This window comes from Rhodococcus zopfii NBRC 100606 = JCM 9919 (assembly GCF_001895025.1).
Taxonomy (GTDB): Bacteria; Actinomycetota; Actinomycetes; order Mycobacteriales; family Mycobacteriaceae; genus Rhodococcus; species Rhodococcus zopfii.
The window spans coordinates 1-56,258 of record NZ_BCXI01000014.1 but is presented as its reverse complement, the minus strand read 5'-3'; the positions used below and the strand labels follow the sequence as shown (position 1 = coordinate 56,258).

At 69.0% G+C, this 56,258-nt stretch carries 59 protein-coding genes, 2 tRNA genes and 1 other RNA gene (1 of these 62 running past the window's edge); 42 read left to right on the top strand and 20 right to left on the bottom strand.

The genetic code is table 11. From position 1 onward, the window contains the following. On the bottom strand, positions 1 to 790 hold the 5' portion of the coding sequence (hisN, locus tag RZ1_RS10240) for a histidinol-phosphatase (protein ID WP_072811485.1). 5 nt of this gene lie to the left of the window's left edge; 790 of the gene's 795 nt are visible here — the first part of the coding sequence; it begins with the start codon at positions 788 to 790; the stop codon falls past the left edge of the window. Between the two features lie 32 nt (positions 791 to 822). Between hisN and prfB the strand changes: the two genes are divergently transcribed. From prfB to RZ1_RS10205, 7 genes are all read left to right on the top strand, one after another. Then, positions 823 to 1,947 carry a peptide chain release factor 2 gene (gene prfB, locus RZ1_RS10235; protein ID WP_072811482.1) on the top strand — a complete coding sequence of 375 codons (1,125 nt, stop codon included), beginning with the start codon at positions 823 to 825 and terminating at the stop codon, positions 1,945 to 1,947. Between the two features lie 35 nt (positions 1,948 to 1,982). After that, a complete protein-coding gene (locus RZ1_RS10230) occupies positions 1,983 to 2,867 on the top strand; it encodes a mechanosensitive ion channel family protein (RefSeq protein WP_083583632.1) in 885 nt (294 codons plus the stop codon). After that, positions 2,864 to 3,382 carry an Rv3103c transmembrane domain-containing protein gene (locus RZ1_RS10225; protein ID WP_238072169.1) on the top strand — a complete coding sequence of 173 codons (519 nt, stop codon included), beginning with the start codon at positions 2,864 to 2,866 and terminating at the stop codon, positions 3,380 to 3,382. The genes RZ1_RS10230 and RZ1_RS10225 overlap by 4 nt, the downstream gene beginning before the upstream one ends. 35 nt (positions 3,383 to 3,417) lie before the next feature. Continuing rightward, positions 3,418 to 4,107 (top strand): cell division ATP-binding protein FtsE, encoded by a 690-nt coding sequence (gene ftsE, locus RZ1_RS10220; protein ID WP_072811481.1) that lies wholly within the window; start codon positions 3,418 to 3,420, stop codon positions 4,105 to 4,107. 55 nt (positions 4,108 to 4,162) lie between these two features. Continuing rightward, positions 4,163 to 5,068: a permease-like cell division protein FtsX gene (ftsX, locus tag RZ1_RS10215; RefSeq protein ID WP_072811480.1), complete on the top strand. Its 906-nt coding sequence runs from the start codon at positions 4,163 to 4,165 to the stop codon at positions 5,066 to 5,068. Between the two features lie 68 nt (positions 5,069 to 5,136). Further along, on the top strand, positions 5,137 to 5,613 hold the full coding sequence (gene smpB / locus RZ1_RS10210; RefSeq protein WP_072811701.1) for an SsrA-binding protein SmpB: 477 nt from the start codon (positions 5,137 to 5,139) through the stop codon (positions 5,611 to 5,613). Continuing rightward, positions 5,610 to 6,464, top strand: coding sequence for an EamA family transporter (locus RZ1_RS10205; RefSeq protein ID WP_072811479.1), 855 nt, complete (start codon positions 5,610 to 5,612; stop codon positions 6,462 to 6,464). Before smpB ends, RZ1_RS10205 begins: the two co-directional genes overlap by 4 nt. 12 nt (positions 6,465 to 6,476) lie before the next feature. Here the strand turns inward: RZ1_RS10205 and RZ1_RS10200 are convergent, their stop codons facing one another. Continuing rightward, positions 6,477 to 7,061, bottom strand: coding sequence for a helix-turn-helix domain-containing protein (locus RZ1_RS10200; protein WP_072811478.1), 585 nt, complete (start codon positions 7,059 to 7,061; stop codon positions 6,477 to 6,479). Here RZ1_RS10200 and RZ1_RS10195 point away from each other — a divergent pair. Together RZ1_RS10195 and ssrA are read left to right on the top strand one after the other, a co-directional pair. After that, positions 7,060 to 8,088 (top strand): NAD(P)/FAD-dependent oxidoreductase, encoded by a 1,029-nt coding sequence (locus RZ1_RS10195; RefSeq protein WP_238072170.1) that lies wholly within the window; start codon positions 7,060 to 7,062, stop codon positions 8,086 to 8,088. The genes RZ1_RS10200 and RZ1_RS10195 overlap by 2 nt on opposite strands. Positions 8,089 to 8,180: 92 nt before the next feature. Further along, positions 8,181 to 8,552, top strand: a transfer-messenger RNA (tmRNA) gene (gene ssrA / locus RZ1_RS10190). A 223-nt stretch (positions 8,553 to 8,775) separates the two neighbouring features. Here ssrA and RZ1_RS31660 read toward each other — a convergent pair. Next, positions 8,776 to 8,904, bottom strand: coding sequence for a hypothetical protein (locus RZ1_RS31660; protein ID WP_280522819.1), 129 nt, complete (start codon positions 8,902 to 8,904; stop codon positions 8,776 to 8,778). Between the two features lie 126 nt (positions 8,905 to 9,030). Next, positions 9,031 to 9,159, bottom strand: a complete 129-nt coding sequence (locus RZ1_RS31655) for a hypothetical protein (protein WP_280522818.1) — start codon at positions 9,157 to 9,159, stop codon at positions 9,031 to 9,033. Between the two features lie 229 nt (positions 9,160 to 9,388). Here RZ1_RS31655 and RZ1_RS10185 point away from each other — a divergent pair, with 229 nt between their 5' ends. From RZ1_RS10185 to RZ1_RS10150, 8 genes are all read left to right on the top strand, one after another. Then, positions 9,389 to 9,751: a fluoride efflux transporter FluC gene (locus RZ1_RS10185; protein WP_072811476.1), complete on the top strand. Its 363-nt coding sequence runs from the start codon at positions 9,389 to 9,391 to the stop codon at positions 9,749 to 9,751. Then, positions 9,748 to 10,092 (top strand): fluoride efflux transporter CrcB, encoded by a 345-nt coding sequence (gene crcB, locus RZ1_RS10180; protein WP_072811699.1) that lies wholly within the window; start codon positions 9,748 to 9,750, stop codon positions 10,090 to 10,092. Before RZ1_RS10185 ends, crcB begins: the two co-directional genes overlap by 4 nt. A 77-nt stretch (positions 10,093 to 10,169) precedes the next feature. Further along, the gene (gene pgm, locus RZ1_RS10175) at positions 10,170 to 11,798 is read left to right on the top strand and encodes a phosphoglucomutase (alpha-D-glucose-1,6-bisphosphate-dependent) (RefSeq protein WP_072811474.1); all 1,629 of its coding nucleotides are present in this window, start codon (positions 10,170 to 10,172) and stop codon (positions 11,796 to 11,798) included. 44 nt (positions 11,799 to 11,842) lie between these two features. Next, positions 11,843 to 13,066 carry an MFS transporter gene (locus RZ1_RS10170; protein ID WP_072811473.1) on the top strand — a complete coding sequence of 408 codons (1,224 nt, stop codon included), beginning with the start codon at positions 11,843 to 11,845 and terminating at the stop codon, positions 13,064 to 13,066. Positions 13,067 to 13,091: 25 nt separating this feature from the next. Then, a complete protein-coding gene (locus RZ1_RS10165) occupies positions 13,092 to 13,580 on the top strand; it encodes a MauE/DoxX family redox-associated membrane protein (protein ID WP_072811471.1) in 489 nt (162 codons plus the stop codon). A gap of 39 nt (positions 13,581 to 13,619) precedes the next feature. After that, positions 13,620 to 14,366 carry a DsbA family protein gene (locus RZ1_RS10160; protein ID WP_072811469.1) on the top strand — a complete coding sequence of 249 codons (747 nt, stop codon included), beginning with the start codon at positions 13,620 to 13,622 and terminating at the stop codon, positions 14,364 to 14,366. Between the two features lie 134 nt (positions 14,367 to 14,500). Beyond that, a tRNA-Ala gene (locus RZ1_RS10155) sits at positions 14,501 to 14,573 on the top strand. Between the two features lie 109 nt (positions 14,574 to 14,682). Then, positions 14,683 to 14,755 (top strand) — tRNA-Ala (locus RZ1_RS10150). Positions 14,756 to 14,778: 23 nt separating this feature from the next. Here RZ1_RS10150 and RZ1_RS10145 read toward each other — a convergent pair. Continuing rightward, positions 14,779 to 16,290, bottom strand: coding sequence for an AMP-dependent synthetase/ligase (locus RZ1_RS10145; RefSeq protein ID WP_072811697.1), 1,512 nt, complete (start codon positions 16,288 to 16,290; stop codon positions 14,779 to 14,781). A gap of 104 nt (positions 16,291 to 16,394) precedes the next feature. Between RZ1_RS10145 and RZ1_RS10140 the strand changes: the two genes are divergently transcribed. Next, the gene (locus RZ1_RS10140) at positions 16,395 to 17,672 is read left to right on the top strand and encodes a helix-turn-helix transcriptional regulator (protein WP_072811467.1); all 1,278 of its coding nucleotides are present in this window, start codon (positions 16,395 to 16,397) and stop codon (positions 17,670 to 17,672) included. Between the two features lie 14 nt (positions 17,673 to 17,686). Here the strand turns inward: RZ1_RS10140 and RZ1_RS10135 are convergent, their stop codons facing one another. Beyond that, positions 17,687 to 18,001: a WhiB family transcriptional regulator gene (locus RZ1_RS10135; RefSeq protein WP_072811465.1), complete on the bottom strand. Its 315-nt coding sequence runs from the start codon at positions 17,999 to 18,001 to the stop codon at positions 17,687 to 17,689. A 219-nt stretch (positions 18,002 to 18,220) separates the two neighbouring features. On the opposite strand from RZ1_RS10135, the gene RZ1_RS10130 reads away from it, so the two are divergent. The 4 genes from RZ1_RS10130 to RZ1_RS10115 all read left to right on the top strand — a co-directional run bounded on the left by RZ1_RS10130 (position 18,221) and on the right by RZ1_RS10115 (position 21,457). Then, positions 18,221 to 19,306: an S-(hydroxymethyl)mycothiol dehydrogenase gene (locus tag RZ1_RS10130; protein ID WP_072811695.1), complete on the top strand. Its 1,086-nt coding sequence runs from the start codon at positions 18,221 to 18,223 to the stop codon at positions 19,304 to 19,306. Then, complete coding sequence (locus RZ1_RS10125) at positions 19,303 to 19,938, top strand: MBL fold metallo-hydrolase (RefSeq protein WP_072811463.1); 636 nt, start codon at positions 19,303 to 19,305, stop codon at positions 19,936 to 19,938. Before RZ1_RS10130 ends, RZ1_RS10125 begins: the two co-directional genes overlap by 4 nt. 65 nt (positions 19,939 to 20,003) lie before the next feature. Continuing rightward, complete coding sequence (locus tag RZ1_RS10120) at positions 20,004 to 20,357, top strand: zinc ribbon domain-containing protein YjdM (protein ID WP_072811693.1); 354 nt, start codon at positions 20,004 to 20,006, stop codon at positions 20,355 to 20,357. Between the two features lie 77 nt (positions 20,358 to 20,434). Further along, the gene (locus RZ1_RS10115) at positions 20,435 to 21,457 is read left to right on the top strand and encodes a CobW family GTP-binding protein (RefSeq protein ID WP_072811461.1); all 1,023 of its coding nucleotides are present in this window, start codon (positions 20,435 to 20,437) and stop codon (positions 21,455 to 21,457) included. A gap of 19 nt (positions 21,458 to 21,476) precedes the next feature. On the opposite strand, the gene RZ1_RS10110 is transcribed toward RZ1_RS10115, so the two are convergent. The 4 genes from RZ1_RS10110 to RZ1_RS10095 form a co-directional block, all read right to left on the bottom strand. Beyond that, positions 21,477 to 22,916: a DEAD/DEAH box helicase gene (locus tag RZ1_RS10110; protein ID WP_072811459.1), complete on the bottom strand. Its 1,440-nt coding sequence runs from the start codon at positions 22,914 to 22,916 to the stop codon at positions 21,477 to 21,479. A 203-nt stretch (positions 22,917 to 23,119) separates the two neighbouring features. Further along, entirely contained in the window at positions 23,120 to 23,533 is a 414-nt protein-coding gene (locus RZ1_RS10105; protein ID WP_072811457.1) for a molybdenum cofactor biosynthesis protein MoaE, read from the bottom strand. Next, positions 23,526 to 24,524: a bifunctional molybdenum cofactor biosynthesis protein MoaC/MoaB gene (gene moaCB / locus RZ1_RS10100; RefSeq protein ID WP_072811455.1), complete on the bottom strand. Its 999-nt coding sequence runs from the start codon at positions 24,522 to 24,524 to the stop codon at positions 23,526 to 23,528. The genes RZ1_RS10105 and moaCB overlap by 8 nt, the downstream gene beginning before the upstream one ends. Then, positions 24,521 to 25,720, bottom strand: a complete 1,200-nt coding sequence (locus tag RZ1_RS10095; protein ID WP_072811453.1) for a molybdopterin molybdotransferase MoeA — start codon at positions 25,718 to 25,720, stop codon at positions 24,521 to 24,523. Before RZ1_RS10095 ends, moaCB begins: the two co-directional genes overlap by 4 nt. Positions 25,721 to 25,876: 156 nt before the next feature. On the opposite strand from RZ1_RS10095, the gene moaA reads away from it, so the two are divergent. Both moaA and RZ1_RS10085 read left to right on the top strand, forming a co-directional pair. Next, positions 25,877 to 26,935 carry a GTP 3',8-cyclase MoaA gene (gene moaA, locus RZ1_RS10090; protein WP_072811451.1) on the top strand — a complete coding sequence of 353 codons (1,059 nt, stop codon included), beginning with the start codon at positions 25,877 to 25,879 and terminating at the stop codon, positions 26,933 to 26,935. Continuing rightward, the gene (locus RZ1_RS10085; RefSeq protein ID WP_072811449.1) at positions 26,928 to 27,200 is read left to right on the top strand and encodes a MoaD/ThiS family protein; all 273 of its coding nucleotides are present in this window, start codon (positions 26,928 to 26,930) and stop codon (positions 27,198 to 27,200) included. Before moaA ends, RZ1_RS10085 begins: the two co-directional genes overlap by 8 nt. An 11-nt stretch (positions 27,201 to 27,211) precedes the next feature. Here the strand turns inward: RZ1_RS10085 and RZ1_RS10080 are convergent, their stop codons facing one another. Next, a complete protein-coding gene (locus RZ1_RS10080) occupies positions 27,212 to 28,009 on the bottom strand; it encodes an SDR family oxidoreductase (RefSeq protein WP_072811447.1) in 798 nt (265 codons plus the stop codon). Between the two features lie 48 nt (positions 28,010 to 28,057). Beyond that, a complete protein-coding gene (gene nadE, locus RZ1_RS10075; RefSeq protein WP_072811445.1) occupies positions 28,058 to 28,897 on the bottom strand; it encodes an NAD(+) synthase in 840 nt (279 codons plus the stop codon). Positions 28,898 to 28,967: 70 nt separating this feature from the next. Here nadE and RZ1_RS10070 point away from each other — a divergent pair, with 70 nt between their 5' ends. Together RZ1_RS10070 and RZ1_RS10065 are read left to right on the top strand one after the other, a co-directional pair. Further along, complete coding sequence (locus RZ1_RS10070; RefSeq protein WP_072811444.1) at positions 28,968 to 29,744, top strand: fructosamine kinase family protein; 777 nt, start codon at positions 28,968 to 28,970, stop codon at positions 29,742 to 29,744. Further along, positions 29,741 to 30,289 carry a nucleosidase gene (locus RZ1_RS10065; RefSeq protein ID WP_072811442.1) on the top strand — a complete coding sequence of 183 codons (549 nt, stop codon included), beginning with the start codon at positions 29,741 to 29,743 and terminating at the stop codon, positions 30,287 to 30,289. Before RZ1_RS10070 ends, RZ1_RS10065 begins: the two co-directional genes overlap by 4 nt. Positions 30,290 to 30,293: 4 nt before the next feature. Here RZ1_RS10065 and RZ1_RS10060 read toward each other — a convergent pair whose 3' ends face one another. Continuing rightward, positions 30,294 to 31,094: an META domain-containing protein gene (locus RZ1_RS10060; RefSeq protein WP_072811441.1), complete on the bottom strand. Its 801-nt coding sequence runs from the start codon at positions 31,092 to 31,094 to the stop codon at positions 30,294 to 30,296. A gap of 4 nt (positions 31,095 to 31,098) precedes the next feature. After that, positions 31,099 to 31,728, bottom strand: a complete 630-nt coding sequence (locus RZ1_RS10055; protein WP_072811439.1) for a TetR/AcrR family transcriptional regulator — start codon at positions 31,726 to 31,728, stop codon at positions 31,099 to 31,101. Between the two features lie 94 nt (positions 31,729 to 31,822). On the opposite strand from RZ1_RS10055, the gene RZ1_RS10050 reads away from it, so the two are divergent. From RZ1_RS10050 to nrdF, 8 genes are all read left to right on the top strand, one after another. Next, the gene (locus RZ1_RS10050; protein WP_072811437.1) at positions 31,823 to 32,386 is read left to right on the top strand and encodes an NADPH-dependent FMN reductase; all 564 of its coding nucleotides are present in this window, start codon (positions 31,823 to 31,825) and stop codon (positions 32,384 to 32,386) included. A gap of 178 nt (positions 32,387 to 32,564) precedes the next feature. Then, a complete protein-coding gene (locus tag RZ1_RS30925; RefSeq protein ID WP_072811435.1) occupies positions 32,565 to 33,131 on the top strand; it encodes a (2Fe-2S)-binding protein in 567 nt (188 codons plus the stop codon). Further along, positions 33,128 to 34,129 (top strand): FAD binding domain-containing protein, encoded by a 1,002-nt coding sequence (locus RZ1_RS30920; protein ID WP_072811433.1) that lies wholly within the window; start codon positions 33,128 to 33,130, stop codon positions 34,127 to 34,129. The genes RZ1_RS30925 and RZ1_RS30920 overlap by 4 nt, the downstream gene beginning before the upstream one ends. After that, positions 34,126 to 36,213 carry a xanthine dehydrogenase family protein molybdopterin-binding subunit gene (locus RZ1_RS10035; protein WP_072811432.1) on the top strand — a complete coding sequence of 696 codons (2,088 nt, stop codon included), beginning with the start codon at positions 34,126 to 34,128 and terminating at the stop codon, positions 36,211 to 36,213. Before RZ1_RS30920 ends, RZ1_RS10035 begins: the two co-directional genes overlap by 4 nt. 349 nt (positions 36,214 to 36,562) lie before the next feature. Then, a complete protein-coding gene (locus RZ1_RS10030; protein ID WP_072811431.1) occupies positions 36,563 to 36,793 on the top strand; it encodes a redoxin NrdH in 231 nt (76 codons plus the stop codon). Between the two features lie 88 nt (positions 36,794 to 36,881). Continuing rightward, positions 36,882 to 37,331: a class Ib ribonucleoside-diphosphate reductase assembly flavoprotein NrdI gene (gene nrdI, locus RZ1_RS10025; protein WP_072811429.1), complete on the top strand. Its 450-nt coding sequence runs from the start codon at positions 36,882 to 36,884 to the stop codon at positions 37,329 to 37,331. 110 nt (positions 37,332 to 37,441) lie between these two features. Then, the gene (gene nrdE, locus RZ1_RS10020; protein WP_072811690.1) at positions 37,442 to 39,610 is read left to right on the top strand and encodes a class 1b ribonucleoside-diphosphate reductase subunit alpha; all 2,169 of its coding nucleotides are present in this window, start codon (positions 37,442 to 37,444) and stop codon (positions 39,608 to 39,610) included. 43 nt (positions 39,611 to 39,653) lie between these two features. Continuing rightward, positions 39,654 to 40,664, top strand: a complete 1,011-nt coding sequence (gene nrdF / locus RZ1_RS10015) for a class 1b ribonucleoside-diphosphate reductase subunit beta (protein WP_072811428.1) — start codon at positions 39,654 to 39,656, stop codon at positions 40,662 to 40,664. A 66-nt stretch (positions 40,665 to 40,730) separates the two neighbouring features. Here nrdF and RZ1_RS10010 read toward each other — a convergent pair whose 3' ends face one another. Genes RZ1_RS10010 through RZ1_RS10000 form a run of 3 tightly spaced genes read right to left on the bottom strand, consistent with a single transcriptional unit; the run spans position 40,731 to position 43,326 of the window. Then, on the bottom strand, positions 40,731 to 41,207 hold the full coding sequence (locus RZ1_RS10010; protein WP_072811426.1) for an NUDIX hydrolase: 477 nt from the start codon (positions 41,205 to 41,207) through the stop codon (positions 40,731 to 40,733). Between the two features lie 22 nt (positions 41,208 to 41,229). After that, positions 41,230 to 42,294, bottom strand: a complete 1,065-nt coding sequence (locus tag RZ1_RS10005; protein ID WP_072811688.1) for an ABC transporter substrate-binding protein — start codon at positions 42,292 to 42,294, stop codon at positions 41,230 to 41,232. Positions 42,295 to 42,327: 33 nt separating this feature from the next. Then, a complete protein-coding gene (locus tag RZ1_RS10000; protein ID WP_072811425.1) occupies positions 42,328 to 43,326 on the bottom strand; it encodes an ABC transporter substrate-binding protein in 999 nt (332 codons plus the stop codon). Positions 43,327 to 43,653: 327 nt separating this feature from the next. Between RZ1_RS10000 and ctaD the strand changes: the two genes are divergently transcribed. The 3 genes from ctaD (at position 43,654) to RZ1_RS09985 (ending at position 47,553) form a co-directional block, all read left to right on the top strand. After that, positions 43,654 to 45,402 carry an aa3-type cytochrome oxidase subunit I gene (gene ctaD, locus RZ1_RS09995; RefSeq protein WP_072811423.1) on the top strand — a complete coding sequence of 583 codons (1,749 nt, stop codon included), beginning with the start codon at positions 43,654 to 43,656 and terminating at the stop codon, positions 45,400 to 45,402. Between the two features lie 170 nt (positions 45,403 to 45,572). Continuing rightward, entirely contained in the window at positions 45,573 to 46,805 is a 1,233-nt protein-coding gene (gene serB, locus RZ1_RS09990; RefSeq protein ID WP_072811422.1) for a phosphoserine phosphatase SerB, read from the top strand. After that, on the top strand, positions 46,798 to 47,553 hold the full coding sequence (locus RZ1_RS09985; RefSeq protein ID WP_072811421.1) for a peptidyl-tRNA hydrolase: 756 nt from the start codon (positions 46,798 to 46,800) through the stop codon (positions 47,551 to 47,553). The genes serB and RZ1_RS09985 overlap by 8 nt, the downstream gene beginning before the upstream one ends. A 13-nt stretch (positions 47,554 to 47,566) precedes the next feature. Here the strand turns inward: RZ1_RS09985 and glgX are convergent, their stop codons facing one another. Further along, entirely contained in the window at positions 47,567 to 49,717 is a 2,151-nt protein-coding gene (gene glgX / locus RZ1_RS09980; protein ID WP_072811419.1) for a glycogen debranching protein GlgX, read from the bottom strand. Positions 49,718 to 49,760: 43 nt separating this feature from the next. On the opposite strand from glgX, the gene RZ1_RS09975 reads away from it, so the two are divergent. From RZ1_RS09975 to RZ1_RS09955, 5 genes are all read left to right on the top strand, one after another. After that, positions 49,761 to 50,597, top strand: coding sequence for an ABC transporter ATP-binding protein (locus RZ1_RS09975; protein ID WP_072811418.1), 837 nt, complete (start codon positions 49,761 to 49,763; stop codon positions 50,595 to 50,597). A 91-nt stretch (positions 50,598 to 50,688) separates the two neighbouring features. After that, positions 50,689 to 51,525 (top strand): NUDIX hydrolase, encoded by an 837-nt coding sequence (locus RZ1_RS09970; protein WP_072811417.1) that lies wholly within the window; start codon positions 50,689 to 50,691, stop codon positions 51,523 to 51,525. A 57-nt stretch (positions 51,526 to 51,582) separates the two neighbouring features. Continuing rightward, the gene (locus tag RZ1_RS09965) at positions 51,583 to 52,362 is read left to right on the top strand and encodes an enoyl-CoA hydratase-related protein (RefSeq protein WP_072811415.1); all 780 of its coding nucleotides are present in this window, start codon (positions 51,583 to 51,585) and stop codon (positions 52,360 to 52,362) included. A 53-nt stretch (positions 52,363 to 52,415) separates the two neighbouring features. Next, the gene (locus tag RZ1_RS09960) at positions 52,416 to 53,393 is read left to right on the top strand and encodes a class I SAM-dependent methyltransferase (RefSeq protein WP_072811414.1); all 978 of its coding nucleotides are present in this window, start codon (positions 52,416 to 52,418) and stop codon (positions 53,391 to 53,393) included. Next, positions 53,394 to 54,569 carry a THUMP-like domain-containing protein gene (locus RZ1_RS09955; RefSeq protein WP_072811413.1) on the top strand — a complete coding sequence of 392 codons (1,176 nt, stop codon included), beginning with the start codon at positions 53,394 to 53,396 and terminating at the stop codon, positions 54,567 to 54,569. A gap of 119 nt (positions 54,570 to 54,688) precedes the next feature. Here RZ1_RS09955 and RZ1_RS09950 read toward each other — a convergent pair whose 3' ends face one another. Next, positions 54,689 to 55,069, bottom strand: coding sequence for a PLDc N-terminal domain-containing protein (locus tag RZ1_RS09950; RefSeq protein WP_072811686.1), 381 nt, complete (start codon positions 55,067 to 55,069; stop codon positions 54,689 to 54,691). Positions 55,070 to 55,205: 136 nt separating this feature from the next. After that, positions 55,206 to 56,144, bottom strand: a complete 939-nt coding sequence (locus tag RZ1_RS09945; protein WP_072811684.1) for an AraC family transcriptional regulator — start codon at positions 56,142 to 56,144, stop codon at positions 55,206 to 55,208. Positions 56,145 to 56,258 lie beyond the last annotated feature (114 nt).

Genomic DNA, 56,258 nt, shown 5'->3' with positions numbered 1-56,258 from the left:
GCGTCGGGCGCAACCTCGAGAGCACGGCGTCGTGCAGCGCCGAATTGGTCGCGACGGCGCTGCCGCCGTGCGGCCCGCCCGCCCCCTCGACGTTGGTGAACCGGCCCCCGGCCTCGCGGACCAGCACGTCGAGCGCGGCGAGGTCCCAGAGGGAGACCTCCGGCTCGAGCGCGATGTCGAGAGCGCCCTCCGCCAGCAGGCAGTACGAGAAGAAGTCGCCGTACGCGCGGACCCGCCACACCTCGTCGGTGAGGGCGACGAACTCGTCGCGCAGGCCCCGGTCACGCCAGCCCGACAGACTCGAGAAACTCAACGACGCCGACGCCGTGCTCGTCACCTCAGACACGGCGATCCGGCGCGCAGCCCCACCTCCGAAGGAGGTCCAGGCACCCTGTCCGGCGGCGGCCCACCACCGGCGGTTCAGCGCCGGTGCGCTCACCACGCCGATCACCGGAATCCCGTCGTCGAGCAGCGCGATCAGGCTGGCCCACACCGGCACGCCGCGCACGAAGTTCTTGGTTCCGTCGATCGGATCCACCACCCACTGACGGCCGGAGAACACCGCATCGCCGCCGAACTCCTCGCCGAGCACCGCGTCCGCAGGCCGCTCGGAACCGAGCACGTCGCGGACCAGACGTTCCACCGCGAGATCCGCGTCGGACACCGGTGTCAGGTCCGGCTTGTCGCTCACCTTCAGATCCTGCGCGCCGAAGCGCTCGCGGGTGACGGCGTCCGCCTCGTCGGCGATGCGCAGGGCGAGGTCCAGGTCGGCGGTGAAGTCGGTGGTCATGCCGAGAACGCTAGCCGGTAACCTTGGCAATCGTGCATCCCGATGTTTCCGCAGACCTGGCCGAGCTCGCGACGACCCTCGAGACCGTGGAGACGGTCCTCGACGTGGAGGAATTGCGCCGTCGGATCGACGAGCTCGAGCACCAGGCGGCCGATCCCGAGCTGTGGAACGACCAGGAGCACGCGCAGCAGGTCACCAGCCAGCTCTCACACGCGCAGGGCGAACTGCGCCGTGTCGAGGATCTGCGTTCGCGGCTCGACGACCTGCCGGTGCTCTACGAGCTCGCCGAGGGCGAGGAGGGCGACGACCGTGCCTCCGCGCTCGCCGATGCCGATGCCGAGCGCACGTCGCTGCGCGTGGACATCGAGGCGATGGAGGTGCGCACGCTGCTGTCCGGTGAGTACGACCAGCGCGACGCGCTCGTGAACATCCGGGCCGGCGCCGGCGGTGTCGACGCCGCCGACTGGGCCGAGATGCTCATGCGCATGTACATCCGCTGGGCCGACAAGCACGGCTACGGCGTCGAGGTCTACGACACGTCCTACGCGGAAGAGGCCGGCATCAAGTCGGCGACCTTCGCGATCAAGGCGCCCTACACATACGGCACGCTGTCCGTCGAAATGGGTACGCACCGTCTCGTGCGCATCAGCCCGTTCGACAACCAGGGACGTCGCCAGACGTCGTTCGCCGAGGTCGAGGTCCTGCCGGTCGTCGAGACGACCGACCACATCGACATCGACGAGAACGACGTGCGTGTCGACGTGTACCGCTCCTCCGGTCCCGGTGGCCAGTCCGTCAACACCACCGACTCCGCGGTGCGCCTGACGCACATCCCCACCGGCATCGTCGTCACCTGTCAGAACGAGAAGTCGCAGCTGCAGAACAAGGTGTCGGCGATGCGCGTGCTGCAGGCCAAGCTGCTCGAACGCAAGCGGCAGGAGGAGCGCGCCGAGATGGACGCCCTCAAGGGCGACGGGGGCAGCTCGTGGGGCAACCAGATGCGCTCCTACGTGCTGCACCCGTATCAGATGGTCAAGGACCTGCGTACCGAGTACGAGGTCAACAACCCGTCGGCCGTGCTCGACGGTGAGATCGACGGATTCCTCGAAGAGGGAATCCGGTGGCGCATGCGCGAGAACCAGAACCAGAACCAGTAACCGAACCAACCGATCGAACTCAGGGAGGATGCTTTCTGTTTCCCGGTAGAACACTGCTCGACTGGCTGTCCACGAACGGGCTGCTGATCGCACTGACGGTGCTCGGTGCCGTCATCATCGCCCGGTTCGCCAGCTGGGTCGGCAATCGGATCACCCGGAACATCGACGAGAAGTACCAGGAGTCCGACGACCTGGTGCGGTCGGAGGCGTCGAAACATCGGCACTCGGTGGCGCAGGTCGTGCGGTGGGTGGTCATCACGTTCATCTACATCGTGGCGACACTGAAGGTCTTCGACTACCTGCAACTGCCGATCGGCAGTCTCGTCGCCCCCGCGACCGTGCTCGGTGCGGCTCTCGGCTTCGGCGCGCAGCGCATCGTGCAGGACATCCTCGCCGGGTTCTTCATCATCACCGAACGCCAGTACGGGTTCGGCGACACCGTGCAGATCTCCGTCACGGGGTCCGCGCAGGACGCGGTCGGCACCATCGAGAACGTCACGCTGCGGGTCACCCGGCTGCGGAACTCGGCCGGTGAGGTGATCATCGTGCCCAACGGCCAGATCAACAAGGCGATCAACCTGTCCAAGGACTGGGCGCGCGCCGTCATCGACGTGCCGGTTCCGGTTACCGCGGACATCTCCGAGGTCAACGAGATCCTGCACGACGTGGGTGTCGCCGCCTACAAGGACTCGAAGCTGCGGGAACTGCTGCTCGACGAGCCGAGCGTGATGGGCGTCGAGAGCCTCGAGGTCGACCAGGTCAGCATCCGCGTGGTGGCGCGGACACTGCCCGGCAAACAATTCCAGGTGGGCCGCGCGCTGCGGGCCCGCATCGCAGCCGCGCTGCGACGCAAGGGCATCACCGTCACGCCGCAACTCGACACGGTGTCCGTTGTCGACCGGTCGGAGGTGGACGCATGACCGGCGACAACAGGCCCGGCGGCAGCGGGACCGGCGATCGGGGGAATCCGGGGACTTCCGCGAACCCGGCCACCGGTGAGGTACCGGTCGTGGCGACGCGCCCGCGCCTCAGGGTCCCGGGCAGGCTGTTCGGCGGTCGTTTCCGCACCACGACGGTGGCGATGTGCGTCGCCTGGCTCGGACTGTGGGTGCTCTACCTCTATCTGAATCAGGACACGGATCAGGCCCCCGCGCAGCCGGGCGCAGTCGTGATCTCGGAAACCCCGTACGTGCCGTACGTGCCGCCCGTGGAGCCGCTGCCCTCGCAGACCACCGCGCCCGTGACCACCACGACGCCGGCCACCACGGGCAGCCCGACGTCGGTACCGACCACGACAGCGCCGTCGGTGACCACCACGGCACCCACGACGACGGAGACGCCGCTGTTCCGCCTGCCGACGATCCCCGGAATCCCGGGACTCGAGGGCGGCACCGGCGGTGACGGCACCGAACCGTCCGGCGCTCCCGGTCAATAGGTCACCATCGGGTAACGAACCGCTAGCATGGCGTCGTGATCCGCCTGGAGAATGTGTCCAAGTCGTACAAGACGTCCACCCGACCTGCCCTGGACAACGTCAACGTCGAGATCGGCAAGGGCGAGTTCGTGTTCCTCATCGGACCGTCGGGCTCGGGCAAGTCGACATTCCTGCGACTGCTGCTGCGTGAGGAGACACCGACCTCGGGTGACGTCCATGTCGCGGACTTCCACGTCAACAAGCTCTCCGGGCGACGCGTGCCGAAGCTGCGGCAATCCCTCGGCTGCGTCTTCCAGGACTTCCGGCTGCTGCAGCAGAAGACGGTCGCCGAGAACGTCGCGTTCGCGCTCGAGGTGATCGGCAAACCCCGGTCGATCATCGAACGCACGGTGCCCGAGGTTCTCGACCTGGTCGGCCTGTCCGGCAAGGCCGACCGGCTGCCCGGCGAGCTGTCGGGCGGGGAGCAGCAGCGTGTCGCGATCGCGCGGGCGTTCGTGAACCGGCCGCTGGTGCTCATGGCCGACGAACCGACCGGCAACCTCGATCCCGAGACCAGCCAGGACATCATGATGCTGCTCGAACGGATCAACCGCACCGGCACCACCGTCGTCATGGCCACCCACGACCACCACATCGTCGACTCCATGCGCCGACGCGTCGTCGAACTCGACCTCGGCCGGGTGGTCCGCGACGAAGCGCGCGGCGTGTACGGCGTCGGCCGGTAGCCGGCACCAGCCCACAGCCCTCGACCGCCCGGCAACCGAAGGACCTTCCACCCCGATGCGAGCAAGCTTCCTGTTCAGCGAGGTCGTCACCGGCCTGCGCCGCAACTTCACCATGACCGTCGCGATGATCCTCACCACCGCGATCTCCCTCGGCCTGTTCGGTGCCGGTCTGCTCGTCGTGCAGATGGCCGACAAGACCCAGCGCATCTTCCTGGACCGGGTGGAGGTGCAGCTGTTCCTCACCGACGACGTCTCGACCCTCGACCCCGACTGCGAGCAGGACATCTGCCGCACTCTGCGCAGCGATCTCGAGAACACCCCGTCGGTGGTGTCGGTGCAGTACCTCAACCGTGAGGACGCCGTCGCCGACGCGACCGAACGGGTCTTCAAGGACCAGCCCGAGCTCGCCGAACTGGTGAGCGCGGACAGCTTCCCTGCGTCGTTCAAGGTGAAACTGTCCGACCCGGACCGGTTCGGCGTCATCCAGGACGAGTTCGGGTCCCGGCCCGGCGTGGAGAGCGTGCTCAACCAGAAGGACCTCGTCGAGCGGCTGTTCAGCGTGCTTTCCGGTGTCCGCAACGCGGCGTTCGCGATCGCGGTGGTGCAGGCCGTCGCCGCAATCCTGCTCATCGCGAACATGGTGCAGATCGCGGCGTTCACCCGCCGCACCGAGGTCGGCATCATGCGCCTGGTCGGCGCGACCCGCTGGTACACGCAGTTGCCGTTCCTGCTCGAAGCGGTCGTCGCCGCGGTGATCGGCGCGGTGCTGGCGATCGCGGCCCTGTTCACCGCGAAGAGCGCGTTCATCGACGACGTGCTCGCCGACGTGTACGACGCGAACATCGTCGCCCGGGTCACCACCAGCGACGTGCTGCTCGTCTCGCCGATCCTCGTCATCGTCGGTGTCGGCATGGCCGCGATCACCGCGTACGCCACGCTGCGCCTGTACGTGCGTGAATAACGGGTTGCCGGAGTTCCTATGCTGGATGGTGTTCTGTTCGATCGATCGTGGACCGGAAAGGCCTGCACGTGAAGGAAAAGGGCCGGAAGGTCATCGCGACCAACCGCAAGGCACGTCACAACTACACCATCCTGGACACCTACGAGGCGGGCATCGCCCTCGTCGGAACCGAGGTCAAGAGCCTGCGCGAGGGCAAGGCATCGCTCGTCGACGCGTTCGCGACGGTCGACGACGGCGAGGTGTGGTTGCGTGGACTGCACATCCCGGAATACGGCCACGGCACCTGGACCAACCATTCGCCGCGGCGCACCCGCAAGCTGCTGCTGCATCGCCGCGAGATCGACGCGCTCGTCGGCAAGTCCCGTGAGGGCAACCAGACGCTGGTGCCGCTGTCGATGTACTTCTCCGACGGCAAGGTGAAGGTCGAACTGGCCCTGGCGAAGGGTAAGCAGGACTACGACAAGCGGCAGGACATCGCACGTCGCACCGCCGAGCGTGAGGTCACGCGGGAGCTCGGCCGGCGGGTGAAGGGCATGAGCCGCTGACCGCGGTCCTCCTCGCACTGGTCGCGGCGGTCGGCTACGGCGTCAGCGATTTCGTCGGGGGCGTCGCCTCCCGGCGTGTCGCGGCGCTGCGTTTCGTCATCGCGTCGTATCCGTTGTCGCTGCTGCTCGTGCTCGCGGTCGCTCCGCTGGTGGGCGGGGAGGTCACCGGGTCGTCGCTGGCGTGGGGCGCAGCCGCCGGGCTCGCCGGTGGGGTCGCGATCTGGTGGTTCTACCAGGCGCTCGCCGAGGGACCGATGTCGGTGGTGTCGCCGGTGACCGCGCTGCTCGTCGCAGGCATACCGGTGCTCGTCGGTCTTGTGCTGGGGGAGCGGCCGGGCCCGCTCGCGTACGTGGGTATCGCGCTCGCGCTGATCGCTGTGGTGCTGGTCAGCCGCGAATCCGACGAGAATGTCGCCGGCGGTGCCCACCCGCGGTTCACCACCCGTGTGGCCTGGCTGACGGTCGCGTCCGGCGTCACCTTCGCCCTGATGTTCGTGGCGATGCATCGGGTCCCCGAGGGAACCGGGCTGTGGCCGCTGGCGATGGCGCGGCTGACGTCGTCGCTGGTGGTGTCGGTGGTCGCGCTGGGTGCCGGGATGCTGCTGCGACCGCCGAGGCAGCTGTGGCCGTTCATCGCCGGTGTGGCGGTCCTGGACATCGTCGCCAACGGGGCGCTGATGTTCGCGTTCCAGCACGGCATGCTGTCGCTGGTCAGCGTGATCGGCGCGCTCTACCCCGCGGCGACGGTGCTGCTGGCGACGACGGTTCTCGGTGAACACGTCGGTCCGGATCGGCGGGTCGGCATGGTGCTGGCCGTCGCGGCGGTCGCGATGATCACCGTCGCGAGCTGACCTCGCTGCGCGTTAGGTTCGCGGAGTGGCCGTGCCCCTGCTGCTGGCCCGCAGGTGAATGCGTTCGCCCTGCTTGCCGAACAGGGTGAGCAGTTCGACGGGCCGGTCGTCGGCCGGGCCCAGCCAGTGCGGAATGCGGGTGTCGAACTCGGCGGCCTCGCCGGCCCTCATGGTGAGCTCGCGGTCGCCGAGGATGAACCGCAGACGCCCCGAGAGCACGTAGAACCATTCGAAACCCTCGTGCGTGCGGGGCTCGGGGAGCGCATCGTCGGGCGCGAGGATCATCTTGTAGGCCTGCAGGTTCCCGGGCTGGCGCGTCAGCGGGATGATCGTCATCGAGCCGACGGTCCGCGGTCGGGCGGTCACCCGAGGATCCTCGACCTCCGGGCCGACCAGTTCGTCGAGCGTGACCCGGTAGGCCGCGGCAACGGGAAGCAGCAGATCGAGCGTCGCCCGCCTCAGTCCCGATTCGAGGCGGGAGAGTGTGCTCACGGAGATGCCGGTGTCGTCGGACAGGTCCTGCAGCGTGATGTCGCGGTCCTGACGCAGCGCCTTCAGGCGCGGTCCGATAGCGGCAAGGCGGGCGGTGAGATCCATGGACCCAGCATGCGCCCTTGTTGCCGATACGGCAAAGAACCTTGCCGGATCCGCGCTGCGCTGGGAGGCTGTGGTCATGGATTTCGACGTGATCGTCCTCGGCGCCGGTGTCGCCGGCCTCAACGCCGCACTCGTGCTCGCGCAGGCCCGCCGGTCGGTGCTGGTCCTCGACGACGGCACCCCGCGCAATGCGTCCGCCGCCCACCTGCACGGCTATCTCGGATTCGACGGGCGACCTCCGGCAGAGCTCCTCGCGACCGGACGCGACGAGGTGCGGCGCTACGGCGGCCGCATCGAATCTGCACACGTGCGCGGCGTCCGAGCCGGCGACGGCGGATTCGTCGTCGATCATGACGGTGGAGCCGTCAGTGCACGACGGCTCCTCGTCGCGACCGGCCTGGCCGACGAACTGCCCGACATTCCCGGCCTCGCGCAACGGTGGGGCAGCACCGTCGTGCACTGCCCCTACTGCCACGGCTCGGAGGTGCAGGGCCGCCCCATCGCGGTGCTGGCGAACTCCCCCGACATGGCGGCGCACCAGGGTCTGCTGCTGCGGCAGTGGTCCGACGACGTGACGCTGCTGTGCGGCTGGGACCGCACCGAGTCGGATCTCACCGGTGAGCAGCGCGCACGGCTCGAGGCGCGCGGCGTCATGATCACCGACGGGCCGGTGCTCTCCGTTGCCGGCGACGACGACATCGAGATCACCCTGGCCGACGGCCGGGTGCTCGAGCGGGCCGCGCTGTTCGTCGGTGGGGCGCTCGCGTTCACCCCGCGCGACACGGTGCTGCGGCAAATCGGGTGCGCCCGGACCGACACCCCGGTCGGCAGTTTCGTGGCGGTCGACGCGCAGGGCGCTACGAGCGTTCCGGGTGTCCGGGCAGCCGGCAACGTCGCCGATCCGATGGCCAACCTGATCGTCAGTGCCGCGTCCGGTGCGAGTGTTGCAGCCGCACTGAACATGGATCTGGTCGAGGCCGACACGGAGGCCGCGGCGACCGTCGCTGCGCTCACCCGGCCGCTGTGAGGCGCGTCATGTGAACGCGACGGAAAATGGGAATGACAGCACCCGGATCGGGCGTTACAGTGGGTAGTCCTGCGAGAGTCGCAGGTACGTACGGGGCTGAACGGTTTCGACTGCGTACGTTCAACCAGGGGAAGCGTGTCGGTGCAGGCAAGAGACCACCGTAAGCGTCATTGCAACCAATTAAGCGCCGAGTCCACTCAGCGCGAGTACGCCCTCGCTGCCTAAGTAGCGATCGCGTCTCTGTCAGCCCGGGTTCGCTCCCGACCCGGTTCCTGGCATCGACTAGGGAGCTCTACCGTTCGACTCGGTCACGGAGTCGGGCGGGACATCAAACAGTGACTGGGATCGTCATCTCGGCTGGTTCGCGAGACCGGGAGATCCAAGTAGAGACATAGCGAACTGCACACGGAGAAGCCCTGGTGAGGCGGCGGAGGACCCGGGTTCGATTCCCGGCAGCTCCACAAGAGGCCAGGTCGGACACCTGAACAGCCATTCGGCTGGGAGGTGTTCGACCTGGCCTTCCTCGTATCCGGAAATAGGTGCGGAAATGCGCGTAACGCCCGGGACGTGGTTGTCGATTCAACTGCCGGTGGCCGTGGAGACGCGCCCCCGACACGCTCGCTGCGGCCACCGTCGCGCCCCGCTTCCCCGACCCCTGTACCCGGAGAGGCGGGGCGCACCTTTTGGTCAGAGCACCAAGAACACCACCACCAGCAGGGCGATGACCACACCGAGACCGACCGCAAGCGTGGCTCCGCCCGCCGCGCAGTCTTCCGCGAAGAGCGGTGTCTCCGAATCCCAACGCGCCTTGTCCATGCCTTCCATGAAACGGGGCGGTCAGCCTGTTTCGCAGCGTTTTCGTACCGGAACATCCTCCCATCGAAGCTGTGGCTGCTCCACACGGAGTAATGGGCCGGTGGTTCCGTCCGCCGACAGCCGGGATCAGAGGAGGAGGCAGGCGACCAGCAGAAGCGCGACGACTACCACGAGACCTATCGCGAGCGCGGCCGAGGCCGTCGCATTGTCGTCGCCGAACAACGGTTTGTCCGGATTCCATCGCGCCCTCTTCATGCATCGAGGAAACCGAACGGTCGCTCCGTCCTGCAAGATGCCGGCCCGGCCTCGTCGCCCACCGGGAACCTCCCGTCGGTGAACGGGCCGGCGGCTCCGCTCGCCGCAGCCCAACGCGGGCCGGCGGTTCACCCGCCACTCCGCCGCACGGTCCGGCGGGAGCGGGTACCGTCGCAGATTTGTGCCCATGCCCCCAGGTCCTGCCGTCCCCACCGACCGGCGAACGGTGATGTCCGTGCACGCCCGAGCGGTCGCGGTGGTCGCGGCCGGGGGAGCACTCGGCGCGGTCGCGCGCTACGGCCTGTCCACAGCGTTCCCGGGCGTCTGGACGATCGCGGTGATCAACGTCGTCGGCTCGTTGCTGCTCGGCATTCTCGCCGCGATGGTCGGGCCGGACAGGTTATGGCGGCTGTTCCTCGGCATCGGGGTGCTGGGGGGATTCACCACGTTCTCGACGTTCGCGGTCGACGCTGTCCGTAGTCCGGCACTCGCGGCGGTGTACGTGACGATCACGCTCGCCGGGGCCTTGGTCGCCGCGCGCTGCGGGATGGCCGCCGGTGAACGGTGGCACCGACGGCGGGCGGCGCGATGACCGTGCTGTTCGTCGCGCTGGGCGGCGGCGCCGGCGCCGTGGTGCGCTACCTCGCCGGCCGGCACATCCGGTCCTACCGCAGTGTTCCGCTCGCGACGCTCGCGGTGAACGTGTTCGGCTGCGCCCTGCTCGGTGTCCTGTCCGGTCCGGCCCTGTCGCCGGAGCTGTTCGCGCTGCTCGGGTCCGGCTTCTGCGGTGGACTGACCACGTATTCGACCTTCGCGGTCGAAGCCGTCGGACTCACCCGGATCCGACGGCCGCTCACCGGAATCGGTTACGTCGTCCTCAGTGTCGTCGCCGGGCTCGCCGCGGCGTGGGTCGGATACACGCTCACGGCTTGATTCGCGATCCGCCGCGCGCCCCCGGACGGCCGCGGGCAAGATGGGACACGGCTGATTGCCCGCGACGAGGAGGACCCATGGCGCACGAACGAGCAGGACAACCGGCGGCCCCCGGCGACCTCGAGGACCTCGCGCATCTGGTCACCGCCTACTACACAGTGCAGCCCGACCCGCAGGACCCGCTGCAGCAGGTCGTGTTCGGCACGTCCGGGCATCGCGGTTCCAGCCTCGACGGCGCGTTCAACGAGCAACACATCCTCGCCACCACGCAGGCGATCGTCGAATACCGTGCGGCCCAAGGCATCACCGGGCCGTTGTTCCTCGGCCGCGACACTCACGCGTTGTCCGAGCCGGCCTGGACCACCGCGCTCGAGGTGCTCGTGGCGGCCGGCGTCGAGGTCGTCGTCGACGCCCGCGACCGCTTCACTCCGACCCCCGCGGTGAGCCACGCGATCCTGCAGCACAACGCGGGCACCGGCCCTCGCGCCGACGGCATCGTGGTGACGCCCTCGCACAATCCGCCGCGCGACGGCGGTTTCAAGTACAACCCGCCGCACGGCGGGCCGGCCGACACCGACGCCACGTCCGTCATCGCGGCCCGCGCCAACGCCCTGCTCGGCGCCGGCCTCGACGGGGTACGACGGGTGACCGCCGCCCGGGCGCTCGCGACGGCCGGCCGGCACGACTTCCTCGCCGCGTACATCGACGACCTGCCGAACGTCGTCGACCTGGACGCGGTGCGCGCGGCCGGGGTGCGGATCGGCGCCGATCCGCTCGGTGGTGCCAGCGTCGACTACTGGGCCGCGATCGCCGAACGGCACCGCCTGGACCTGACCGTCGTCAATCCACTCGTCGACGCGACCTGGCGTTTCATGACACTCGATACGGACGGGAAGATCCGGATGGACTGCTCGTCACCGAACGCGATGGCGTCCCTGATCGGGGCGCGCGAGCAGTTCGACATCGCGACCGGCAACGACGCGGACGCGGATCGGCACGGCATCGTCACCCCCGACGGCGGGCTGCTCAACCCCAACCACTATCTCGCTGTCGCCATCGACTACCTCTACGGGCACCGGCCCGGCTGGCCGTCCGCGGCGAAGGTCGGCAAGACGCTGGTCAGTTCGTCGATGATCGACCGGGTCGCCGCCGGTCTCGGCCGCGACCTGCTCGAGGTACCGGTCGGGTTCAAGTGGTTCGTGCCGGGTCTGCTCGACGGCAGTCTCGGTTTCGGCGGGGAGGAGAGCGCCGGTGCGTCCTTCCTCCGCAAGGACGGTTCCGTGTGGACCACCGACAAGGACGGTATTCTGCTGGCGCTGCTGGCCTCCGAGATCACCGCGGTGACGGGGCAGAGCCCGTCGCAGCGGTACGCGGATCTGGCGGCCCGGTACGGAAGCCCCGCCTACGCGCGGGTCGACGCCCCGGCGAACCGGGCCCAGAAGGCGGTGCTCGCGAAGCTGTCCGCAGACCAGGTCGGTGCCACCGAACTGGCCGGGGAGCCGATCACCGCGACCCTGACCGAGGCGCCGGGCAACGGGGCCGCCATCGGCGGACTCAAGGTCACCACCGAAAACGCCTGGTTCGCGGCCCGGCCGTCCGGCACCGAGGACGTCTACAAGATCTACGCGGAGTCGTTCCTCGGGCCCGATCACCTGACGCAGGTGCAGGCCGCAGCCCGCGACCTCGTGTCGGGCGTGCTCGCCTGACCGCCGCCGGTCGTGGTCGTGCGCGAGGCTAACATCGGCTCATCATGCGCACACGTGACGCGGCGCTGCCGCGGGAGATCTGGGTGCTGGTCAGCGCCAGCTTCGTCATCGCCCTCGGGTTCGGACTGGTCGCCCCGGCGCTGCCGCAGTTCGCCCGCAGCTTCGACGTGGGTATCACCGCCGCGACCGTCGTCGTCTCCGCGTTCGCCGCGATGAGGTTGGCGTTCGCGCCGGCCAGCGGTGCGCTCGTGCAGAAGCTGGGGGAGCGGCCCGTCTATATCACCGGTGTGCTCATCGTCGCGTTGTCCACCGGCGCGTGCGCGTTCGCCCAGACCTACTGGCAACTGCTGGTGTTCCGCGGACTCGGCGGTATCGGCTCGACGATGTTCACCGTCTCCGCGCTGGGCCTGATCATCCGGATCGCGCCACCCGACGCGCGCGGACGTGTCTCCGGCCTGTACGCGACGAGCTTCCTGCTCGGCAACATCGGCGGGCCCCTCGTCGGCGGCGCGCTGGTCGGCTTCGGCCTGCGCGTCCCGTTCGTGATCTATGCGGTCTCGTTGCTGGTGGCCGCTGCCGTCGTCGGCATCAGCCTGCGGGGATCGGCGCTCGCCGCCCCGGCCCCGGCCGACGGCGCACCGACGCTGCGGCTGCGCGACGCACTGCGCGTGCCGGTCTTCCGCGCGGCGCTGGGATCGAACTTCGCCAACGGATGGGCGGTCTTCGGGGTGCGGGTGGCGATGATGCCGCTGTTCGTCGTCGAGGTCCTGCAGCGCGACGCTTCCCTCGCGGGCGTCGCGCTGACGGTCTTCGCGGTCGGCAACGCCCTGGTGCTCATGTCGTCGGGCCGCCTGTCCGACCGCTACGGGCGCCGGCCGTTCGTGCTGACCGGGCTGGTGGTGTGCGGCGTCGGCACAATCGGGATGGGTCTGACCGACAACGTTCCGCTGTTCTTCGTCACCTCGCTCGTCGCGGGGATCGGATCCGGTCTGCTCGGCCCACCGCAGCAGGCGGCCGTCGCCGACGTCGTGGGCAGCAAGGCGCGCGGCGGCCCGGTCCTCGCGGCGTTCCAGATGACCGCCGATGTCGGGGCGGTGATCGGCCCGGTCGTCGGCGGCCTGCTCGCGGACAACCTGTCCTACGGGGTGGCGTTCACGGTGACCGGTGTGATTCTGCTCGCCGCGGCGCTGCCGTGGGCGCTGCTCGCGCGCACCGCACCGCTCGGTGCGGTCACCGAGCCGGCGGTGACCGACGACATACGCCGCTGAGCTCACGCTCGGTATTCTCGACGGGGTGTGGATTCGCATCGTCAGCCTGATCGCCCGGCTCGGTTTGGCCGCCGTCTGGCTGGTCTCCGGATGGATCAAGTTCTCCGACCCCACCCAGACGATCGTCGCCGTCCGGGCCTACCAGCTGCTGCCGGAGGTCTTCGTGCGACCGGTCGCGGCCGGGTTGCCCGTTCTCGAACTCGTGCTGGGTCTGCTGCTGCTGATCGGAATGGCGGTGCGTCCGGTCGCGGCGGTCAGCGCCGCCGTGCTGGTCACCCTGATCGTCGCGATCGTGTCGGCGTGGTCGCGTGGCCTGTCCATCGACTGCGGTTGCTTCGGTGGCGGCGGTCTCGCGGAGGTCGACGACTGGGACTATGCCCGGGAAATCCTGCGCGACCTCGGGTTCCTGGCGCTCTCCGCCTGGCTGATCGTGTTCCCGCGCAGTCCCGCGGCGCTGGGGGCTCGGTCGCGCCCGGCGTCCTCAGCTATCGCTCAGCCCTCGATGGCAGAGTGAGATCCCGTCAGCAATCCCCGAGCAGCGAAGGGTAGAACCGTGAGCGCGAAGAAGGTCAAGCCGGTCAAGTACACACCGGAGCCGACGTCGAGCAGGTCCACATTCATCTTCGGTGGCCTCGCCCTCCTCGTCATCGCCGCGCTCGTCATCGGTGGTGTCCTGTGGCAGTCCAACAGTGGCAAGGCCCGCAACGAAGGCTACGGCGGTGTGCAGAACGCGGCGGTGCAGGTGACGGTCGAGGACGGAGGCGCGGTGCTGCTCGGACAGCCCGCCGCGGCGACCACCATCGACCTGTTCGAAGACCCGATGTGCCCCTACTGCGGGGAACTCGAGCACAAGCACGGCCAGGAACTGGCCCAGGCGATCGACGACGGCAGGGTCGCGGTGCGCTACCACATGCTCGCGTTCCTCGATCAGCTCTCCGCCAGCGGTGACTACTCGACCCGCGCGGTCGCGGCCTCGCAGTGTGTCGCAGTGACCGGTGATGCCGTCGCATACTCGGCGTTCCACACGGCGCTGATGTCGCCGGAGAACCAGCCCGCCGAGCGCGGCGACAGCGACCACACCAACGAGGATCTGGCGCAGATGGCCCGCGACGCCGGCGCCTCCGACGAGGCAGCGGCGTGCATCACCGACGGTTCGCAGATCGAGCAGGCCCGCGTCGATGCGGAGGCGGGCCGGCAGCTGCTCGCCACCACCGGCGCGACCGGTACCCCCGCCGTCGTTCACAACGGCACCGTCATCGACACCTTCGGTAACGAGAACTGGGTCGCCGAACTCGGCTGAGCACGGGCGGTGATGCCGGGAGGCGATCCCGGCATCACCGCACTGACCAGCCGATTTGTTGACGCCGAGCGCGATGGTGTAGCTTTCTTTCAGCGCAAGGGGCTCGCCCCGGACGCGAACGAGGAACTGAATACGGGGCTATGGCGCAGCTGGTAGCGCACCACACTGGCAGTGTGGGGGTCAGGGGTTCGAGTCCCCTTAGCTCCACTTCCGACTACAGGCGAGAGTTCACACTCTCGCCTGTAGTCTTGACAAGAGGTACTCGTCCCTGCTCCGCAGGCCGAGGATCACAGTTTCGGGTATCACAGTTTCACAAGGGGCTATGGCGCAGCTGGTAGCGCACCACACTGGCAGTGTGGGGGTCAGGGGTTCGAGTCCCCTTAGCTCCACAGAAGTCCGCGGGCCGCGTGTCTCAACGCCGATCGTCGTACAGCCGGTCGATCGCCTTCGCGAACCGCTCGAGGATCCGCGCGCGCTGCGGGACCCCGGTCCCGTCCCGGTCGTCGTCGCCGAGTGGCCGGTCGACGATTGCGACGCGCCGGATACGCTCCCATCGGTTCAGCTCGCTGTTGAGTTGCTCGACGGCCGATTGCACATCGGCATCGTCTCCGCCGGGAAAGACCAGGCCGACGCAGTGCGAGCGTCCCTCGCCGGCCACCACGATTTCCGCGCCGGGGCACAACGCGCGGAACCGGGCGGCGATTGCGTTGGGCGCCACGTACTTTCCGGTGGTTGTCTTGAACACGTCCTTCTTGCGACCGCACATCGAGACGAAGCCGTCCGCGTCGATCGTCGCGCAGTCGCCGGTGTGGAACCAGCCGTGGTCGAGCGCGGTCGCGGTCGCGGCCGGGTCGGCGTGATAGCCCGTCATCACGGCGGGACTGCGGATGAGCAGCTCGCCGTCGTCGGCGACCCGGATCTCGGTGCCGGGCAACGGGAGGCCGACCGACCCGGGATTGTGCGCGTCGGGGCGGTTGACGCATGCGGGCCCCGCGGTCTCGGTGATGCCGTAACCCTCGAACACCGAGACACCGAGGTTGTCGAATCGATCCGCGAGAACGCGGGCCAGGCGTGCCGAGCCCGAAATGAGAAACCGCAGCCTGCCGCCGAGCGCTGCCGGATCGGCCGCGGCCGCGACGCCGATCTTCTCGAGCACGTGCGGCACGGAACCGAGGAAGGTCGGCCGCACCGACCGCAGGTTCTCCACCACCCGGTCGGCCCGGCCGTCGACCGCGGTCGGCAGGCCCACACGCACCGCGGCGAACAGCAACCCGCGGCCGAACACGTGCGACAGCGGAAGCCACAGCAACTGCACGTCTCGCGGGCCGATCATGCCCAACTCCGCCATCGCCCGCGCCACGTATGCCACCGCGCCGTGCGACAGGGTCGCACCCTTCGCGGTTCCGTCGTCGCGCGCGGTGTAGATCAGGCATGCGGGCGAGTCGGGGGTCACCTCCGCGATCCGAGACTCGACCGCGTCCGGTTCGGTGGCGAGCAGACGGTCGCCGTCGGCGGCGAGATCGGCGAGCCCGTCGAGGTGCAACGCCTGGTCGTTCGCTCCCCGGTCGGTGACGGTCAGGACCGCGTCGCAGTGCCGCACCAGCCGAGCGACCTCCTCGTCGCGGGTCGGTGCATACATGGGCACGGAGACCGCGCCCGCGCACGCGACCGCGAAATCGGCGAGGATCGCCCGATAGCCGGTGGCCGCGCGGATCGCGACCCGGGCGCCGGGGGCGACCCCCCGCGCGATGAGCCCGGCCGCGAGCGTCGTGACGCGCGAGCCGACCTCCGACCATGTCACGCTCGCCCAGCCGTCGGTGTCCGGGAAGCGGTAGGCCTCGCCGTCGGGGGTGTACGCAACCCGATCGAACAGCAGGCGCGGCACGGTGTCGGGCGCCGCGTCGTCGCGTGCTGCGGACACCATGTTCACCTCCGGTTCCCTGATTCGAAATCGTAGTCGCCGCTGGGCCGTGGAGCGCGGACCGTCTCGGGCAGGGGTCGGAAGCACCGCCCCGATATCGTGGGGAGGTGAGCACGACGAACCCCGAGTCCGGCCCGCTGATCACCGCACTGCGCGACGTGCTCGTCGGTCCGCTCACCGACATCGGTCAGCGTTTCTCGGCGCTGCTCACCGACCTCGTCCCGCACGATGCGCTCGTCGTCTTCACCCGCGAATGCACGGGGCGCCCGCGGAAGGTCGCCGGTGATGCGACCGTCGTGAACCGGGTCACGATCGCCGAACTCGACCGTGTCCGAGGCGAACTCACCGCAGGCCAGATCAGGCGCGGTCCCGCCGTGATCGGCGGCCGCACCAGGGAAGTGTGCGCGATCCTCGATCGCACCGACACCCTGCTCGTGCTGGTGCCGCGCGGATCGTGGCCGACGACGCAACGATTCGAGCTGGTCCGGGCACTGTTCACCGTCGTTGCGACCGGAATCCAGCTCCAGGTTCAGGGTGCGAGCCCGGCGTATCTCGCCGAGTCGCGGGCGGCGTCCACCGAACGGGCCCGCACCGTCGCCGAACTGACCGAGGCGCACGCCGTGACCCTCGAGACGATCCTCGCGACTCTCCGGTCGAGGGACCTCGACGACAGCCGCGCTCGCACGACCGCGCGGGAGACGGCGACGAGCGCGCTGATCGGTTTGCGGTCGGCGGTGGATCGTCACCGTGACTTCGCGGAGGAGGCGATGACCACCGCGTTCGCCCGGATGCACGGGGAACTGCGCGGCCTGGTCCGGCACCGGGCGCTGACCCTGGAGATGGTCGAGCCGTCGGCGGCCGGCCGGGGGATGCCCGGTGAGGTCGCGCACGCGGCGCGGGCCGTCGCGCGCGGGGCGGTGCTCGCGCTGGCGGAGCAACGGGGAGTGACGCGGATCCGGGTCGCGTGGCACTGCGACGGCGAGAATCTGCACATCGATATCCGTGACGACGGAGACGGGGAGCTCGACGCTGCCGAACTCGGCCGTCAGCTCCGTGATCGCGTCGAAACCCTCGGTGGCGGACTCGAATCCGAGTCGACGACAGGCTGGGGTTGCCGGGTCGCGGCGCGGCTGCCGCTGGATCTGTCGGTGCCGTCCCCGGGTGGTCCGGCCCTCGATGCGCTCGCCGAACTCGGTCCCCGCGAGGTCGAGGTGCTCGAACATCTGGTGGCGGGCCGGCGGAACAGGGCGATCGCCGAACGGCTCGGCGTCAGCGAATCCACCGTCAAGTTCCACGTGGCGAGCGTGCTCAGGAAACTCGGCGCCGGCAGTCGTGGCGAGGCCGCGGCGATCGGCGCGGAAGCCGGGATCAAGGCCGCTGTGTAGTCCCGTCCCGGACGTCAGCGGTGCAGCGCCGCCCACCGGTGGGCGCGGCTCGCCGCATTGGTGCGGGACCGGCGTTCGGTTTCGGACAGTCCACCCCACACGCCATAGGGTTCGCCGACCGACAGGGCGTGGTCGCGGCAGAGCTCGAGGACGGGGCATCCGGCGCAGACGAGTTTCGCGCGCAGTTCGCGCTGTTCGCGGGCGTGGCCGCGTTCCCCGTCGGGGTGGAAGAACGCCGACGACGCGAATCCGCGGCAGGCTGCGTCGCGCTGCCAGTCCCAGACGTCGGCGTGGGGGCGGGGGAGGGTCACCGTGTTGACGATCGACATTGCACTCCTCGGGCAGGCCAGGGTGGGGGCGAATCCGACGCTAGCCGAACTTAGAACTGCACACAACGCCACTTCTGTCTTTTCAAGAACAAAGTTTTCGATCTGGTCTTTCGGGTAGGTAGATCAGGCCGTTCGATCAGGTACGGGCGCAGTCCCCGTCTGGATACGGTGTGCACATATCGCGATATCGCCATCGATCCACAGCAGAAGGAGACCGTCATGCCGCAGACAGTCCGGGGCGTCGTTGCCCGCGCGAAGGGTGCGCCCGTCGAGGTCGTGCCCATCGTGATCCCGGATCCGGGACCGGGCGAGGTCGTCGTCGCGATCGCCGCGTGCGGCGTCTGCCACACCGACCTGCACTACCGCGAAGGCGGCATCAACGACGAATTCCCGTTCCTGCTCGGACACGAGGCCGCCGGTGTCGTCGAATCGGTCGGTGCGGGCGTCGACTCCGTCGCGGTCGGCGACTTCGTTGTGCTGAACTGGCGCGCGGTGTGCGGGCAGTGTCGTGCCTGCAAGCGCGGCGAGCCGCAGTACTGCTTCGACACATTCAACGCGACGCAGAAGATGACCCTCGAAGACGGAACCGAGCTGAGCCCGGCCCTGGGAATCGGTGCGTTCGCCGACAAGACCCTCGTCCACGCCGGCCAGTGCACCAAGGTCGATCCCACCGCGGACCCCGCCGTCGTCGGCCTGCTCGGCTGCGGCGTGATGGCCGGACTCGGTGCGGCCGTGAACACCGGCGGTGTCACGCGCGGCGACTCGGTCGCGGTCATCGGCTGCGGCGGCGTCGGCGACGCCGCGATCATGGGTGCGCGCCTGGCCGGGGCCGGCACGATCATCGCCGTCGACCGCGACGACAAGAAGCTCGAGTGGGCCACCGACCTCGGGGCGACCCACACGATCAACAGCGCCGAGGTCGACGCCGTCGAGGCGATCCAGGAACTGACCGGCGGATTCGGAGCCGATGTCGTCATCGACGCCGTCGGCCGGCCGGAAACCTGGAAGCAGGCGTTCTACGCCCGCGACCTGGCCGGCACCGTCGTCCTCGTCGGTGTCCCCACCCCGGACATGACCCTCGAGATGCCGCTGATCGACTTCTTTTCCCGCGGCGGGTCGCTCAAGTCCTCGTGGTACGGCGACTGCCTGCCCGAGCGGGACTTCCCGACCTACGTCGATCTGTATCAGCAGGGCCGTCTGCCGCTCGAGAAGTTCGTCACCGAACGCATCGGCATCGACGACGTCGAGAAGGCCTTCGAGACCATGCACCGCGGTGAGGTGCTGCGTTCGGTGGTGGTCCTGTGAGCATCTCGCCGATCCGCGTCGATCGGGTCGTCACCAGCGGAACGTTCGCGCTCGACGGCGGCGAATGGGAGGTCGACAACAACATCTGGCTCGTCGGCAACGACGACGAGGTCGTGATCATCGACGCCGCGCACACCGCGGCGCCGATCATCGACGCGGTCGGCGGCCGCAAGGTCGTGGCGATCGTGTGCACCCACGCGCACAACGACCACATCACCGTGGCCCCGGAACTGTCCGAGAAGCTCGACGCCCCGATCCTGCTCAACCCGGCCGACGACATGCTGTGGGAGATGACCCACCCGGGTGTCGCGCACGGCACGATCGAGGACGGCCAGCGGATCGCGGTGGCCGGCACCGAGATGCAGGCGATCGCGACGCCGGGGCACTCGCCCGGTTCCACGTGTCTGTATCTGCCGGAGGCCGGCGAGCTGTTCACCGGCGACACCCTGTTCTCCGGCGGCCCGGGTGCGACCGGCCGGTCGTTCTCGGACTTTCCGACGATCATCGGTTCCATCCGCGACAAGCTGTTCACGTTGCCCGCCGAGACCACGGTGCGCACCGGCCACGGTGACGGCACCACGATCGGCACGGAATTCCCGCATCTCGAGGAATGGATCCGCGCCGGATCCTGACCCCACTGCGGTGCCTGCCGGGTTGCCCGCGCAACCCGGCGGGCACACCGCCGTATGATGCCGTGGTGGATGATGAGACCCTGCCGCCGTGCCCCGAATGTTCCAGCGCCTACACCTACGAGTTGGGTTCGTTGCTCGTATGCCCGGAGTGCGCCCACGAGTGGTCCCCGGAAACCGCGCCGTCGGAGGGCCTCGCCGACGGCGTGATCCGGGACGCGGTCGGCAATGCGCTGGCCGACGGTGACACCGTCACCGTGATCAAGTCGCTCAAGGTCAAGGGCAGCGCCGTGGGTATCAAAGCGGGCACCAAGGTCCGCAACATTCGCCTCGTCGACGGCGTGGACGGACACGATATCGACTGCAAGATCGACGGATTCGGTCCCATGCAGCTCAAGTCGAGTGTCGTCAGGAAGGCCTGACCGACACGTCACCCCCTGTGGGCGCACGTATGATGCCCGGATGAACGCGACGTCGACGCCGGAGGACTGACACAGCCATGTCGAGCACGCGGATCCCGGTCGTGATCGTCGCCGGCTTCCTCGGGTCCGGGAAGACGACTCTGCTCAACCATCTGCTGCGCAACACGCGCGGCGCGCGGATCGGGGTGATCGTCAACGATTTCGGGTCGGTCAACATCGACTCGATGATGGTCGCGGGGCAGGTCGACTCGATGGTCTCGCTCAGCAACGGCTGCCTGTGCTGCGCGGTCGATGTCAGCGACATGGATACGATGCTCGACAAGCTCGCGCACCGGTCCTCGGATCTCGATGTCATCGTCGTCGAGGCGAGTGGTCTGGCCGAGCCGCGCAACATGATCCGGCTCGTCACCGGCTCGGCGAACGAGTACATCACGTACGGAGGGCTGGTTCTCGTCATCGACGCCGTCGAGTTCGACGACGCCTGCGCCCGTCACCCCGAGCTGGAACAGCACGTCGCCCTCGCAGATCTGTTGCTGCTCAACAAGATCGATCGCATCGACGCAGACGTGCACGACGATCTGCTCGGGCGGCTGTGCGCGCTGAATCGACGCGCAGCGGTCGTCTCCACCGAGCACTCCCGCATGGACCCCGGCCTGCTGTTCGACATCCCGGACCGGCCGGAACCGCAACCGGGGGAGCAGTTGACCCTCGATCGGCTGCTGTACGACGACGAGCACGACTGCGACCACGGGCATCTGCACGACGGATACGATGCCGTCACGTTCGCAGCGGCCAAGCCGCTGCACCCGCGACTGTTCGTGGATTTCCTCGAGACGCAACCCGCCGGAGTGTTCCGCATCAAGGGATACGTGCACGTGGCCGCTGGTCTGCGCAGCCGCGCCTATCTGGTGCACACCGTCGGCGACCACATCCGGTTCGAGCCGGCCCGCCGCGGCGAGGCACCCGCGACCACCGAACTCGTCGTGATCGGCGCCGACCTCGACACCGAAGCGGTGCGCGAGCGGCTGGAGGGGTGCATACCGACGGAACCGGTGTCGGCGGACGCGATGTACGCCGTCCACCGGTTCACGTCACGTTGACATCCGTCAGCGAAAAGAACTACCGCGCGGGGGAATTTCGCTGCAGACGGCGACGGCGACCCGCCGCGCCCTGACCGGAACCGCCCTGACCGGACCGGGTCTGACCGGCCGCGCCACCCTGCCGCGCTCCGCTGCCCTGCCGCGACGCGGCACCCTGGCGGGTCCCGCCGCCCTGACGTGCGCCCCCACCCTGACGGGAACCCTCGCCCTGACGTGCGCCCCCGCGACGCCCCTGGTCGCCCGACCGCTGCGGCCGCGACGGTGCCGCAGCTGCCTTCGGGGCCGGCGGAACGTGCGGTGCGACCTCGCCGACGAGCTTCAGCACATGCTCCGAGTCCGCGGTCACACGGATCGGCGACACGGTGATCGCGGCCTTGCGCATGATGACCTGAAGATCCTTGCGCTGATCCGGCAGCACCACCGTCACCACGTCGCCGGTGCTGCCGGCGCGCGCGGTACGGCCGGACCGGTGCAGATATGCCTTGTGCTCGGCCGGCGGATCGACGTGCACGACCAGCTCGACGTCGTCGACGTGCACGCCGCGCGCCGCAACGTCCGTCGCTACCAGCACGCGCGCCTCGCCCGACGCGAACGCCGCGAGGTTCCGGTCGCGGGCGTTCTGTGACAGGTTGCCGTGCAGATCGACGGCCGGGATCCCCGATTCGGTGAGCTGACGGGCCAGCTTCCGGGCCTGATGCTTGGTGCGCATGAACAGGATCCGGCGGCCCGTGCCCGACGCGAGGGTTCGCACCAGCGCCTTCTTCGAGTCGACGCTGTCGACGTCGAACACGTGGTGGGTCATCGCGGCGACCGGCGAGTGCGCTTCGTCGACCGAGTGCATCACCGGGTTGTGCAGGAAGCGCTTGACGAGCTTGTCCACACCGTTGTCGAGGGTCGCGGAGAACAACAGCCGCTGACCGCTCTGCGGGGTTGCGTTGAGGATCCGGGTGACACCGGGCAGGAACCCGAGATCGGCCATGTGGTCGGCCTCGTCGAGCACGGTGATCTCGACGGCGTCGAGCGAGACGAAGCCCTGACGCATCAGATCCTCGAGACGACCCGGGCACGCGATGACGATGTCGACACCGCGACGCAGCGCCTCGACCTGACGGCTCTGGGACACGCCACCGAAGATCGTCGTGACGCGCAGGCCGGTGGTGTGCGCGAGCGGCTCGACGGTCGCGGCGATCTGGGTGGCCAGCTCGCGGGTCGGAGCCAGCACCAGACCGCGCGGGCGGCCCGCGGCGCGCGTCGAACCGCCGGCGAGGCGGGCGGTCATCGGAATCGAGAACGCGAGGGTCTTGCCGCTGCCGGTGCGGCCACGACCGAGGACGTCGCGTCCGGCGAGGGTGTCCGGGAGGGTGTCGACCTGGATCGGGAACGGTGCGGTGATCCCGTTGTCGCCGAGGGTCGCGACGAGGGTCCGCGGGACACCGAGATCGGAAAAGGAGATGGTCAAGGTACGGCGCTGCCTTTCATTGCGGCGTGTGTGCACGCGACCGGAAGGTCCGGTGGTGCGGTGGATCGCCGCGAGGAAGGCCGATGCTGCTTGCGTGCGGGCCGGGCACGATCCCGGGCCGCCGGTATCCCACGACGGTGAGTGTCGTCGTGACACTCGAACCGGGCAAGCCTACCGCATGGACGGGCGGGCCCCGGACACCGTCAGAGACCGACCCACTCCGACGTGCCGTCGGTGAATGCCTGCCGCTTCCAGATCGGCACCTCACGCTTGATGCGTTCGACCAGTTCCGCGCAGGTCGCGAACGCTTCCGCGCGGTGCGGGGCCGCGACCGCCGCGACCAGGGCGAGGTCGCCGATGGTGAGATCGCCCACTCGGTGCACCGCGGCGACCGGCAGGCCGGATTCGGCGGCCACCTGCGCGCAGCAGTTGCGCAGGAACGTCTCTGCCTCCGGATGCGCCTGGTATTCCAGGGCGGTCACGGACTGCCCGCCGTCGTGATTGCGGACGACGCCGGTGAACACGACGACGGCGCCGTGCTCGGGTCCGGCGACCGCGGCATCCACCGCTACCGGGTCGAGCGGCTCCGACGAAATCCGAGCCAGCAGTTCACTCATGGGCCCCGCCTCCCGAAACCTGCGCGAGAAGATGATCGAGGATCGGCTCGAGCGCAGCGAGCCCGTCCTTCACTCCGCCCGGCGACCCGGGCATGTTCACCACCACGGTACGACCGGCCAGCCCGGCGACGCCGCGCGAGAGCACCGCGTGCGGGGTGACCTCGAGACCGCGACGCCGGATCGAGTCGGCGACGCCGGGCAGTTCCCGATCGAGCACGGCCAGCGTCGCTTCCGGGGTCGCATCGGTCGGGGAGGCGCCGGTTCCGCCGGTGCTCAGGACCAGCGCGGGCGCGCCGGAGAGCGCGTCGGCCAGCCCCTCGGCGATCCGCGCATCCGGGTAGACGAGCGGTCCGCGCACCGTGAATCCGCGGTCGGTCAGCCACCGGACGATCACGGGCCCGGTGGTGTCCTCGCGGGTGCCGGCCGCGACACCCGTCGACGACACGAGCACCACCGCGGAGCGGTCCGGTGTCGCCACCGCCGAGCGGTCCTGCGTCGCTCCAGCTTCCGGACCGGATTCGTCGTCGCGGGTCCAGTGTCCGCGTTTGCCGCCGTCCTTCGAGATCAGCCGCACCCCGTTCATCACGGCGGCCGGGTCGACAGCCTTGACCATGTCGTGCAGGGTCAGGCCCGCCACCGCGACCGCGGTCAGCGCTTCCATCTCGACGCCGGTGGGGCCCTTGGTTTTCGCGGTCGCCTCCACGGTGATCGAGGTGTCGGTGAATCCGAACGACACCTTCACCGACGACAACGCCAACTGGTGACACAGCGGGATGAGTTCCCAGGTGCGTTTGGCGGCAGCGATTCCCGCGATCCGCGCGGTCGCGAGGACGTCGGCCTTGGGCATGTCGTCGGCCCGCACCAGCGCCACGACCTCGGGGGTCGTGACCAGTTCGCCGGCCGCGACCGCGACCCGGGTGGTGTCGGCCTTGGCGGAGACGTCGACCATGCGGGCGCGGCCCTGGTCGTCGAGATGACTCAGATCGCTCACAGCGGAAGCGCTTTCACGAGATCTCCGGCGCGGAGAGAGGTGGTGTCCGCCGCGACGTCGAGCAGCACGTCGGCGCCCGACATTCCGGCGATGAGGTGCGACCCGGGTCCGGACACGACGGTCACACCGTCACCGTCGCGGCGGCCCCGGAAGAACTGACGTTTGCCCGCGACCGAGGTCAGATCGGCGGTGAGCGGCAGCATCACCGGATCGATCGGGGGCAGGCCCGCGGCGGCGCGCAGCAACGGCCGGGCGAACATCTCGAACGAGACGAGCGCACTGACCGGGTTGCCGGGGAACGCCAGAACCGGAACCCCGTCGACGATCGCGGTGCCCTGGGGACCGCCGGGCTGCATCGCCACCGATACGAACTCGCCGCCGCGCGGGCCGAGCACGTCCTTGACGACCTCGAAATCGCCCTGGGAGACGCCACCGGAGGTGAACACGACCTCGGCGACGGAGGCGGCGTGTGCGATCTTCGCGGCGAACTCCTCCGCGTCGTCGTCGCTGTGGTCGACGGACACCACGTCCGCGCCGTTGGCGAGCGCGCTGGCCGCCAGGGCAGGCCCGTTGGAATTGAAGATCTTCCCGGGCCCGAGGTCGGTGCCGCCGACGACCAGTTCGCTGCCGGTGGAGATCACCGCGACCTGCGGCAGGGCGCGCACCGGAACCGCGGTCACCCCGACCGCGGCGAGCGCGGCGATATGCCGGGCCGCGATGAGCTGCCCGGCGGGCAGCAACTCGGCCCCGGCCGCGATGTCGCTGCCGCGTTCGCGCACATAGGTGCCGGCCCCGACTGATCGGTGCACGGTGACGGTGGCCGTTCCCCCGTCGACGGAGCTGTCGGTGTCCTCGACAGGCACGACCGCGTCCGCGCCGTCCGGGATCGGGGCGCCGGTCATGATCTTGCGGGCGGTGCCCGCCTCGTGGACGGAATTCCCGTCGCCGGCGGCGAGCACACCGCGCACCGGCAGCGTCACCGGCACGGTCGCGACCGCGGCGGCGTCGACCGCGTAGCCGTCCATCTGGGAATTGCGGAAAGCGGGCAGGTCGATGGGTGCGTAGATCGGTTCGGCGAGCACTCGATTCAGTGCACGGGCGAGCGGAACCCGCACCGCCGGCCTGGTTCGCAGCGACGCCAGTAGCGCCGCGACGTGCTCCACGTGTTCCTCCACGGACCGCCTGCCGCCTGTCATGCCCGCAATCCTAGGCATACCGGGCCGGTCGGCAATCGCTGCGACCGTCCGACGCGCGGGCATGGACATCGTTCCCGGCGCCGATCATGCGCCGCAGCGTCTCCCTCCGGGAATCGGCCCGGAACGGCATACTGGCGTCATGGCGGCGGTGATCACATGACGACGATCGATGTGGGGATTCCGTCCGTGCGGGTTGCCACGGACGACGTGTCCGATCGTCCCGACACCCCGGAACTGGTGGACCGCTTCGGTCGCGTGGCCCGGGACCTGCGCGTGTCGATCACGGAGAAGTGCTCCCTGCGCTGCACGTACTGCATGCCGGAGGAGGGACTGCCCGCGATTCCGCGCGAGAACCTGCTCACGGCGGCCGAGATCGCCCGGCTCGTCGGGATCGGTGTTCACCTGCTCGGAATCGAGGAGGTCCGCTTCACCGGCGGTGAACCGCTGATGCGCCGGGACCTCGAGGAGATCGTGGCCGGCTGCGCCGCAGTCGCGCCGGGAACCCCGCTGGCGGTGACCACCAACGCGGTCGGTCTCGCGCACCGCGCTGCCGGGCTGGCCGAGGCGGGCCTGACCCGGGTGAACATCTCCCTCGACACCGTCGATCGCGACCATTTCACGCGGCTCACGCGCCGCGACCGCCTCGACTCGGTGCTCGCCGGAATCCGGGCCGCGAACACCGCGGGGTTCTCCCGCGTCAAGATCAACGCGGTGCTCATGCCCGACACGCTCGTCGGTGCCGTCGATCTGCTGCAGTGGTGCCTCGACGAGAATGTCGAGCTGCGGTTCATCGAGGAGATGCCCCTCGACGCGGACCACGCGTGGGCGCGGGACAACATGGTCACCGCGCAGCGTCTGCTCGACGTCCTCGGCGAACGGTTCGAACTCACCGAATCCGGTCGGGAGGATCCGTCCGCCCCGGCGGAGCGGTGGCTTGTGAACGGCGGTCCCGCCACGGTCGGTGTGATCGCTTCGGTGACCCGGTCGTTCTGCTCGGACTGCGACCGCACCCGCATCACCTCCGAGGGAACGGTGCGGTCCTGCCTGTTCAGCGACACCGAAACCGACCTGCGTGCGGCATTGCGCGGCGGGGCGAGCGACGAGGAACTCGCCGCGGTGTGGCGTGGCGCGATGTGGAACAAGTGGGCCGGGCACGGCATCGACGCGGCGGACTTCGCTCCGCCGCAACGCAGCATGGGAGCTATCGGTGGGTGATCAGGTGACCGGCATCGAGGTGCGGTACTTCGCGGCGGCCGTCGACGCGGCGGGCCGCGAGAAGGAAACCGTCGAACTGGCTCCGCCGGCGGATCTGGGTGCGTTGAAGGCGGCGTTGATCGAGCGGCACGGTCCCGGCATGGAACGGGTGCTGACGGTGGCGGCGTTCCTCGTCGGGGCCGGCCCGGACGCCGAACTCACCCGTGACCTCACCCGCCCGGCGGGGGACCGGGTCGACGTGCTTCCCCCGTTCGCCGGCGGATAGCGACCGTTTCGTCAGTGCCGTGGCTGTTCCGCGAGCCACTGTGCGAACGTGATCGCGCCGTCACGGTGCTCGGGAACGAGGTTCTCCCCGGCACGCCAGAATCGGCCGAGACCACCGGGGATCCGGATCGGGGCGACCACCCCGCGGACTCCGGCCGCACTCTTCCACTGCCGGACGATGTCGTGCATGGGCAGGATCTCCGGTCCGCCGACGACCTCCGGTGCCTGCGCCACACCGTCGGTGATGTCGGCGAGCGCAGGCGCGTCGGTCGCGTCGGCGAGGGCGCGCGCGACGTCCCGCACGTCGATCGGCTGAAAGGCAGTGTGCGTGAACGCCGGGAGTAGTCCGACCCGCGCGGCCGGAGCGCACAGCATCGGCACGAAACTGTGGAACTGGGTGGCCCGCACGATCCGGGTGTCGAGGCGGGCGGCCCGGTACCGCCGTTCCTGCTCGGCCTTGGCGCGGTAATAGGCCAGGGGACCGCGGTCGACGTTCACGATCGACAGCAGCACCGTCCGCGCGACGCCGACGGCCTCGGCCGCGGCGAGTAGATTCGCCGCGCCGGTGGTCAGCACGGGCCGCGCCCGGCGTGACTTGCCGTCGGTGGTGTCGACGACGACGTCCACGCCGGCGAGTGCGTCGGCCAGACCGGAACCGGAGACCAGGTCGGCCGCGACCGGATGCGATCCCGGGACCGGGGTGCCGCCGTGGCGGCTCAGTACTCGCACGTCGTGCCCGCGGCCGAGCAGTTCCGCCACCGCGGCCCGCCCGGCCTCACCGGTGCCCCCGGCCACCAGGACCGTCGTCATTTTTCGTCCCCCTCCGTGGTCGATCGTCGTCGGCGCGTGCCGGGTCCGTCAGCGCCACCAGGTGTCGTACGGCGTGACCGGGACGGCGCGCTTGTGCCGGGTGTTGCGGAACGTCTGCTCCAGCTTGGCGGCCAGGTCCTCGGTGACCGGCTTGCCTTCGAGGTAGTCGTCGATCTCGGCGTAGGTCATGCCGAGCGCCACCTCGTCGGGCAGGGCCGGGCGGTCGTCCTCGAGATCGGCGGTGGGAACCTTCTTCCACGTGCTCTCCGGTGCGCCGAGTGCGCGCAGCAGCTCCGCACCCTGACGCTTGGTCAGCCCTGTCAGGGGGGTGAGATCGACGCCGCCGTCGCCGAACTTCGTGAAGAACCCGGTGACGGCCTCGGCGGCGTGGTCGGTTCCGACGACGAGATAGCCGAGTTCCCCGGCGATCGCGTACTGCAGCATCATTCGCTCGCGGGCCTTGATGTTGCCGCGCACGAAGTCGCGCAGCCGGGTGCTTTCCCCGAAGATCTCCGCGAGTGCCTGGCCGGCCTCGGCGGCGCTCGCGTCGGCGCCGGGCTTGACGTTGACCCGCAGCGACCGGTCCGGCCGGATGAAGTCGAGCGCGACCTGCGCGTCGTGCTCGTCGGCCTGTTCACCGTAGGGCAGGCGCACCGCGACGAATTCGACGTCGTAGTGCTCGGCGCGCAGTTCCTCGACGGCGAGCTGCGTCAGCCGGCCCGCCAGCGTGCTGTCCTGGCCGCCGCTGATGCCGAGGACGAAACCTTTCGTGAGCGTGCTGCGCAGGTAGTCCTTGAGGAAGTCCACCCGCGACCGGATCTCGGCCTGTGGGTCGATGGTCGGCTTGACGCCGAGTTCTTCGATGATCTGGGCGCGAACGGTCGTCATTCGGAAAACCCTAGCGGTGTCGTTGCGGTGCCGCGCGCGGATATCCCGGGTCGCGGGCAGACTCGGTGCGGTGAGCAGCGACGGTGTCTTCCGCAAACACGGGCCGGGTGCGCACCGGGATTTCTACCGTGCCGAGGCGGCCGGTCTGGCCTGGCTGGCGCGGGCGGGGATGCCGGTGCCGCGGGTGTACCGCGTCGACGCCGGGTCCATCGAACTCGAGCGGATCACCGAGACGGCGCCGGATGCCGCGCCAGCCCGGGCGTTCGGTGCGCGCCTGGCGGCCGTGTACGACGCCGGGGCGGACGGATTCGGATGCGCACCAGAGGGTTTCGACGGGCAGATCTTCATCGGTCGGCGGCCGATGAGCAGCACGGTGCATGCGGGCTGGGGGGAGTTCTACGCGATCGAACGCGTCCTGCCGTTCCTGCGGATCGCGGTCGACGCCGGCCACGTCACCTCGCGACAGCTGCCCGACATCGAACGGGCGTGCACGCTCGTCGCATCCGGGGTCTTCGACGACGGCGAAGCCCCGGCCCGGCTGCACGGCGACCTGTGGAACGGCAACGTGCTGTGGGCTGCCGGTGGGGTCGTCGTGATCGATCCCGCGGCGCACGGCGGGCACCGCGAAACCGATCTCGCGATGCTCGCGCTGTTCGGCTGCCCGTATCTCGACGACGTGCTCGCCGGATACGACTCGGCGCATCCACTGCGGCCCGGGTGGCGCGATCGGGTGCCGCTGCACCAACTGCATCCGTTGGCGGTGTACGCCGCAGGATACGGTTCCGGGTACGGGCGGGCGCTGCACCGGGCGGCGCTCGCGACCCTCGACATCGGAGAACGCACGTGAACGGGATTCTTGTCGTCGCCGCCACGAAGAGCGAGGCCGCGCACGTGCCGAAGCGCTACGAGACGGTGATCACCGACATCGGGAAGATCGCCGCGGCGGTCGCGGTGACCGAGGCGCTGGCGGCGTTTCCGCCGGACGCACGACCGCTGGTCGTCAACATCGGTACCGCCGGCGCGCTGCATTCGCACCACGGGGGCCTGTACGTGCCGTCGACGGCGATCAACCACGACATCAGCAGCGAGATCCTGCGCACACTCGGACATCCCGTGCAGGATGTGCTCGAGCTGCCGGACGGCGACGGCTCGGTGCTGGCCACCGGTGACGCGTTCGTCTCCGACGCCGAGGTGCGCGATGCGCTCGCGGCCCGCGCCGACCTCGTCGACATGGAGGGGTTCGCGATCGCATTCGCTGCCGCCCGCATGGGCGCGCGGTGCCGGCTCGTCAAGCACGTGAGCGATCACGCCGACGAGTCCGCGCTGGACTGGCCGGCGCGGGTCGACGAGAGCGCCCGGATCCTCGCGACATGGTTGACCGACCGCTACTGAGCGGCTACCTGGCGGTGAAACCCAGCCCGTCCACACCGTTCGGGGCGGTGATCCGCATCGTCGCGGCGTCGATCTCGTAGGTGGTCTCGCCGGCCAGTACCGCCAGGACGTGGTTCTCGATCGCCGTGACCTCGGGGTCCGGGCATGCCATCCGCGTCGTGCCGAGCGGGCCGAATGTCAGGGTGCCGTCGCCGACCTGCGCGGTCCCGGTGAACCGGTTGCATCCGGTGCTGCCGCTGACCGACCCGCTCTCCGAGACGGTCAGGGTCGGGGCGGACGTCTCGAGGGCAGTCGATGTGGTGCTCGCGTCCGCGGTGTACAGGGTGGTGGCGACCCATTCGGTCCCGGTCAGGGGCCGGTCCGGGTCGACGATCTTCTTGTCGGTGAGCGAGACGGTCACCGCGTCGCCGGTGAGGGTGAGCACGTCGCCGTCCACGGACCATTGCGGGTCGGCGTAGAACAGTCCGCTCAGCCAGGCGTCGGCGCCGTCCTTCGGCGGTGGGCAGGCCATCATCGTGCTCGCCAGACGATCGGTGCGCATCACACCGTCCGCGAGATCCACGTCGCCGACGGCCCGATTGCAGCCGGCGGTCGCCGCGATCCGGCCCGGCTGCGGGAACTCGACGACGAGCGGGCCGTCGCCGGGGATGGGGGTGCCGGTGACCTCGGTGGAAACGAACGTGCGGCCGATCAGGGCGGCTGGGTCCGCCGCCCCCGCCGCGGCGTCCGCACCCTCGTCGCTGCTGCACGCGGTCGCGATGACGGTGAGGGCAAGTGCGGCAAGAACTCCGAAGGCGCGGATCATGCGGTCACAGTACGGTGCGGCCGTCCGTCGTGGGTGGGGTTGCAACGCGACGCACCAGATCGGACCAGTTGTCGGCGAGCCGGTCGAGGGTGTAGCCGAGATTGCGCCACTGGTGCAGCACCAGGGTGGCCTCCAGAGACGCCATCAGCGAATGCGCCAGCAGTGGCAGGTCGCCGCCGACGTCCGCGGCCCGTAGCAGTGCCTCGATGTGGGTGTGGGTGACCGCGCGGGCGGGTACGTCGAACCTGTTCGAACTCGATGCCTCGGCCGCGCGCAGCAACTCGCCCTGCACCTCGACGAGTGCGATGCGAGCACGGCCGAACGCGATGAGCCGGTCGACGGGATCGGCGCCGGGGCCGAGCGGGGGCGGGCCGGTCATGAACGCTTCCTGGAATTCGCGTTCGGTGTGGTCGAGCAGCGCTTGCATCAGGCCGCCACGCGATCCGAAACGGCGGAACACGGTGCCCTTGCCGACGCCGGCGCGGGCCGCGACGGCTTCCATCGTCACGGCGTCGACGCCGCGTTCGCCGACGAGGAGGGTCGCGGCGTCCAGGAGAAGCCGGCGGTTGCGGGCGGCATCGCAGCGTTCGGCGGTGTGCGCGTCGTCCGCCCGGGGCAGGGGGATGGTGTTCACGAGATCACAATAGCGCCCCGGGAATGAAAGTGGACCACGGTCCGTTTATGCTGTCGTGGGTATCCGCCCACCCCACACCAACAAAGGATGACCCATGTCCCAGACGCGCATTCTCGCTCTCGTCGGCAGCCTCCGCTCCGCCTCCGTCAACCGTCAGCTCGCCGAGACCGCGACCGAACTCGCGCCCGAGGGCGCCGAGGTCGTCATCTACGAAGGCCTGGCCGAGGTTCCCTTCTACAACGAGGACATCGACGGCGACAACGCACCGGCCGCCGCGGTCGCGCTCCGCGAAGCCGGCGCCGCAGCCGCCGCCGTGGTGCTGTTCACCCCCGAGTACAACGGCACCCTCCCGGCCGTGCTCAAGAACGCCATCGACTGGCTGTCCCGCCCGTACGGCGCGGGTGCCATCGCCGGCAAGCCCGTCGCGGTCGTCAGCGCCTCCCCGAGCAGCAACGCCGCCAAGTGGGCGCTCGAGGACGCCGTCAAGGCCGTGGGCATCGCCGGCGGCAAGATCGTCGAGGACAGCTCGCTGTCCGTCGGCCAGACCATCGGCAAGTTCGGTGAAGGTCACCCGAGGGAGCACGCCGAGACCGCCGGCCGGCTCACCGAGGTCCTCGTCAAGCTGGTCGCCGCCGACAAGGCGCTCGTCGACGCCTGACACCCCTTCCACGCTCCCGCGGGCCCCGCATCGCCACCGTGATGCGGGGCCGCGTCGTTCCCGGCACGAAGGCCGGATCGACCACCGGTGACGGGCCCGGCCGCGCCGGCAGCCCGGCCGCGTTTCCGGCCGCGAATAGCGGGAAACCCTCCGATGACACACACCGATCGGAGGGACCATGTCGAACGGCGCGGACCGCCCGGAGACCGACGGCCACCGGCACCCCGTCACCCTGCGGGTGGACGGCGACGAGCGGCGCATCGTCGTCGATGTGCGCACCACCCTTCTCGACGCCCTGCGCGACCGGCTCGGCTGCATGTCCGCGAAGAAGGGCTGCGACCATGGTCAGTGCGGCTCGTGCACGGTCCTGCTCGACTCACGCCGCGTCGTGACCTGCCTGGCGCTCGCGGTCGCGCACGACGGCGCCGACATCGTCACCGCCGCCGGACTCGCCGCACGGCGGCCACATCCGATGCAGGACGCGTTCGTCGACCACGACGCCTTCCAGTGCGGCTACTGCACGCCCGGCCAGATCTGTTCGGCGACAGGCATGCTCGCCGAATTCGATCGCGGCGATCCCAGTGCCGTCACCCCCAGCGCCGTCACCGCACCGGGCTGTTCACCCGAACTCGACGACGCCGAGATCCGGGAGCGGATGAGCGGGAACCTGTGCCGCTGCGCGGCATATCCCAACATCGTCGCTGCCGTGCGCAGCGTCGCCGCCGTCCGGGAGGCCCGGCCGTGAAACCCCTGCAATACACCCGCCCCGAGGATCCCGAGGCGGCTGTCGCCGTGATGCACTCCAGGCCCGACGGCGTGTACCTCGCCGGTGGGACGAACCTGGTCGATCATCTCAAACTCGGTGTCACCGCCCCGGGCCTGCTCGTCGACATTTCCCGCCTGCCGCTCGACGGGATCGAACCGACCGCGGACGGGGGAGTGCGGATCGGCGCCATCACATCCAATACTGACCTGGCGGTGCATCCGGCGATCCGCGAGCGATACCCCGCCCTGTCGCGAGCGCTCCTCTCCGGTGCATCCGCGCAGATCCGCAATGCCGCCACCGTCGGCGGAAACTTGCTCCAGCGCACCCGCTGCGTGTACTTCCGGGACGCGACCACGCCGTGCAACAAACGAGACCCCGGCAGCGGTTGCGCCGCGCTCGGTGGTTACAACCGCCAGCACGCCGTCCTCGGCGGCTCGGACCGATGTGTGGCCACGCATCCGTCCGACATGGCCGTGGCGATGGTCGCGCTCGATGCGGTCGTCGTGGTGCTCGGCGCGACGGGGGAGAGGCGGATCCCCCTCGAAGAGCTCTACCGGCTACCCGGTGACGAGCCGGAGACCGACACCGTCCTCGACCGCGACGACCTCGTCGTCGCCGTGGAACTGCCGCCCCCGCAGAACGCCGTCGCCGGCTACCGCAAGGTGCGCGACCGCGCGTCGTACGCGTTCGCGCTGGTGTCCGTCGCCGCCGATCTCACCGTCTCGGACGGCACGGTCACCGGTTGCCGCCTCGCCTACGGAGGCGTCGGAACCCGCCCGTGGCGTGCCCATCGCGCCGAGGAGGTCGTGCTCGGCAGCGCTCCCGACGACGCGACGTTCGCCGCGGCCGCGGCCGCCGAACTCGCCGCCGCCCGGCCTCTCGACGGCAACGCCTTCAAAGTGCCGCTGCTGTGCCGGACCAGTGTGGCGGTTCTGCGCGAGCTGACCGAACTCGCGACCCGGAAGGAGCGAACGTGACCACAGCGCACACGGTGATCGGAACCTCGACGGGGCGCGTCGACGGCCCGCAGAAGGTCGCGGGCACAGCGCCTTACGCATACGAACATCCGGTCGAGCACCCCGCCTACCTGGTTCCGCTGACGGCGGCCGTGGCGCGCGGAACGATCCGATCCATCGATACCGACGCGGCGCTGTCCGTACCCGGAGTCCTGACCGTCCTCACTCCGAAGAACGCGCCCCGGCTCGTCGAACCCGACAGCGGCGAGCACCGGGTGCTGCAGAGCTCCGACGTCGCCTTCCGCGGTCAGATCGTCGCCGCCGTCGTCGCCGAAACACCCGAGGTCGCGCAGCAGGCGTGCGACCTGATCGCCGTGGACTACGACGAGCAGCCGCACGATGCCGCATTCCGGGCCGACCATCCCGGCCGCTACCGGCCGGAGAAGGTCAACGGCGGGTTCCCGCCGGACACCGCGCGCGGCGACGTCGGCTCGGCCCTCGCGCGCGCCGACGTGGTCGTCGACGAAACGTACTCCACCCCCGAGGAACACAACAATCCGCTCGAACCCCACACCGCGGTCGCGGTGTGGGCCGACGACCGGCTCACCGTCTACGACTCGACCCAGCACCCGCACGGCGTCGCCGCCGTGCTCGCGTCCGCACTGGGCATCGAGAAGGACCGGATCCGGGTGGTCGCGCCCTATGTCGGCGGCGGATTCGGGTCCAAGGGTGGGCCGCACGCGCACGACGTGCTCACCGCGATGGCCGCGCGGAAGTTGCCCGGCCGCGCCGTGAAGTTCGCGGTGCCGCGCCGCGACATGTTCTGCTACGTCGGCTACCGCGCGCCGACCGTGTCTCGGGTGCGGCTCGCCGCGGACCGCGACGGCCGTCTCGCCGCGATCGCCCACGACTGCGTCGTGCAGTCCTCCCACGTCGACGAATTCGTCGAGCAGGCCGCGGTTCCCGCGCGCATCATGTACGCCACCGACAACCTGTACACCACCCACCGCGCTGTCGCCCTCGACGTGCCGGCCCCCTTCTGGATGCGCGCACCCGGCGAGGCGCCGGGGATGTTCGCGCTCGAGGTCGCCCTCGACGAACTCGCCCACCGGTGCGCGTTGGACCCCATCGAACTGCGCGTACGCAACGAACCGGAAGTCGATCCCGAGTCCGGGAAACCCTGGTCGTCGCGGCGTTTGATCGAGTGCCTGCGCGAAGGCGGCCGCAGGTTCGGCTGGGATCCCGCCGACCGCGAACCCGGAATCCGGCGCGACGGCCGCTGGCTCGTCGGGACCGGCGTCGCCTCCGCGACCTACCCGCACATGGTCAGCCCCGGATCGGAGGTCGCCGTCCGATATCTCGGTGACGGCCGCTTCTCCGTGCGCACCGGGGCCGCCGACATCGGGACCGGCGCCTGGACGGCACTGACCCTCGTCGCCGCCGACGCGCTCGGCTGCCGCCCCGGGGACGTCGACGTCGAAATCGGCGACACCGCCCTGCCGAACGCGACGGTTGCGGGCGGGTCGTCCGGCACGTCGTCGTGGGGCAGCGCGATCGTTGCGGCGGCGGACGAGTTCCGCAAGAGACACGGCGACAACCCCGAACCGGGCGCCGAGGCGAGCGCGACCGCCGACAGGAATCCGGCGCTCGAGCACTACAGCATCCATTCGTTCGGTGCGCACTTCGCCGAGGTCCGGGTCGACGTCGACACCGGTGAGATCCGGGTGCCCCGGATGTTCGGGATGTTCTCGGTGGGGCGGGTCGTCAACCCGCGTACCGCCCGCTCGCAGCTGATCGGCGGCATGAGCTTCGGGATCTCGATGGCGCTGTTCGAGGAGAGCGTCCGTGATGCGCGGCTCGGCCACGTCGTCAACCACGATCTCGCCGAGTATCTGGTCCCGACCCACGCGGACATCGGAGACGTCGACGCCGGGTGGCTCGACGAGGACGATCGGCACGCCACCCCGATGGGGTCGCGCGGGGTCGGGGAGATCGGCATCGTCGGCAGCGCCGCCGCGGTCGTCAACGCGCTCTGGCACGCGACGGGTGTGAGGGTGCGGTCGCTGCCGGTGCGACTCGACGATCTGCTCCCCGCGCTGCCCTGAGTTCACGCCCCCTCCCGAACGTGTCGGTGGGCTGCGCCACACTGTGCTCGAACGCGTCTCGAGGTGTGGTGGATCCCACACTGTGACGGACGGCGCCCGACACGCCGAAGGAGGGGTGAAAAGCGCGCGGTCGAAGATGCGCGACCTGGGAATACCAAGAATGTAGTTCACAACATCCTGGGTTTGGTGAATCTGTCTGCCACAAGGTGTAGTGTCTAGACCGCTGGAAGGCCACAACGCCGCCGGTCCCTCGGGGAAGAAGGATCGACTCGATTCGGCAGGCATTCGAGCATCACGCAGCAGTCAGTCGTCAGGCCGTTTCGGCCCGTTCGAAGCAAAAGGGGCTCCCATGAACATCACCGTCTACACCAAGCCTGCTTGCGTCCAGTGCAATGCCACCTACCGTGCCCTCGACAAGGCCGGAATCGAGTACGACGTCGTCGATATCTCCGAGAACCCGGAGGCCCGCGACTACGTGATGGCGCTGGGTTACCTCCAGGCGCCCGTGGTCGTCGCCGGAGACGACCACTGGTCGGGTTTCCGTCCCGATCGCATCAAGGACCTCGCGGTCGCAGCCTGATGTTCCCGGGCTGCTTCGGCGGCACCGGCGCGACCCCGCGCGTGTGGGGCCGGTCCTTTCCGATCGAGCGAGCAGATGGTGAGTACCGATGAGTTCGTCAGCGCCCACGGGAACGCGCCTCGTGTACTTCTCGAGTGCGTCGGAGAACACCCATCGATTCGTCGAGCGGCTCGGGATGCCGGCGCACCGGATTCCGCTGCACGACCGTGACGGAGCGTTCGAGGTGCACGAGCCGTACGTGTTGATCGTGCCGACCTACGGCGGCGGCACCACCGTGACCGGACGGGACACGAGTTTCGTCCCGAAACAGGTCATCCGATTCCTCAACAACGAACACAACCGCGCACTGATCCGCGGCGTCATCGCCGCGGGCAATACCAACTTCGGCGAGTCGTATTGCTTTGCAGGCGATATTGTTTCGCGCAAGTGCAAGGTTCCGTATCTGTATCGATTCGAACTGATGGGAACCGCCGAGGACGTCGAATGCGTCCGGGCGGGGCTCGCGCAGTTCTGGGACCGGTCACTGCAGACCGCCTAGCCACCCCGCGTGGTCTCCACGCCCCGAACGACAGACCGCGTACCGGTGACCCGGGTGCGCGGCAACGCCCGTAACTCGCGTTACCCGTACTCACAGTGGGAGCAAACACCGTGACCATCACCGATCCCGCGCCGACCTCGACGAGCATCAAGTCGGACGCTTCGCTCGAAGGCCTCGACTACCACGCGCTCAATGCGATGCTCAATCTCTACGGACCCAACGGCGAGATCCAGTTCGACAAGGATGTGGCGGCGGCCCGGCAGTACTTCCTGCAGCACGTCAACCAGAACACCGTGTTCTTCCACGACCTCGACGAGAAGCTCGACTACCTCGTCGAGGAGAACTACTACGAGCCCGAGGTTCTCGAGAAGTACTCGCGCCCGTTCGTGAAGAAGCTGTTCCAGCATGCGTATTCGAAGAAGTTCCGATTCCCGACGTTCCTGGGCGCCTTCAAGTACTACACGTCGTACACCCTCAAGACGTTCGACGGAAAGCGTTACCTCGAACGCTTCGAAGACCGTGTGTGCATGGTCGCGCTGACCCTCGCCGACGGCGACGAGGTCCTCGCGACGCACCTGGTCGACGAGATCATCTCGGGCCGGTTCCAGCCGGCGACCCCGACGTTCCTCAACTCCGGCAAGAAGCAGCGCGGCGAGCCCGTGTCGTGCTTCCTGCTGCGCATCGAGGACAACATGGAGTCCATCGGTCGCGCGATCAACTCGGCTCTGCAGCTGTCCAAGCGCGGTGGCGGTGTCGCCTTGCTGCTCACCAACATTCGTGAGCACGGTGCCCCGATCAAGAAGATCGAGAACCAGTCCTCCGGTGTCATCCCGATCATGAAGCTGCTCGAGGACTCCTTCTCGTACGCCAACCAGCTCGGTGCCCGTCAGGGTGCCGGTGCCGTCTACCTGCACGCGCACCATCCCGACATCTACCGCTTCCTCGACACCAAGCGCGAGAACGCCGACGAGAAGATCCGCATCAAGACGCTGTCGCTGGGCGTCGTGATCCCGGACATCACGTTCGAACTGGCGAAGAAGAACGAGGACATGTACCTGTTCTCGCCGTACGACGTCGAACGTGTCTACGGCAAGCCGTTCGCGGACATCGACGTCACCGAGAAGTACTACGAGATGGTCGACGACAAGCGCATCCGCAAGTCGAAGATCAAGGCCCGCGAGTTCTTCCAGACGGTCGCCGAGCTGCAGTTCGAGTCCGGCTACCCGTACATCATGTTCGAGGACACCGTGAACCGGGCGAACCCGATCGCCGGCAAGATCACGCACTCGAACCTGTGCTCGGAGATCCTGCAGGTCTCGACACCCTCGACGTACAACGACGACCTGTCCTACAGCCATGTGGGCAAGGACATTTCGTGCAACCTGGGGTCGCTGAACATCGCCGCGACGATGGATTCGCCGGACATCGCGCACAGCATCGAGACCGCGATCCGCGGCCTGACCGCCGTCTCCGATCAGACCCACATCGACTCGGTGCCGTCGATCGAACAGGGCAACAACGATTCCCATGCGATCGGCCTGGGCCAGATGAACCTGCACGGTTACCTGGCGCGGGAGCGGATCTTCTACGGCTCCGACGAGGGCATCGACTTCACGAACATCTACTTCTACACGGTGCTGTTCCACGCGCTGCGCGCGTCGAACAAGCTCTCCATCGAGCGCGGCACGTACTTCAAGGGTTTCCCGGAGTCGAAGTACGCCTCGGGTGAGTTCTTCGACAAGTACACCGAGCAGGTGTGGGAGCCGGCGACCGAGAAGGTGCGGCAGATCTTCGCCGACTCGAACATCGACATCCCCACCCAGGACGACTGGCGTGAGCTGAAGGAGTCGGTGCAGCAGCACGGCATCTACAACCAGAACCTGCAGGCCGTGCCGCCGACCGGTTCGATCTCCTACATCAACAACTCCACCAGCTCCATCCATCCGGTGGCGTCGAAGATCGAGATCCGCAAGGAAGGCAAGATCGGGCGCGTCTACTACCCGGCGCCGTACCTGACGAACGACAACCTGGAGTACTTCCAGGACGCGTACGAGATCGGGTACGAGAAGATCATCGACACCTACGCCGCGGCGACGCAGCACGTCGACCAGGGTCTGTCCCTGACGTTGTTCTTCAAGGACACCGTCACCACCCGCGACGTGAACCGCGCGCAGATCTACGCGTGGCGCAAGGGAATCAAGACGCTCTACTACATCCGCCTGCGGCAGATGGCGCTCGAGGGCACCGAGGTGGAGAACTGCGTCTCCTGCATGCTGTGACGAAATCCGCCGACACTCTTCGACATCCAGTAGGGAAAGACTGATGACCACTTCCGCACCCCGTGCGCATTCGCCGGCCGACGGCGCCCGCGTCAAGCTGATCGACCGGGTGTCCGCGATCAACTGGAACCGCGTCCCCGACGAGAAGGACTCCGAGGTCTGGGATCGCCTCACCGGCAACTTCTGGCTGCCGGAGAAGGTGCCGGTGTCCAACGACATCCCCTCCTGGGGCACGCTGACCGCCTACGAGCAGCAGCTCACGATGCGCGTGTTCACGGGCTTGACGCTGCTCGACACCATCCAGGGCACCGTCGGTGCCGTGTCGCTGATCCCGGATGCGATCACTCCGCACGAGGAGGCGGTGCTCACCAACATCGCGTTCATGGAGTCGGTGCACGCGAAGTCGTACTCGAACATCTTCTCGACGCTGTGCTCCACCCGCGAGATCGACGATGCGTTCCGCTGGTCGGAGGAGAACGAGAACCTGCAGCGCAAGGCGCAGATCGTTCTCGACTACTACCAGGGCGACAATCCGCTCAAGCGCAAGGCGGCCTCGACGCTTCTCGAGTCGTTCCTGTTCTACTCGGGCTTCTACCTGCCGATGTACTGGTCCTCGCGCGCCAAGCTCACCAACACCGCCGACATGATCCGCCTGATCATCCGCGACGAGGCCGTGCACGGCTACTACATCGGCTACAAGTACCAGAAGGGCCTCGAGCAGATCACCCAGGCCGAGCGCGACGACCTCAAGGACTGGGTCTTCGAGCTGCTGTTCGAGCTGTACGACAACGAAACCCAGTACACCTCGGATCTGTACGACGAGGCGGGCCTGACCGAGGACGTCAAGAAGTTCCTGCGGTACAACGCCAACAAGGCGCTGATGAACCTCGGCTACGAGGCGCTGTTCCCGAAGGACGAGACGGACGTCAACCCGGCGATCCTGTCGGCGCTGTCCCCGAACGCCGACGAGAACCACGACTTCTTTTCCGGCTCGGGCAGCTCGTACGTCATCGGCAAGGCCGTCGTCACCGAGGACGAGGACTGGGACTTCTGATCCCCCGTGCCCGTGCGTGTTTTTGGTAGTAGGTACTACCAAAAACACGCACGGGCAGCGGCGTCTTCAAGGGCGGCGGAACCACGCCTCGGGCACGTCGCGCAGCGCCTTGTCGACGCGCAGCGCCGAGGTATCCGTCAGCTCGGCCGGCAGCGCGTCGGGCTCGAACCACGCGACCTCGACGTTCTCGTCGTCGGCCACGCGGGCGGACCCGCCGGTCGCGCGCAGCAGGAAACACACGTCCAGATACTGCGCGACGTCGCCGTTCGGGTAGGTGATCGGAGCGGTGACGTCGACACTCGTGAGACGCACGACGTCGGCGACCACCCCGGTCTCCTCCGCGACCTCGCGCACCGCCGCGACCGCGGGTTCCTCGCCGGGCTCGAGGATGCCCGACACGACGGCCCAGCGGCCGTTGTCGGCACGCCGGGTCAGCAGGATCCGGCCGTCGTCGCCGCGCACCACGGCGCTGACGCCGGACAGCCACAGCGGAGCGGTGCCGACGTGGGTACGCAGCGCGGCGACGAACTCGGGGATCGGCACGGGGCTCCTTCGGGGGATGCGGTCAGTGCGAATAGCCGTTGAGCGCCACTGTCAGGTCGACGAGCACGGCCCGCGCGGCGACCGGGCCGGGCGTGGACCACACGTCGTCGGTCACCGCGAACAACCGGCTGTCGCTCACTGCGCCGAGGTCGAGCCACCGGTCCGTCTTCATGTATTCGGTGGCCTCGGCGAGGCCGTCGTCGCCGTCGAAGCGGACGAAGATCACGTCCGCGTCGGCCGCCGCCGGATCGTCCGTGTCGACAGGTTCGAACGACCGCCCGTCGACGACACCGAAGCGCTGGGCCGGAGGGCGGCCGGCGCCGGCGTCGGCCATGACCTGACCGGCGAACGACGCGGTGCCCTCGACGACCGGGCCCTCGCCGGTGAACCGGACGATCGACGCCTGTGTCTGCGGCGAGGCGAGCGCACGTCCGACCTCGGCGGCGGCGGCGAGGTAGTCGTCGAGCACCCGCTGCGCGGCGTCCCGGCGGCCGAGGGCGTCGCCGACGCGCAGGAACTGCTGACGCCAGAACACCGGATCGGAACCGACGGTGACGGTCGGTGCGATCGCGTCGAGCCGGTCGTACAGATCGGTATCGACGGACGATCCCAGGATCAGATCCGGCTGTGCCTGCGCGACCCGGTCGAGATCGGGTAAGTCGCCGGAGCCGACCGACGGCAGCTGGGCGATGCCGGTGCCGAGGTAGTCGAAGTAGCCGGGATCGATCGGGGTGAACGCCGTGCCGACGACCCGCTCCCACAGTCCGAGCGCGCACACCGCGTCCATGGCGGCGAGGTCGAGCACGACGATGCGCTGCGGATCCGCGGGAACCTCGGTGGTGCCCGAGGTGTGCACGACGCTCCGGGTGCCGGACGCCGGGTGCCCGGCGTCCGGCGGGGCGGGCAGTGCGCACGACGTCGTGGTGTCGCGATCGACGCCGATCACCGCGGCGCCGGCGATGCGGGTGGTCGTCCGCACGATGCTGTCCGCCGGATCGTCCGTGGCTTCCCCGCATCCCGCGAGGGCGAGGGTCGCTACGGTGACGGCGGCGAGGACGGCAGTGCGGGACCGGTGCGCAACGGGCAATTCGACCACTTCCTGTTTCGGGGACGGTCCAGGTTATCCCTTGTGCGGATCGACCCCGAACGCCTCCGCGAGGTCGTCGAGGATCAGGTGCGCCCCCTGGATGCTGACGGGGGTCATCCACATGCTGTCGTCGACGTCGATCTTGCGGCCCCGGAGGTTCTTCCACAGCGGGTTGGTCAGGAACGGCTGCGCGGCGTCCGCGGTCTTGCCGTCGGGGTCCCGGTACATCGAGACGAAGATGACGTCGGCGTCCGCCTGGGCGATCAGCTCGGGGCTGATTGCATTCATGATGCTGCTCGGATCGGCGGGGTCCGGTCCCTGGCTCTCGGGCCGCGCCAGGCCCGCGTCCCCGAGGACGATGCCGCTGAACGAGGTGGTGCGGTACAGCCGGGCGGTCGGTTCGCCGGCGAAGCGCACGACCGAGACGGTCGGGTTGTGCGCCGAGGCGTTGATCTCGTCGCCGATGGCCTTCGCCCGGGTCTCGTACTCGCGGATCTTCTGCTCGGCGAGGTCCTCCTTGCCGAGTGCCCGCGCTGTGAGCCGGATGTTGTCCTTCCAGGTAGGCCCGGTGGACTGGGAGAAGACGGTGGGCGCGATCGCGGACAGCTCCTCGTACTGCTCGCCGTTGCGGACCTCGGCGGACAGGATCAGGTCGGGTTGCAGGGCGGCGATCTGCTCGAGACTGACGTCGGAGACCTTGCCGACCGAGACGGCGTCTGCGGCGTATTTCTCGCGGGCGTCGCCGACGTACTCGGGCAGGCCCTCGGTGCGGTAGTCGACGTAGCCGACGAGTTCGCTCTCGAGCAGCAGCGTCGCGTCGGCGTAGCTGGTGTCGAGCGCGACGATGCGCAGGGGAGTGTCGTCGAGTGTGGTCGAGCCGCGGAAGTGTTCGACAGTTCGCGGGAAGCCCGCCGCGGAGGAGACGGACGTCTCGGACTCGGCGTCTTCGGCCGAGCAGCCGGCGAGTGTGATTGCGGCGGTGAGCGCCGATGCGAGTGCGATGGTCGCGCGGCGGCGGAACAGTGGGAGCACGTCTATACCTGGGCCTTTCGGGGGGCGGATCGATGATGCGGCGCCAACGGTATCGAACTAAGGTATTGCTACCCTAATCTGCGTGGAAGTGTGACGTAGATCATCCGAGCGCGGCGATCCCGCAACGCGCAGGGAGGGGTTCGGCGTGTCCGCCCGGTGGACAACGCGCTGGTCACGGCGGCACCTCGAGGTACGCTGTCGCACCGAGTACGACACTGAGTAGGACCCGGTGGGTGGCCACTGCGTGCAGGGTCTACGATTCGATTCAGCGCAAGCCAGAGACCGCTCACCTCCAGCCCGAGGTCGAGCGCGCATTCAGGAGGATTAGTGACTGCCGTAGCGCCCCAGCCAGTCCCAGAGATAGCTGCAGCAAGGCCGTACCCACCGCGGCAGGGACCCAAGGGTTCGTTCATCTACAAGATGATCACGACTACAGATCCCAAGGTGCTCGGGATCATGTACATGGTCACCTCGTTCTCGTTCTTCCTCATCGGTGGCCTCATGGCCCTCCTGATACGCAGCGAGCTCGCGGTCCCCGGCATGCAGTTCCTGTCGAACGAGCAGTACAACCAGCTGTTCACCATGCACGGCGGCATCATGCTGCTGATGTACGCGACACCGGTCGTGTTCGGCTTCGCGAACTACATCCTGCCGCTGCAGATCGGCGCCCCCGACGTGGCGTTCCCGCGCCTGAACGCCTTCAGCTACTGGCTGTACCTGTTCGGTGCGGTGGTCGTGGCCTCGTCGTTCTTGACGCCCGGCGGCGCCCCGGACTTCGGCTGGACGTCCTACACACCGCTCGCCGACGAGGTGCACACGCCCGGCGTCGGCGCGAACCTGTGGGTGACGGGCCTGGCCATCATGGGTCTGGGCACGATCCTCGGTGCGGTCAACTTCACCACCACCGTCGTCTGCCTGCGTGCCCCCGGCATGACGATGTTCCGGATGCCGATCTTCACCTGGAACATCCTCATCACGAGCCTGCTGATCCTGCTGGTGTTTCCGCTGCTCACCGCCGCGTTCATGGGACTGTTCGTCGACCGGGTGCTGGGCGGCCACATCTTCGATCCGGGCACCGGCGGTGTGATGCTGTGGCAGCACTTGTTCTGGTTCTTCGGCCACCCCGAGGTGTACATCATCGCGCTGCCGTTCTTCGGCATCGTCTCGGAGATCTTCCCGGTCTTCTCCCGCAAGCCGATCTTCGGTTACACCGGCCTGGTCTACGCGACCCTGGCGATCGCCGCGCTGTCCATCGCGGTGTGGGCACACCACATGTACGCGACCGGCGCGGTGCTGCTGCCGTACTTCTCGTTCATGACGTTCCTCATCGCCGTTCCGACCGGTGTGAAGTTCTTCAACTGGATCCTGACCATGTGGAAGGGTCACCTGACGTTCGAATCGCCGATGCTCTTCTCGGTCGGCTTCGTCATCACGTTCCTCTTCGGTGGCCTGACCGGCGTCGTCCTGGCCAGCCCGCCGCTGGACTTCCACCTGCACGACACGTACTTCGTGGTCGCCCACTTCCACTACGTGCTCTTCGGCACCATCGTGTTCGCCACGTACGCGGGCATCTACTTCTGGTTCCCGAAGATGACCGGCCGCATGCTCGACGAGCGCCTCGGACGCTGGCACTTCTGGCTGACCTTCATCGGCTTCCACACGACCTTCCTGGTGCAGCACTGGCTCGGTAACGAGGGCATGCCGCGCCGGTACGCCGACTACCTGCCGACCGACGGCTTCACCACCCTGAACACGATCTCGACGGTGGGCGCGTTCATCCTCGGTGCGTCGACGCTGCCGTTCCTGTGGAACGTGTTCAAGAGCTACCGGTACGGCCAGGTCGTCACGGTCGACGACCCGTGGGGCTACGGCAACTCCCTCGAGTGGGCCACCTCGTGCCCGCCGCCGCGGCACAACTTCACCGAGCTGCCGCGTATCCGCTCGGAGCGTCCGGCGTTCGAGCTGCACTACCCGCACATGATCGAGCGGATGCGGGCCGAGGCCCACGTCGGCCCGGGCAGCCACAAGCACAACGTGGCAGTGCACGAGGGCGCCGACAGGGAAGCCCTCAAGTAGGCCGGTCCGCCGACCGGCACCGCAACGGTGAACGCAAGGCCCCGCCCGAATGCTCGGGCGGGGCCTTGCGCGTGACCGGGCGGTGCACAGACCCCCAACCCGGCGGCAGCCCCTTCGATTGGCAGAATGGACGGGCACGTGCCGCGAGAAGACGAAGGATCGGAGACGTAGTGGCGTCTGACACCACAGTGCTGGTGACAGTGACGGGACCGGATCATCCCGGTGTGACCGGTGTGCTCTTCGCGGCGCTCTCCCGCCACGATGTGGATCTGCTCGACGTCGAGCAGGTTGTCATCCGCGGTCGGCTGACCCTCGGAGTTCTGGTCTTGTGCCCGAACGACCCCGAGGCCCTGCAGGACGAGGTCGAGGCGGCCATGGCCACCGTCGGCATGAACGCCGATGTGCAGACCGGCGTCGAACGGGGCCTCGAGCACACGGTCTCGACGCACGCCGTCGTGGTGCTCGGCAGCCCCGTCAGCGCCCGCGCGATGCGCTCGGTCGGCCGGGAACTGGCCCGATTGGGTGCCAACATCGACTCGATCCGTGGCATCGCCGACTACCCGGTGACCGGTCTCGAACTCATGGTGACGGCGGCGGACACGGATGCCGACGCCGACGCGAAGCTGCGGGCCGGCCTCGCCGAGGTCGCCGCGGGTCTCGAGATCGACATCGCCGTCGAGCGCGGCGGTCTGGCCCGGCGTTCCAAGCGCCTGATCGTGTTCGATGTCGACTCGACCCTCGTGCAGGGCGAGGTCATCGAGATGCTCGCCGCCCACGCCGGTGTCGAGGACAAGGTCCGCGCCGTCACCGAAGCCGCAATGCGCGGCGAGATCGACTTCACCGAGTCGCTGAACCAGCGCGTCGCCACTCTGGCCGGTCTGCCCGCGACCGTGATCGACGAGGTCGCCGCAACCCTGGAGTTGACCCCCGGCGCCCGCACCACCATCCGCACGCTGCGCCGCCTCGGGTTCCGCTGCGGTGTCGTCTCCGGCGGCTTCCGTCAGGTCATCGAGGGTCTCGCCCACGAACTGGAACTCGACTTCGTGCGCGCCAACACCCTCGAGATCGTCGACGGCAAGCTCACCGGCCGTGTCGTCGGCGACGTCGTCGACCGCGCCGCCAAGGCCCGCGCTCTGCGCGAGTTCGCCGACGAGGTCGGGGTGCCGATCGAACAGACCGTCGCGGTCGGTGACGGCGCGAACGACATCGACATGCTCAGCGCCGCCGGCCTCGGTATCGCGTTCAACGCCAAGCCCGCGCTGCGCGAGGTCGCCGACACCGCCCTGTCGTACCCCTACCTCGATGCGGTGCTGTTCGTGCTCGGCGTGACTCGCGACGAGGTCGAGGCTGCCGACCGGGTGGACGGCACGCTGCGCCGCGTGCCGCTCGACAGCGGTGCCTGATCCCGACCCCGGGTTCGGTGCGCGTCACCGGGTGCTCGCGCGCGGATACGGGCACCGCCCGGACCCGGACGATCCCGCCGCGGTCCTCGCGATGCCGATCGTGCTGCACATTCCCAAACAGGACCCGCCGCGGCGCAGCGCGCTGCTCGAAGCCGCGGCGGCGGCGACGATCGCCCTGTGCCTGGACCCGCGCGTCGGGCCGGATGCGGACGGTCGGCCCGGCCCGTGGCAGGACGCCTATCTCGCGTGGAACGACGCGCGGATCCGGAAGGTCAGCCGGCGCGCCCGCGGCGCGCAGTGGCGGGCCGCGCAGGACGTCGACGGGATCACCGTCGACCGAGCCGGCGCGCAGGCCCGCGCGCTCGTCCCGGGACCGGTCGGGGATCTCGACCCGCGGATTTCGCGGTTGCAGATCGGCGGCACCGACCTACCCCCCGACGACCCCGCCGACCCGGAACCCGGCGTCCCGGTGTTCTGGATCGACGCCTCACTCGACATGACCGTGGGCAAGGCCGCTGCTCAGGTCGGGCACGCGGCGATGCTGTTGGCCGGTGATCTCGACGAGGACGCGGCGCGTGCGTGGGCCGCGGACGGTTACCGCTGCGCCGTGCGCGACGCCGACCCCGCGCGCTGGCGGGAACTGCGCGCCCGGGTAGAAGACGGCCGGGGCCCGGTCGCTGCGGTCCGCGACGCCGGTTTCACGGAGGTCGCTCCCGGTTCGACGACGGTGATCGCGGTCACCGGCTGAACCCACGCCGGGCTCAGCCGTCGGTCCGGAACACGAGCACGGTCGGTCCGGTCACCTCGAGCTCGGCGCCGACGGCTCGGGGAGACGTGTCGGCGGGCGCACCGTCGGGAGCGCTCGAATCGAACACGCACACCACCCGGGCCCGATACCACTCCGGTCCGGCGAGGACGATCGTCGTCGGGCCACCGGCGTGCAGCACGATCAGGCCGCTGCTGTCCGCGAGCGGAACTCCGGCCCGCGTGACCGTGCCCAGTCGCGATCCGTCCACCCACGCCTGCAGCGTGCGCCGGTCGTCGTCGTGCCAGCCCGACTCGTCGAGTTCGACGCCGTCACCGCCGAACCACACCAGGTCGGGGAAGCCGACGGTGCGGGCGCGGCCGTCGAAGAAGCGGCGCTGGCGCAGCACCGGCACGACCTTGCGCAACAGCAGCAGCTGACGCACGAACGCGATCCGGGTCGTGTCGGCCGACGACCAGTCCAGCGGCCACGCATCGGTGCGCGGGGTGTCCGCCGGAACGCAGTACGCGTTGTTGTTGCCGCGTTGACTGTTCCCGAATTCGTCGCCCGCGAGCAGCATCGGGGTGCCGGTGGACAGCAACAGAGTCGACAGCAGTGCCCGCACGTGCCGGTCGCGGGCGGCGACGATCTCCGGGTCGGCCGTCGGGCCCTCCACGCCGTGGTTGACGGACTCGTTGTGGTCGGCACCGTCACGTCCGTCCTCGCCGTTGTCCTCGTTGTGCTTGCGTTCGTAGGCAACCAGATCGGCAACCGGAAATCCGTCGTGGGCGGCGACGAAATTGATCGACATCCACGGTTGCCGCACGGTCCGGCTGTACAAGTCCTCCGAACCGGCAAGGCGCGAGGCGATCTCCCGCACCCCGGACCGGCCCGTCCAGAAGCGGCGCACCGCATCGCGGTAGCGATCGTTCCATTCCGACCATTGCGCCCCGAACTCGCCGAGCCGATAGCCCGGCCCGGTCGCGTCCCACGGCTCGGCGATCAGCTTCAGATCCGTCAGTACCGGATCGGTCGTGATCGCCGTCAACAACGCGGCCCGCGGATCGAACTCCCCGCCGCGCGGGCGTCCCAGCGCGCTGGCCAGATCGAAGCGGAACCCGTCGACACCCATCTCGGTGGCCCAGTAGCGCAGGCTGTCGCACACCATCCGCACCGCGATCGGCGAGTTGCCGTCGACGGTGTTGCCGCAGCCGGTCAGGTCGACGTCGAGGCCGTGCTCGTCGAGCAGGTAGTAGCCGGGCGCGTCGAGTCCGCGCCACGACAGCGTCGGGCCGGCCACCGACCATTCGCAGGTGTGGTTGTAGACGACGTCGAGGATCACCTCGATCCCGGCTGCATGCAGCGCGTCCACCATGGACCGGAACTCGTCGATCTCGGCGCCGGGCACGCTCGCGTATCCGGGGTGCGGCGCGAAATAGGCGGCGGTCGAATAGCCCCAGTGGTTGCGCATCCCGCGCGCCCGCACCGGAGGTTCGGTCACGAACGCGTGCACCGGCAGCAACTCCACCGCGGTCACCCCGAGATCGACGAGATGCTCGAGCACCGCCGGCGCGGTCAGCCCCGGATAGGTGCCGCGCAGTTCGGGCGGCACCCCGGGGTGCCGTGCGGTGTAGGAACCGACATGCAGTTCGTAGAGCACCGTCTGTTCCCATGCGGTGCCGGGCCGGTCGTGCCGGGCTGGTCCGGACGGGCCGGTCACCACGGAGAGCGGGGTGTGGCCGAGCGAATCGACGGTGGACGGATCACCGAACGGATCGTCGTGGTAGGCGAGCAGCCGCTCCGGATCGCCGACGTCCCCGGCCAGCCGGCGTGCCCACGGATCGAGCAGCAACTTGTGGGGGTTGGTGCGCAGCCCGGCGCGGGGTTTCCAGGGGCCGTGCGCCCGGTATCCGTAGCGCTGCCCGGGACCGACCCCGGGGACGGTGCCGTGCCAGATCCCGAAGGTCCGGTCCGCCAGATCGATTCGCTGCTCGCGACCGTCGTCGTCGATCAGGCACACCTGCACGCGGTCGCTGTGCGGGGCGTGCACGGAGAAATGGGTGCCCGCGTCGGGGTGGCCGACGCCGAGGACGGTCGCTCCGAGCGGGAAGGGACCGCGGTGGGCATGCGCCGCCGGCGGCGCGGTGGGATCGGTGGAGGACGACACGAAAGACGATCCTGCCGTGAATCGGCGGCCGGGGTAGTCCAAGATGGACGGCGTGGCACAACCTGATCCCGATCTGCTCATCGAATTCGACGACGTGTTGGTGCGGCGGGGCGGCAACGTCCTGGTCGGACCCGTGACCTGGAAGGTGGAGCTGGACGAACGCTGGGTGGTGCTCGGACCCAACGGCGCCGGCAAGACCTCGTTGCTGCGGATCGCGGCCGCGGAGACGTTCCCGACCTCCGGTACGGCGAGCGTGCTGGCCGAGCGGTTCGGGCACACCGACCTGTCCGAATTGCGGCCGCGCATCGGGATGTCGTCGTCGGCACTGGCCAATCGAGTGCCGTACGACGAGAAGGTCTCCGATCTGGTGGTGTCCGCCGGGTACGGGGTGCTCGGCCGGTGGCGGGAGCAGTACGACGCGATCGACACCGAGCGGGCGACGGAGATGCTCGAGAGCCTCGGCGCCGAACATCTCGCCGGCCGTACGTACGGCACCTTGTCGGAGGGTGAACGCAAGCGTGTCCTCATCGCCCGGGCGCTGATGACCGATCCGGAACTGCTGCTGCTTGACGAGCCGGCCGCGGGCCTGGACCTCGGGGGTCGCGAGGAACTGGTCGCGCGTCTCGCGACGCTCGCCGCGGATCCGGATGCCCCCGCGACGGTGCTGATCACCCACCACGTCGAGGAGATCCCGCCGGGCTTCACCCACGCGATGCTGCTCAAGGAAGGGCAGGTGGTGTCGCAGGGGCTGATCGACGACGTGATCACCGCAGAGAACCTGAGCACCGCGTTCAGCCAGTCGATCACGCTCGACCGTGTCGACGGCCGGTACTTCGCGCGTCGCACCCGGGAGCCGGGCCGGCACCGCGTGCAGGTCTGAGCCCGGGTCGGGCCGGCGCCCAGTGCCGGTCCCGCCGCGACGGTGCCGGTCCCGATGCGATGTGGATCACGCCGTCACGTACTTTGTATGCATGTCTACCGAACGTTCGGCAGCGCCCTTCGATCCGGCCGCGGTGCCGATCAAGGACGCCTCCACCGTGCTCTTGATCCGCGATTCCGACCGTGGCGTCGAGGTGTTCCTGCAGCGCCGCGTCGTCGGCATGGACTTCGCCGGCGGCATGACGGTGTTCCCGGGCGGTGGCGTCGACCCATCCGACAGCGCCGCGTCCGTGCGGTGGGCCGGCCCGCCCGTCGCATGGTGGGCCGAACGGTTCGGGACCACCGAGGCACGCGCGCAGGCACTGGTGCTTGCCGCGGTTCGTGAAACCTTCGAGGAGTGCGGTCTGCTGCTGGCCGGACCCACCGAGGACACCGTCGTCGCCGATACCACGCCTTACGCGCAGGCGCGTCGACGTCTCGAGGCGCGGGAGTTGTCGTTCGGCGACTTCCTCGAGGCCGAAGGGCTCGCGGTGCGCACCGACCTGCTGCGGCCCCGCGCGAACTGGATCACCCCGCTCGGTGAGCGCCGCCGCTACGACACCCACTTCTTCGTCGCGGCCATGCCCGAGGGGCAGCACGCAGACGGCGACACCAGCGAAGCCGAGCACGTGCAGTGGCGCACGGCCACCGAGGCGCTCGAGGACTGGAAGTCGGGTGCGTCGATCCTGCTGCCGCCGACCTGGGCGCAGCTCACGTCGTTGACCGGCTACGCCAGCATCGCGGACGCGCTCGCCGACGAGGTGGTGATCGAACCGATCCTGCCGATCATGTCGCGCAACGACGACGGGCAGATCCACATCTCGTTCGTCGACGACGAGGGCTACTACACCGGGGGACCGCACCCGTGGGCGTCGCGCACGGATGTGTAGCGGGTCGCGTACGGCCTGCTCGCCGATCCGTGGCAGCCGGGCACTAGCCTGAGCGGCATGGCTGAATTCGTCACTCTCGAGGTGTCCGACGGCATCGGAACGATCAGACTCGACCGACCGCCGATGAACGCGCTGAACCGGCAGGTGCAGGAGGAGATCCGTGCAGCGGCCCGGGAGGCCACGGTGCGCGAGGACGTCAAGGCCGTGATCGTCTACGGCGGTGAGAAGGTGTTCGCCGCCGGTGCCGACATCAAGGAACTCGCCGAGACGAGTTTCGTGCAGATGAGCGAGATCATCGCGGATCTGCAGTCGGCGATCGGGTCGATCGCGGACATCCCGAAGCCGACGGTCGCGGCGATCACCGGCTACGCGCTCGGCGGCGGCCTGGAACTCGCGCTGGGTGCGGACCGCAGGGTCATCGGCGACAACGTCAAGGTCGGGACGCCGGAGATCCTGCTGGGCATCATCCCCGGTGGCGGGGGAACGCAACGGCTCGCGCGGCTCGTCGGTCCGTCGAAGGCGAAGGACATCGTGTTCACGGGCCGGTTCGTCGGACCGGACGAGGCGCTCGAGATCGGGTTGGTCGACGAAGTGGTCGCGCCGGACGAGGTGTACAACGCGGCGCGGACGTGGGCGTCGCAGTTCACCGGCGCGGCCTCGCGTGCCCTCGCGGCGGCGAAGGCCGCGATCGATCAGGGTCTGGACACCGACCTGGGTACCGGCCTGAAGATCGAGCAGCACGTGTTCGCGTCGCTGTTCGCCACGGCCGACCGCACGATCGGGATGGAGTCGTTCATGGCGAACGGGCCGGGTAAGGCGGTGTTCACGGGGGAATAGGCCCGGAGAAACTGGAACTTGTTCCACACTTACCGATGGGTAGGATCACCCCTATGACTGCAAGCAGGACCGACGGGACCGATCCCGCGCCGAACCCGCACGCCACCGCCGAAGAGGTCGCCGCTGCGCTCGAGGACACCAAGCTCGCCCAGGTGCTCTACCACGACTGGGAAGCCGAGTCCTACGACGAGAAGTGGTCCATCTCGTACGACGAACGGTGCATCGACTACGCCAAGGGCCGCTTCGACGCGGCCGCCGGCGAGCAGCCCCTCCCGTACGGGAAGGCGCTCGAACTCGGTTGCGGCACCGGCTTCTTCCTGCTCAACCTCATGCAGGCGGGCGTCGCGAAGTCCGGTTCGGTGACCGACCTGTCGCCCGGCATGGTCAAGGTGGCGCTGCGCAACGCCGAGCACCTCGGACTCGACGTCGACGGCCGAGTCGCCGACGCCGAAACCATCCCGTACGAGGACGACACCTTCGACCTCGTCGTGGGTCACGCTGTCCTGCATCACATCCCGGATGTCGAGCAGTCGCTGCGCGAGGTCCTGCGCGTCCTCAAGCCCGGCGGCCGGTTCGTGTTCGCCGGTGAGCCCAGCACCGTCGGCAACTTCTACGCACGGTGGCTCGGCCGCATCACGTGGGAGGCGACCACCAGCGTCACCAAGCTGCCGTTCCTGAGCGGCTGGCGCCGCCCGCAGACCGAGCTCGACGAGTCGTCGCGTGCCGCCGCGCTCGAAGCCGTCGTCGACCTGCACACCTTCGATCCGTCCGATCTCGAGAAGATCGCGACCGCCGCCGGTGCCGTCGAGGTGAAGGCGTCGAGCGAGGAGTTCGCCGCGGCGCTGCTCGGGTGGCCCGTGCGCACCTTCGAGGCTGCTGTGCCGGAGGGGAAGCTCGGCTGGGGCTGGGCGAAGTTCGCGTTCGGCGGCTGGAGGACGCTGAGCTGGGTCGACGAGAACGTGCTCAAGCACGTCGTCCCGCGCAGCTTCTTCTACAACGTCATGATCACCGGTGTGAAGCCCGGCAAGTAGTTGGGCTACGACTTCACCCTCGCCGACGTCGCGTACCTGACGTCGGACGAGGCGGCGTCCGCCTTGACCGAGGTGGACGGACGAGAACTGTCCGCGCGTACGCGTCTGGCCGACACCGGCTGGGCGCGTACGCGTTTCGGAGACCGCGCCGGACTGCTCGTCGAGACGGTGCTGGCGCGCCGCAAGGCCGTGGCGAAACTGCCGGCGGCCGGGGCGTGGCTGCTCACCGACGACGCGGTGCAGCAGGCCACCCCCGCCGCGGTGGCCGCGCACCGCGCCCGGCGTCTGGCCGGGCGGCGCGTCCACGACGTGACCTGCTCGATCGGTGCGGAATTGGCTGCGCTCGTCGGCGTCGCCGATCTCGTGATCGGCAGCGACCTGGACCCGGTTCGGTTGGCGATGGCCGCACACAATGTGCCGGGCGCGTCCCTGCTCCGGGCCGACGCGTTGCGGCCGGTGACCCGCGGCACCACCGTGATCGCCGATCCGGCGCGTCGCGCCGGCGGTCGCCGCACACACGACCCGGCGGCCTTGCAGCCGCCTCTGCCGGATCTGCTCGACGTGTACGACGGCCGTGATCTGGCCGTCAAGTGCGCACCAGGGCTGAACTTCGACGCACTCGACTGGGCGGGGGAGGTCGAGGTGGTTTCGCTCGACGGCGGCGTCCGCGAGGCGTGTCTGTACTCACCGGGTCTGTCGGGCCCCGGTGTCCGGCGCCGGGCGAGCGTGCTGCGTTCGGACGGAACCGGGTTCGAGGTCACCGATGCGATGACCGACGACATCGACGAACGCCCGCCGGGACAGTGGATCGTCGATCCCGACGGTGCGATCGTGCGGGCCGGACTGGTCCGCCATTGGGCGGCGCATCACGGTCTGTGGCAACTGGATCCGCGCATCGCCTATCTCACCGGCGACACCCTGCCCGGCGGGGTGCGCGGCTTCCACATCCTCGACCGCTTCAAGTACACCGAGAAGACGCTGAAACAGGCTCTCGCGCAGCATGACTGCGGGATCGCCGAGATCCTCGTTCGCGGCGTCGACGTCGATCCCGCGGTGCTGCGCCCGCGCCTGAAACTGCGAGGGACGCGGTCGCTGTCTGTTGTGCTGACACGGATCGGTCGCACCGCCGAGGCGTTCGTGTGCGAGGCGTCGTACCAGCCGGTGCGCAACCGATAGAACGGCAGCCCAGAACACCAGTGCGACGGCGAGCCCGACGGGAGGGAAACTCCGGCCGTAGCCGAAGATCCGATCCCGCACGACCTTCATCGGTGCGGGATCGGACGATGCCTCGGTGGTCAGCTCAGTGCCTTGGCCTTGAGCCGGAGGAACTCGTCGCCGGTGATCGTGCCGGCGTCGAGCAGCGATTGCGCTTCGGCGATCTCGGCGGCCGGGGTGCGACCGGCGACCTTGCGGATGTAGTCGTCGGCGGCGTGCTGCGCGGCGTCGTGCGCGGCGCTGGACCGCTCGGCCATGCCGCGACCGCGGATCAGCAGGTAGGCGAACGCGGTGATGTACGGGAAGACGATCAGAAAGATGATCCAGACGACCTTCACCACTGCCGAAGCGGAACGGTCGCGAAAGAGATCAGTGAGCACCTGGAACAGAATGAGCAGGTACGCGACGAACGCGAAGACCACCAGCGTGTACCAGAACAGATCCCACAACGAGCTCAACAACGTCACAGACCTTTCACATGGGTGAGATTCGAGAAACCTCACCAACGGGTGCCCCGACCCGGGAATATCAGTACTCGACGACGCGCCGTCCGCGCGCGCGGACGGCGCAGATCGCATCATCGGTGGCGCAAATCGATCAAGGCTGGGACGGGTGCTGTGACGGCGGCCGTACCTCTCCCGGAGCGACACCACGCTCTGCCCGCAACGCGCGACGCAGCTCCGCACTCGAGGTGAATCCGGCCGCTACGGCAATCTCCGCGACCGTGAAGTGCCTGCAGTTCGGATCCCCCAGAAGTCGCACCGCATGCCGGGTCCGCCGCATCCGGAGATGGCCGGCGATCGTGGTGCCGCGCAGGGAGAACGCCCGCTGCAGGGTGCGCAGCGGCACCTGTACTCGTTCGGACAGTGTCGCCGGCGTCAGGGATCGATCGGCGAACTCGGTGTCGAGCACCATCGCGGCACGGGCGTACAAACCACCCGCCAGTTCCAGGGAATCGGCTCGAGTGTCCGAGGATTCGTGGTGGAGACCCACGATCAGGTCGACCAGCGCCTTCTCCACGCCCCGGCTCGTCGGGGCCGAGTCGTTCCGGGCGCTCCACCGCAGCGCGGAATGGGCCACGGAGTGCAGCGCGTGCGTGGACAAGGTCGGCTGGGCCGGACCGAATGCGACTTCGTCGTGACCGAGCCGAACACCGCGCTCCAGCAGCCGGAGCCGGTCGAACTGCATCAGGAGGATGGTGGAACCGGCGACGTCGAGCGCCTCGTGGCGGTTCCAGCCGACCTGCGCGAGCATTTGTCCGGTCGCGACGGTGACTTGCTCATTTCCGGTGTCGATCCGGCGCTCGCCGGTGAGCATCAGACCCAGGTTCACCACGTCGGCGTCTTCGACGTTCCCGGCCATCGCACAGTGACTCGTCATCGAAACGCTCGTGACGACAACGGAGCCGACGTCGCAGATCTCCATCGTGAACCGGAAGTGATCCGCATCCGGCACCGACAACGACGTCTTGTTGCCGGCCTCGGGGGTCATCGCGTCGAACCCGTCCCGACCGCTGAGTTCGATCTTCCGATACACCACCCGGTCCTTCCACACATCGCAGCACCGCTGTCTCACCAACGATCAAGTACAGCATCTCGGGACCCGATGGCGGCGTATCGACGTGCCCGGACACGCAGCGCGTGTCCGGGA

Bases quoted from the DNA above. Each gene is read 5' to 3' on its own strand.
- RZ1_RS10225 (WP_238072169.1), top strand. From the start codon at position 2,864: ATGACCGGCGACAACAGGCCCGGCGGCAGCGGGACCGGCGATCGGGGG.
- ftsX (WP_072811480.1), top strand. From the start codon at position 4,163: ATGCGAGCAAGCTTCCTGTTCAGCGAGGTCGTCACCGGCCTGCGCCGC.
- RZ1_RS10195 (WP_238072170.1), top strand. From the start codon at position 7,060: ATGGACCCAGCATGCGCCCTTGTTGCCGATACGGCAAAGAACCTTGCC.
- RZ1_RS10200 (WP_072811478.1), bottom strand. From the start codon at position 7,061: ATGGATCTCACCGCCCGCCTTGCCGCTATCGGACCGCGCCTGAAGGCG.
- RZ1_RS31660 (WP_280522819.1), bottom strand. From the start codon at position 8,904: ATGGACAAGGCGCGTTGGGATTCGGAGACACCGCTCTTCGCGGAAGAC.
- RZ1_RS31655 (WP_280522818.1), bottom strand. From the start codon at position 9,159: ATGAAGAGGGCGCGATGGAATCCGGACAAACCGTTGTTCGGCGACGAC.
- RZ1_RS10185 (WP_072811476.1), top strand. From the start codon at position 9,389: ATGTCCGTGCACGCCCGAGCGGTCGCGGTGGTCGCGGCCGGGGGAGCA.
- crcB (WP_072811699.1), top strand. From the start codon at position 9,748: ATGACCGTGCTGTTCGTCGCGCTGGGCGGCGGCGCCGGCGCCGTGGTG.
- pgm (WP_072811474.1), top strand. From the start codon at position 10,170: ATGGCGCACGAACGAGCAGGACAACCGGCGGCCCCCGGCGACCTCGAG.
- RZ1_RS10170 (WP_072811473.1), top strand. From the start codon at position 11,843: ATGCGCACACGTGACGCGGCGCTGCCGCGGGAGATCTGGGTGCTGGTC.
- RZ1_RS10145 (WP_072811697.1), bottom strand. From the start codon at position 16,290: ATGGTGTCCGCAGCACGCGACGACGCGGCGCCCGACACCGTGCCGCGC.
- RZ1_RS10135 (WP_072811465.1), bottom strand. From the start codon at position 18,001: ATGTCGATCGTCAACACGGTGACCCTCCCCCGCCCCCACGCCGACGTC.
- RZ1_RS10130 (WP_072811695.1), top strand. From the start codon at position 18,221: ATGCCGCAGACAGTCCGGGGCGTCGTTGCCCGCGCGAAGGGTGCGCCC.
- RZ1_RS10115 (WP_072811461.1), top strand. From the start codon at position 20,435: ATGTCGAGCACGCGGATCCCGGTCGTGATCGTCGCCGGCTTCCTCGGG.
- RZ1_RS10105 (WP_072811457.1), bottom strand. From the start codon at position 23,533: ATGAGTGAACTGCTGGCTCGGATTTCGTCGGAGCCGCTCGACCCGGTA.
- RZ1_RS10095 (WP_072811453.1), bottom strand. From the start codon at position 25,720: ATGACAGGCGGCAGGCGGTCCGTGGAGGAACACGTGGAGCACGTCGCG.
- moaA (WP_072811451.1), top strand. From the start codon at position 25,877: ATGACGACGATCGATGTGGGGATTCCGTCCGTGCGGGTTGCCACGGAC.
- RZ1_RS10080 (WP_072811447.1), bottom strand. From the start codon at position 28,009: ATGACGACGGTCCTGGTGGCCGGGGGCACCGGTGAGGCCGGGCGGGCC.
- nadE (WP_072811445.1), bottom strand. From the start codon at position 28,897: ATGACGACCGTTCGCGCCCAGATCATCGAAGAACTCGGCGTCAAGCCG.
- RZ1_RS10060 (WP_072811441.1), bottom strand. From the start codon at position 31,094: ATGATCCGCGCCTTCGGAGTTCTTGCCGCACTTGCCCTCACCGTCATC.
- RZ1_RS10050 (WP_072811437.1), top strand. From the start codon at position 31,823: ATGTCCCAGACGCGCATTCTCGCTCTCGTCGGCAGCCTCCGCTCCGCC.
- RZ1_RS30925 (WP_072811435.1), top strand. From the start codon at position 32,565: ATGTCGAACGGCGCGGACCGCCCGGAGACCGACGGCCACCGGCACCCC.
- RZ1_RS10030 (WP_072811431.1), top strand. From the start codon at position 36,563: ATGAACATCACCGTCTACACCAAGCCTGCTTGCGTCCAGTGCAATGCC.
- nrdI (WP_072811429.1), top strand. From the start codon at position 36,882: ATGAGTTCGTCAGCGCCCACGGGAACGCGCCTCGTGTACTTCTCGAGT.
- nrdF (WP_072811428.1), top strand. From the start codon at position 39,654: ATGACCACTTCCGCACCCCGTGCGCATTCGCCGGCCGACGGCGCCCGC.
- RZ1_RS09975 (WP_072811418.1), top strand. From the start codon at position 49,761: ATGGACGGCGTGGCACAACCTGATCCCGATCTGCTCATCGAATTCGAC.
- RZ1_RS09970 (WP_072811417.1), top strand. From the start codon at position 50,689: ATGTCTACCGAACGTTCGGCAGCGCCCTTCGATCCGGCCGCGGTGCCG.
- RZ1_RS09965 (WP_072811415.1), top strand. From the start codon at position 51,583: ATGGCTGAATTCGTCACTCTCGAGGTGTCCGACGGCATCGGAACGATC.
- RZ1_RS09960 (WP_072811414.1), top strand. From the start codon at position 52,416: ATGACTGCAAGCAGGACCGACGGGACCGATCCCGCGCCGAACCCGCAC.